63 protein-coding genes (1 of these 63 running past the window's edge) are annotated in these 55,250 nt (G+C 66.3%); 49 read left to right on the top strand and 14 right to left on the bottom strand.

The window, feature by feature from the left end:
- From RhoFasB10_RS12110 to RhoFasB10_RS12095, 4 genes are all read left to right on the top strand, one after another.
- Positions 1–127, top strand: partial view of a phosphoglyceromutase gene (locus RhoFasB10_RS12110; protein WP_167676537.1) — the final stretch only. 629 nt of this gene lie to the left of the window's left edge; 127 of the gene's 756 nt are visible here — the last part of the coding sequence; its start codon lies beyond the left edge, outside the window; it ends in the stop codon at positions 125–127.
- A 136-nt stretch (positions 128–263) separates the two neighbouring features.
- Positions 264–1,433 carry an ATP-binding protein gene (locus RhoFasB10_RS12105; RefSeq protein WP_068427401.1) on the top strand — a complete coding sequence of 390 codons (1,170 nt, stop codon included), beginning with the start codon at positions 264–266 and terminating at the stop codon, positions 1,431–1,433.
- Positions 1,430–2,119: a response regulator transcription factor gene (locus RhoFasB10_RS12100; protein ID WP_068427402.1), complete on the top strand. Its 690-nt coding sequence runs from the start codon at positions 1,430–1,432 to the stop codon at positions 2,117–2,119. Before RhoFasB10_RS12105 ends, RhoFasB10_RS12100 begins: the two co-directional genes overlap by 4 nt.
- A 133-nt stretch (positions 2,120–2,252) precedes the next feature.
- Positions 2,253–3,278, top strand: a complete 1,026-nt coding sequence (locus RhoFasB10_RS12095; protein WP_068427403.1) for an NAD(P)-dependent alcohol dehydrogenase — start codon at positions 2,253–2,255, stop codon at positions 3,276–3,278.
- Between the two features lie 64 nt (positions 3,279–3,342).
- Here RhoFasB10_RS12095 and RhoFasB10_RS12090 read toward each other — a convergent pair whose 3' ends face one another.
- The gene (locus tag RhoFasB10_RS12090) at positions 3,343–4,143 is read right to left on the bottom strand and encodes a hypothetical protein (RefSeq protein ID WP_068427404.1); all 801 of its coding nucleotides are present in this window, start codon (positions 4,141–4,143) and stop codon (positions 3,343–3,345) included.
- Between the two features lie 33 nt (positions 4,144–4,176).
- On the opposite strand from RhoFasB10_RS12090, the gene RhoFasB10_RS12085 reads away from it, so the two are divergent.
- The 11 genes from RhoFasB10_RS12085 (at position 4,177) to RhoFasB10_RS12035 (ending at position 13,194) form a co-directional block, all read left to right on the top strand.
- A complete protein-coding gene (locus RhoFasB10_RS12085; RefSeq protein WP_068427406.1) occupies positions 4,177–5,130 on the top strand; it encodes a Ppx/GppA phosphatase family protein in 954 nt (317 codons plus the stop codon).
- Positions 5,127–6,269 (top strand): hypothetical protein, encoded by a 1,143-nt coding sequence (locus RhoFasB10_RS12080; RefSeq protein ID WP_167676536.1) that lies wholly within the window; start codon positions 5,127–5,129, stop codon positions 6,267–6,269. The genes RhoFasB10_RS12085 and RhoFasB10_RS12080 overlap by 4 nt, the downstream gene beginning before the upstream one ends.
- Positions 6,270–6,278: 9 nt before the next feature.
- Positions 6,279–7,121 carry a sugar phosphate isomerase/epimerase gene (locus tag RhoFasB10_RS12075; RefSeq protein ID WP_167676535.1) on the top strand — a complete coding sequence of 281 codons (843 nt, stop codon included), beginning with the start codon at positions 6,279–6,281 and terminating at the stop codon, positions 7,119–7,121.
- Between the two features lie 67 nt (positions 7,122–7,188).
- Positions 7,189–7,794, top strand: coding sequence for a MerR family transcriptional regulator (locus RhoFasB10_RS12070; protein WP_167676593.1), 606 nt, complete (start codon positions 7,189–7,191; stop codon positions 7,792–7,794).
- Positions 7,791–8,621 carry a thioesterase family protein gene (locus RhoFasB10_RS12065; protein ID WP_068427413.1) on the top strand — a complete coding sequence of 277 codons (831 nt, stop codon included), beginning with the start codon at positions 7,791–7,793 and terminating at the stop codon, positions 8,619–8,621. The genes RhoFasB10_RS12070 and RhoFasB10_RS12065 overlap by 4 nt, the downstream gene beginning before the upstream one ends.
- 160 nt (positions 8,622–8,781) lie before the next feature.
- Positions 8,782–9,597 carry a pyrroline-5-carboxylate reductase gene (gene proC / locus RhoFasB10_RS12060; RefSeq protein WP_068427415.1) on the top strand — a complete coding sequence of 272 codons (816 nt, stop codon included), beginning with the start codon at positions 8,782–8,784 and terminating at the stop codon, positions 9,595–9,597.
- Between the two features lie 127 nt (positions 9,598–9,724).
- A complete protein-coding gene (locus RhoFasB10_RS12055) occupies positions 9,725–9,961 on the top strand; it encodes a helix-turn-helix domain-containing protein (protein ID WP_068427418.1) in 237 nt (78 codons plus the stop codon).
- A gap of 262 nt (positions 9,962–10,223) precedes the next feature.
- Positions 10,224–10,325 (top strand): AURKAIP1/COX24 domain-containing protein, encoded by a 102-nt coding sequence (locus RhoFasB10_RS12050; RefSeq protein ID WP_003402602.1) that lies wholly within the window; start codon positions 10,224–10,226, stop codon positions 10,323–10,325.
- 210 nt (positions 10,326–10,535) lie between these two features.
- Positions 10,536–11,645: an NAD-dependent epimerase/dehydratase family protein gene (locus tag RhoFasB10_RS12045; RefSeq protein WP_068427485.1), complete on the top strand. Its 1,110-nt coding sequence runs from the start codon at positions 10,536–10,538 to the stop codon at positions 11,643–11,645.
- Positions 11,642–12,688: a lysophospholipid acyltransferase family protein gene (locus RhoFasB10_RS12040; RefSeq protein WP_068427420.1), complete on the top strand. Its 1,047-nt coding sequence runs from the start codon at positions 11,642–11,644 to the stop codon at positions 12,686–12,688. The genes RhoFasB10_RS12045 and RhoFasB10_RS12040 overlap by 4 nt, the downstream gene beginning before the upstream one ends.
- Positions 12,689–12,705: 17 nt before the next feature.
- Positions 12,706–13,194, top strand: coding sequence for a GNAT family N-acetyltransferase (locus RhoFasB10_RS12035; protein WP_068427422.1), 489 nt, complete (start codon positions 12,706–12,708; stop codon positions 13,192–13,194).
- Here RhoFasB10_RS12035 and RhoFasB10_RS12030 read toward each other — a convergent pair.
- A complete protein-coding gene (locus RhoFasB10_RS12030; protein WP_068427487.1) occupies positions 13,191–14,120 on the bottom strand; it encodes an HAD-IB family hydrolase in 930 nt (309 codons plus the stop codon). The two genes, RhoFasB10_RS12035 and RhoFasB10_RS12030, sit on opposite strands and share 4 nt — an antisense overlap.
- A gap of 288 nt (positions 14,121–14,408) precedes the next feature.
- Here RhoFasB10_RS12030 and RhoFasB10_RS12025 point away from each other — a divergent pair, with 288 nt between their 5' ends.
- From RhoFasB10_RS12025 to RhoFasB10_RS11960, 15 genes are all read left to right on the top strand, one after another.
- Positions 14,409–14,690, top strand: a complete 282-nt coding sequence (locus RhoFasB10_RS12025; protein WP_068427423.1) for a glutaredoxin family protein — start codon at positions 14,409–14,411, stop codon at positions 14,688–14,690.
- A 225-nt stretch (positions 14,691–14,915) separates the two neighbouring features.
- Positions 14,916–15,737: a redox-sensing transcriptional repressor Rex gene (locus RhoFasB10_RS12020; RefSeq protein ID WP_243636616.1), complete on the top strand. Its 822-nt coding sequence runs from the start codon at positions 14,916–14,918 to the stop codon at positions 15,735–15,737.
- Positions 15,734–17,116 (top strand): glutamyl-tRNA reductase, encoded by a 1,383-nt coding sequence (locus tag RhoFasB10_RS12015; protein WP_068427427.1) that lies wholly within the window; start codon positions 15,734–15,736, stop codon positions 17,114–17,116. The genes RhoFasB10_RS12020 and RhoFasB10_RS12015 overlap by 4 nt, the downstream gene beginning before the upstream one ends.
- Positions 17,113–18,123 (top strand): hydroxymethylbilane synthase, encoded by a 1,011-nt coding sequence (gene hemC / locus RhoFasB10_RS12010; protein WP_254303544.1) that lies wholly within the window; start codon positions 17,113–17,115, stop codon positions 18,121–18,123. Before RhoFasB10_RS12015 ends, hemC begins: the two co-directional genes overlap by 4 nt.
- 159 nt (positions 18,124–18,282) lie before the next feature.
- Positions 18,283–19,845, top strand: a complete 1,563-nt coding sequence (locus tag RhoFasB10_RS12005) for a bifunctional uroporphyrinogen-III C-methyltransferase/uroporphyrinogen-III synthase (RefSeq protein ID WP_068427431.1) — start codon at positions 18,283–18,285, stop codon at positions 19,843–19,845.
- A gap of 74 nt (positions 19,846–19,919) precedes the next feature.
- A complete protein-coding gene (hemB, locus tag RhoFasB10_RS12000; protein WP_068427433.1) occupies positions 19,920–20,894 on the top strand; it encodes a porphobilinogen synthase in 975 nt (324 codons plus the stop codon).
- Positions 20,891–21,496 carry a hypothetical protein gene (locus RhoFasB10_RS11995; protein ID WP_068427435.1) on the top strand — a complete coding sequence of 202 codons (606 nt, stop codon included), beginning with the start codon at positions 20,891–20,893 and terminating at the stop codon, positions 21,494–21,496. The genes hemB and RhoFasB10_RS11995 overlap by 4 nt, the downstream gene beginning before the upstream one ends.
- 96 nt (positions 21,497–21,592) lie before the next feature.
- Positions 21,593–21,718, top strand: coding sequence for a hypothetical protein (locus RhoFasB10_RS26645; RefSeq protein ID WP_261768920.1), 126 nt, complete (start codon positions 21,593–21,595; stop codon positions 21,716–21,718).
- Positions 21,719–21,804: 86 nt separating this feature from the next.
- The gene (locus tag RhoFasB10_RS11990; protein WP_068427436.1) at positions 21,805–21,984 is read left to right on the top strand and encodes a hypothetical protein; all 180 of its coding nucleotides are present in this window, start codon (positions 21,805–21,807) and stop codon (positions 21,982–21,984) included.
- A 17-nt stretch (positions 21,985–22,001) separates the two neighbouring features.
- Positions 22,002–22,442 (top strand): hypothetical protein, encoded by a 441-nt coding sequence (locus RhoFasB10_RS11985; protein ID WP_084423820.1) that lies wholly within the window; start codon positions 22,002–22,004, stop codon positions 22,440–22,442.
- Positions 22,435–22,911 (top strand): hypothetical protein, encoded by a 477-nt coding sequence (locus tag RhoFasB10_RS11980; RefSeq protein ID WP_114328158.1) that lies wholly within the window; start codon positions 22,435–22,437, stop codon positions 22,909–22,911. The genes RhoFasB10_RS11985 and RhoFasB10_RS11980 overlap by 8 nt, the downstream gene beginning before the upstream one ends.
- A complete protein-coding gene (locus RhoFasB10_RS11975) occupies positions 22,908–23,156 on the top strand; it encodes a hypothetical protein (RefSeq protein ID WP_068427441.1) in 249 nt (82 codons plus the stop codon). Before RhoFasB10_RS11980 ends, RhoFasB10_RS11975 begins: the two co-directional genes overlap by 4 nt.
- A gap of 16 nt (positions 23,157–23,172) precedes the next feature.
- A complete protein-coding gene (locus RhoFasB10_RS11970; protein ID WP_068427494.1) occupies positions 23,173–23,454 on the top strand; it encodes a metal-sensitive transcriptional regulator in 282 nt (93 codons plus the stop codon).
- 36 nt (positions 23,455–23,490) lie between these two features.
- Positions 23,491–23,694, top strand: a complete 204-nt coding sequence (locus RhoFasB10_RS11965; protein ID WP_308115232.1) for a heavy-metal-associated domain-containing protein — start codon at positions 23,491–23,493, stop codon at positions 23,692–23,694.
- A gap of 92 nt (positions 23,695–23,786) precedes the next feature.
- On the top strand, positions 23,787–24,956 hold the full coding sequence (locus RhoFasB10_RS11960; RefSeq protein ID WP_167676534.1) for a PQQ-dependent sugar dehydrogenase: 1,170 nt from the start codon (positions 23,787–23,789) through the stop codon (positions 24,954–24,956).
- A gap of 204 nt (positions 24,957–25,160) precedes the next feature.
- Here RhoFasB10_RS11960 and RhoFasB10_RS11955 read toward each other — a convergent pair whose 3' ends face one another.
- Positions 25,161–27,125: an acyl-CoA dehydrogenase gene (locus tag RhoFasB10_RS11955; protein ID WP_167676533.1), complete on the bottom strand. Its 1,965-nt coding sequence runs from the start codon at positions 27,123–27,125 to the stop codon at positions 25,161–25,163.
- A gap of 45 nt (positions 27,126–27,170) precedes the next feature.
- A complete protein-coding gene (locus tag RhoFasB10_RS11950) occupies positions 27,171–27,377 on the bottom strand; it encodes an inositol 2-dehydrogenase (protein ID WP_068427444.1) in 207 nt (68 codons plus the stop codon).
- Positions 27,378–27,449: 72 nt separating this feature from the next.
- On the opposite strand from RhoFasB10_RS11950, the gene RhoFasB10_RS11945 reads away from it, so the two are divergent.
- From RhoFasB10_RS11945 to RhoFasB10_RS11930, 4 genes are all read left to right on the top strand, one after another.
- Entirely contained in the window at positions 27,450–28,718 is a 1,269-nt protein-coding gene (locus tag RhoFasB10_RS11945; protein WP_068427445.1) for an adenosylmethionine--8-amino-7-oxononanoate transaminase, read from the top strand.
- A 19-nt stretch (positions 28,719–28,737) separates the two neighbouring features.
- On the top strand, positions 28,738–29,880 hold the full coding sequence (locus RhoFasB10_RS11940) for an 8-amino-7-oxononanoate synthase (protein ID WP_068427446.1): 1,143 nt from the start codon (positions 28,738–28,740) through the stop codon (positions 29,878–29,880).
- Positions 29,877–30,545: a dethiobiotin synthase gene (gene bioD, locus RhoFasB10_RS11935; RefSeq protein WP_167676532.1), complete on the top strand. Its 669-nt coding sequence runs from the start codon at positions 29,877–29,879 to the stop codon at positions 30,543–30,545. The genes RhoFasB10_RS11940 and bioD overlap by 4 nt, the downstream gene beginning before the upstream one ends.
- A 158-nt stretch (positions 30,546–30,703) precedes the next feature.
- A complete protein-coding gene (locus RhoFasB10_RS11930) occupies positions 30,704–31,243 on the top strand; it encodes a hypothetical protein (protein WP_068427449.1) in 540 nt (179 codons plus the stop codon).
- Between the two features lie 19 nt (positions 31,244–31,262).
- On the opposite strand, the gene RhoFasB10_RS11925 is transcribed toward RhoFasB10_RS11930, so the two are convergent.
- Positions 31,263–31,442: a hypothetical protein gene (locus tag RhoFasB10_RS11925; protein WP_167676530.1), complete on the bottom strand. Its 180-nt coding sequence runs from the start codon at positions 31,440–31,442 to the stop codon at positions 31,263–31,265.
- Between the two features lie 145 nt (positions 31,443–31,587).
- Between RhoFasB10_RS11925 and RhoFasB10_RS11920 the strand changes: the two genes are divergently transcribed.
- From RhoFasB10_RS11920 to RhoFasB10_RS11885, 8 genes are all read left to right on the top strand, one after another.
- Positions 31,588–32,034 (top strand): DUF1707 domain-containing protein, encoded by a 447-nt coding sequence (locus tag RhoFasB10_RS11920; RefSeq protein WP_068427450.1) that lies wholly within the window; start codon positions 31,588–31,590, stop codon positions 32,032–32,034.
- Positions 32,035–32,086: 52 nt separating this feature from the next.
- On the top strand, positions 32,087–33,409 hold the full coding sequence (gene hemL, locus RhoFasB10_RS11915; RefSeq protein ID WP_167676528.1) for a glutamate-1-semialdehyde 2,1-aminomutase: 1,323 nt from the start codon (positions 32,087–32,089) through the stop codon (positions 33,407–33,409).
- 8 nt (positions 33,410–33,417) lie between these two features.
- Positions 33,418–34,089: a histidine phosphatase family protein gene (locus RhoFasB10_RS11910; protein WP_068427452.1), complete on the top strand. Its 672-nt coding sequence runs from the start codon at positions 33,418–33,420 to the stop codon at positions 34,087–34,089.
- Entirely contained in the window at positions 34,082–34,675 is a 594-nt protein-coding gene (locus RhoFasB10_RS11905; RefSeq protein WP_167676526.1) for a TlpA disulfide reductase family protein, read from the top strand. The genes RhoFasB10_RS11910 and RhoFasB10_RS11905 overlap by 8 nt, the downstream gene beginning before the upstream one ends.
- Positions 34,672–35,490, top strand: a complete 819-nt coding sequence (locus tag RhoFasB10_RS11900; protein WP_068427456.1) for a cytochrome c biogenesis CcdA family protein — start codon at positions 34,672–34,674, stop codon at positions 35,488–35,490. The genes RhoFasB10_RS11905 and RhoFasB10_RS11900 overlap by 4 nt, the downstream gene beginning before the upstream one ends.
- Complete coding sequence (locus tag RhoFasB10_RS11895; protein WP_068427457.1) at positions 35,487–37,148, top strand: cytochrome c biogenesis protein ResB; 1,662 nt, start codon at positions 35,487–35,489, stop codon at positions 37,146–37,148. Before RhoFasB10_RS11900 ends, RhoFasB10_RS11895 begins: the two co-directional genes overlap by 4 nt.
- Before the next feature lie 3 nt (positions 37,149–37,151).
- Positions 37,152–38,120 (top strand): c-type cytochrome biogenesis protein CcsB, encoded by a 969-nt coding sequence (ccsB, locus tag RhoFasB10_RS11890; RefSeq protein ID WP_068427458.1) that lies wholly within the window; start codon positions 37,152–37,154, stop codon positions 38,118–38,120.
- Between the two features lie 135 nt (positions 38,121–38,255).
- Positions 38,256–39,254 carry a MinD/ParA family protein gene (locus RhoFasB10_RS11885; protein ID WP_308115233.1) on the top strand — a complete coding sequence of 333 codons (999 nt, stop codon included), beginning with the start codon at positions 38,256–38,258 and terminating at the stop codon, positions 39,252–39,254.
- A 39-nt stretch (positions 39,255–39,293) separates the two neighbouring features.
- Here the strand turns inward: RhoFasB10_RS11885 and RhoFasB10_RS11880 are convergent, their stop codons facing one another.
- Both RhoFasB10_RS11880 and RhoFasB10_RS11875 read right to left on the bottom strand, forming a co-directional pair.
- Positions 39,294–39,494, bottom strand: coding sequence for a hypothetical protein (locus tag RhoFasB10_RS11880; protein ID WP_068427459.1), 201 nt, complete (start codon positions 39,492–39,494; stop codon positions 39,294–39,296).
- Between the two features lie 100 nt (positions 39,495–39,594).
- The gene (locus RhoFasB10_RS11875) at positions 39,595–39,807 is read right to left on the bottom strand and encodes a BldC family transcriptional regulator (protein ID WP_068427505.1); all 213 of its coding nucleotides are present in this window, start codon (positions 39,805–39,807) and stop codon (positions 39,595–39,597) included.
- 236 nt (positions 39,808–40,043) lie between these two features.
- Here RhoFasB10_RS11875 and RhoFasB10_RS11870 point away from each other — a divergent pair, with 236 nt between their 5' ends.
- Positions 40,044–40,364 (top strand): DUF4229 domain-containing protein, encoded by a 321-nt coding sequence (locus RhoFasB10_RS11870; protein WP_068427461.1) that lies wholly within the window; start codon positions 40,044–40,046, stop codon positions 40,362–40,364.
- A complete protein-coding gene (locus tag RhoFasB10_RS11865; protein ID WP_068427462.1) occupies positions 40,364–41,452 on the top strand; it encodes a PLP-dependent cysteine synthase family protein in 1,089 nt (362 codons plus the stop codon). Before RhoFasB10_RS11870 ends, RhoFasB10_RS11865 begins: the two co-directional genes overlap by 1 nt.
- Positions 41,453–41,543: 91 nt before the next feature.
- On the opposite strand, the gene pepN is transcribed toward RhoFasB10_RS11865, so the two are convergent.
- On the bottom strand, positions 41,544–43,994 hold the full coding sequence (pepN, locus tag RhoFasB10_RS11860; RefSeq protein WP_167676522.1) for an aminopeptidase N: 2,451 nt from the start codon (positions 43,992–43,994) through the stop codon (positions 41,544–41,546).
- 107 nt (positions 43,995–44,101) lie between these two features.
- On the opposite strand from pepN, the gene RhoFasB10_RS11855 reads away from it, so the two are divergent.
- The 3 genes from RhoFasB10_RS11855 to RhoFasB10_RS11845 are packed head-to-tail and all read left to right on the top strand — an operon-like array spanning position 44,102 to position 45,298.
- Positions 44,102–44,311, top strand: coding sequence for a hypothetical protein (locus RhoFasB10_RS11855; protein ID WP_068427468.1), 210 nt, complete (start codon positions 44,102–44,104; stop codon positions 44,309–44,311).
- 3 nt (positions 44,312–44,314) lie between these two features.
- Positions 44,315–44,863, top strand: coding sequence for a Clp protease N-terminal domain-containing protein (locus RhoFasB10_RS11850; protein WP_167676520.1), 549 nt, complete (start codon positions 44,315–44,317; stop codon positions 44,861–44,863).
- Between the two features lie 54 nt (positions 44,864–44,917).
- Entirely contained in the window at positions 44,918–45,298 is a 381-nt protein-coding gene (locus RhoFasB10_RS11845; protein WP_068429223.1) for a phage holin family protein, read from the top strand.
- On the opposite strand, the gene RhoFasB10_RS11840 is transcribed toward RhoFasB10_RS11845, so the two are convergent.
- Both RhoFasB10_RS11840 and RhoFasB10_RS11835 read right to left on the bottom strand, forming a co-directional pair.
- On the bottom strand, positions 45,295–46,164 hold the full coding sequence (locus RhoFasB10_RS11840; RefSeq protein WP_167676518.1) for a 1,4-dihydroxy-2-naphthoate polyprenyltransferase: 870 nt from the start codon (positions 46,162–46,164) through the stop codon (positions 45,295–45,297). The two genes, RhoFasB10_RS11845 and RhoFasB10_RS11840, sit on opposite strands and share 4 nt — an antisense overlap.
- A 60-nt stretch (positions 46,165–46,224) precedes the next feature.
- Positions 46,225–47,481 (bottom strand): Hsp70 family protein, encoded by a 1,257-nt coding sequence (locus RhoFasB10_RS11835; RefSeq protein WP_167676516.1) that lies wholly within the window; start codon positions 47,479–47,481, stop codon positions 46,225–46,227.
- A 162-nt stretch (positions 47,482–47,643) separates the two neighbouring features.
- On the opposite strand from RhoFasB10_RS11835, the gene RhoFasB10_RS11830 reads away from it, so the two are divergent.
- A complete protein-coding gene (locus tag RhoFasB10_RS11830; protein ID WP_308115294.1) occupies positions 47,644–50,868 on the top strand; it encodes a BTAD domain-containing putative transcriptional regulator in 3,225 nt (1,074 codons plus the stop codon).
- A 10-nt stretch (positions 50,869–50,878) separates the two neighbouring features.
- Here the strand turns inward: RhoFasB10_RS11830 and RhoFasB10_RS11825 are convergent, their stop codons facing one another.
- From RhoFasB10_RS11825 to RhoFasB10_RS11810, 4 genes are all read right to left on the bottom strand, one after another.
- Positions 50,879–51,703 carry an ABC transporter permease gene (locus RhoFasB10_RS11825; RefSeq protein ID WP_068429233.1) on the bottom strand — a complete coding sequence of 275 codons (825 nt, stop codon included), beginning with the start codon at positions 51,701–51,703 and terminating at the stop codon, positions 50,879–50,881.
- Complete coding sequence (locus tag RhoFasB10_RS11820; RefSeq protein ID WP_068429236.1) at positions 51,700–52,647, bottom strand: ATP-binding cassette domain-containing protein; 948 nt, start codon at positions 52,645–52,647, stop codon at positions 51,700–51,702. The genes RhoFasB10_RS11825 and RhoFasB10_RS11820 overlap by 4 nt, the downstream gene beginning before the upstream one ends.
- Before the next feature lie 118 nt (positions 52,648–52,765).
- On the bottom strand, positions 52,766–53,539 hold the full coding sequence (locus tag RhoFasB10_RS11815) for a PIG-L family deacetylase (protein ID WP_068429239.1): 774 nt from the start codon (positions 53,537–53,539) through the stop codon (positions 52,766–52,768).
- 28 nt (positions 53,540–53,567) lie between these two features.
- The gene (locus RhoFasB10_RS11810; protein WP_068429241.1) at positions 53,568–53,987 is read right to left on the bottom strand and encodes a VOC family protein; all 420 of its coding nucleotides are present in this window, start codon (positions 53,985–53,987) and stop codon (positions 53,568–53,570) included.
- A 77-nt stretch (positions 53,988–54,064) separates the two neighbouring features.
- Here RhoFasB10_RS11810 and RhoFasB10_RS11805 point away from each other — a divergent pair, with 77 nt between their 5' ends.
- A complete protein-coding gene (locus RhoFasB10_RS11805) occupies positions 54,065–54,643 on the top strand; it encodes a TetR/AcrR family transcriptional regulator (protein ID WP_068429244.1) in 579 nt (192 codons plus the stop codon).
- Positions 54,644–55,250 lie beyond the last annotated feature (607 nt).

The raw sequence follows: 55,250 nt of genomic DNA, 5'->3' as shown, positions 1-55,250 counted from the left end.
CCCGCTGCAGTACGACTTCGAGGGCGGCGACGGCAAGCTCGTGCCGTCGAACCCGGGTGGCACCTACCTCGACCCCGAGGCCGCAGCCGCCGGCGCTGCCGCCGTCGCGAACCAGGGCGCCAAGTAGCAGGATCCGCTCCGGGAGTCCGTTTCTCCGGAACAGTAGGTGAACGAACGAAGAACATCGTCGACGAGGGCTGTGACGACCAGGAAATGCCTGCACCCTGCGTATGTGAGCTGTCCATCGAACGTACGATTCCGGTGTGAGTGTTGCATCGGCCGTCCTGCTGGCATTGTCTGCAGCGTTCGGTGGATACCTCGTCGGCGGTGTTCTCATCCCGTACATCAACACACGACATTCGGAGCGGCGACGAGCGTCGTCGGGCTTGACGATGTCCCAGGTTCTGGACCTGATCGTGTTGGCGTCGGAGAGCGGGATCGCGGTCGTCGACAAGTTCCACGACGTAGTCCTGTTCAATCCGCGGGCCGAGGAGTTGGGCCTCGTGCGTAATCGCCTCATCGACGATCGGGCATGGGAGGCGGCGCAGAAAGTTCTCGAAGACGGACAGTCCGTCGAGATCGATCTGACCGCCAAAAATCCACGCACCGGACGCGACAGGATCGCCGTCAAAGCCGTCGCACGTCTCCTCAGCAAAGAAGACAGTCGCTTCGTCGTCCTGTTCGCCGACGACGATTCCGAGCAGGTCCGGATGGAGGCGACGCGTCGGGACTTCGTCGCGAACGTCAGCCACGAACTGAAGACGCCCGTCGGCGCGATGAGTCTGCTCGCCGAGGCGCTTCTCGAATCCGCCGACGACCCGGACTCGGTACGCCACTTCGGTGGAAAGGTCGTCGCCGAATCGAAGCGGCTCGGCAACATGGTGACCGAGTTGATCGCGCTGTCCCGGCTGCAAGGGGCGGAGAAGCTGCCGGACCTCGAGGTCGTCGACGTCGACAGCGTCGTGGCCGCCGCGCTCGACCGGTCCAAGCTTGCCGCCGAGAACGCCGGCATCACCGTCACGACCGACCACCCCAGCGGCCTCGAGGTGCTGGGCGATCAGGCGCTGCTGGTGACGGCCCTCGCCAATCTCATCCAGAACGCCATCGCCTACTCGCCCGACGGCTCGCCGGTGTCGGTCAGCCGCGCGCTACGCGGCCAGTCCGTCGCCTTCGCTGTCACCGACCGCGGCATCGGCATCGCTAAGGAAGACCAGGAACGGGTCTTCGAACGATTCTTCCGCGTCGACAAAGCGCGTTCGCGGGCAACCGGCGGGACGGGCCTCGGCCTGGCCATCGCCAAACACGTCGCAGCCAACCACAACGGGAGCATCTCGCTGTGGAGCAAGCTCGGCACCGGATCGACTTTCACCCTTCAGATCCCCGCCTATTTCGAGGAAGACGACCCCGGGTCGACGGAAAGAGAGAAACAGTGACCAACGTGCTGATCGTCGAGGACGAGGAATCGTTGGCCGATCCTTTGGCCTTTCTGCTCCGTAAGGAGGGTTTCGAGGCGACGGTCGCCGGTGACGGACCCTCGGCTCTCGCGGAATTCGATCGTGCGGGCGCCGACATCGTTCTGCTCGACCTCATGCTTCCCGGTATGAGCGGTACCGACGTGTGCAAGCAGCTGCGTGCACGGTCGGGTGTTCCGGTGATCATGGTGACGGCGCGGGACAGCGAAATCGACAAGGTCGTCGGTCTCGAACTCGGCGCCGACGACTACGTCACCAAGCCGTATTCGGCTCGCGAGCTGATCGCGCGGATTCGTGCCGTACTGCGACGCGGCAGTGACGCCGACATCGACGGCGCGGCCGACACCGGCGTGCTCGAAGCAGGTCCGGTGCGCATGGACGTCGAACGGCATGTGGTGATGGTCGACAACGAGCAGATCACGTTGCCGCTGAAGGAATTCGACCTGCTGGAGTACCTGTTGCGTAACTCCGGCCGCGTACTGACGCGTGGCCAGTTGATCGATCGGGTGTGGGGCGCGGACTACGTCGGCGACACCAAGACCCTCGACGTGCACGTCAAGCGTCTGCGATCGAAGATCGAATCGGATCCGGCCAAGCCCGAGCATCTCGTCACGGTCCGCGGTCTGGGCTACAAGCTCGAGGGGTAGGCGCCTTCGGCGCACGTGCACGAAAATGCATAGAGGGCTATGTATTTTCGTGCACCTGGGGACCGAGTCGCCCTTCCGTAAGGTTTAAGATTCAAGTATTGCAATCGACGAATACTACGGAAGAAGCGTTGCCATGAAAGCCCTGCAGTACCGCACCATCGGATCCCGCCCCGAACTCGTCGAGATCGACACGCCCACCCCGTCGGCGTCGGAGATTCTGCTCCGCGTCACGGCCGCGGGCGCTTGCCACTCGGACGAGTTCATCATGGGTGTCTCCGAGGAGGAGTACTACTTCAAGCCCCTGCCGCTGACGCTCGGCCACGAGGTTGCAGGCGTCGTCGAGGCAGTGGGTGACGGCGTCACCGGCGTCGAGGTCGGCGAGTCGGTGCTGGTCTACGGGCCGTGGGGATGTGGCCGCTGCTACCAGTGCGCACAGGGCAACGAGATGAACTGCGAGAAGGGGATGCGCGCGCCCGGCATCTTCAGCGACGGTGGCATGGCCGAGTACATGATCGTCGACGACGCCCGCCACCTCGTCCCGCTGGGTGACCTCGACCCTGTCACCAGCGTGTCCCTGACCGACGCGGGCCTGACGCCCTACCGCGCAGTCAAGTCGGTGCTGCCGAAGCTGACGCCGGGAACGACGGCCGTCGTCATCGGTGCGGGTGGTCTCGGGCACGTCGCGATCCAGATTCTGAAGGCCCTGACGCAGGCGACCGTCGTCGCGCTGGATCTCGGTGACGAGCAGCTCGAATTCGCGAAGAAGGTCGGAGCCGACCACACGTTCAAGTCCGAGCCCGCAGCGGCCGACTCGGTCAAGGACATCACTCGCGGACTCGGCGCGGACGTCGTGTTCGACTTCGTCGGCATTCAGCCGACGGCCGACCTCGCGGCAGGAATGGTCGCGATGGCCGGACACGTCGTCGTGATCGGTGTCGCGAGTGGTGCGGTGAAGATCGGACAGCGCACGGTTCCGCTCGACGTCACCGGCCGAGCCATCAACTGGGGTTCGCGGGCAGAGCTCATCGAGGTGGTCGAGCTCGCCAAGCGCGGTGCGATCCAGATCCACGTCGAGAAGTACTCGCTCGACGAGGCACCGCAGGCGTACGAGAACCTGCACGCGGGCAGGATCCGTGGCCGCGCGGTGATCGTGCCCTGACAGCCCTACGTGCGTGGGAATGTATAGCCCGCTATGTATTTTCGCGCACGTGGGCCGAAGGCCCCTACTTCGTCCGCTGCGCCTCACGCGTCGCCGGGTGCACGGCGATGAGCCCGAGTCCGCGACGACGCCTGCACAGCGACGCCAACTCGTCGTACGCCGCCTTACCGAGCAGTTCGGTCAGCTCGGGCTCGTACGACTCGAACACCTGCTTGCTGCCGACGTGCGCGTCGGGGGAGCCGGAGCAGTACCACGCCAGGTCGTGTCCACCCTCGCCCCAGCCGCGACGGTCGTACTCGCCGATCGTCGTCTTCAGGATCTCGGTGCCGTCGGGACGCGTTTCCCAGTCCTGGGTGCGACGGATGGGGAGCTGCCAGCAGACGTCGGGCTTCACCGTCAGCGGCTCGATGCCCTTCCTCAACGCCATCGAGTGCAGCGCGCAGCCGATTCCACCGGCGAATCCCGGCCGGTTCTGGAAGATGCACGCGCCCTTGTAGCGCCGGGTGCGCAGCGATTCCTCGTCGTTCAGGTCGTCGTACTCGACGTAGCCCTTCTTGCCCAGGCCCTTCTCCATGAACTGCCAGTCCTCGGCGGTGAGCAACTTCACCGACTCGTCCAGCTTCTTCTTGTCGTCGTCGTCGGACAGGAACGCGCCGTGCGAACAGCATCCGTCGTCGGGGCGGCCCGCGACGGTTCCCTGGCAGGCGGGTGTGCCGAACACGCAAGTCCAGTTCGACAGCAGCCACGTCAGGTCCGCCGCGATGATGTGTTCGGAGTTGTCCGGGTCGGGGAATTCCACCCACTCGCGGGGAAAATCCAGATCGACTTCTGCAGCAAAGGTCGGCTGCTTGCTACCTGCTGTCACAAGTGACGACGCTAGACCCAGTACCGTGGTTGTGTGCGATTAGGGGTGCTCGACGTCGGAAGCAACACCGTGCATCTACTGGTGGTGGATGCACATCGTGGTGGGCACCCCACTCCGATGAGTTCGTCGAAGGCGACGCTCCGACTCTCGGAGAACACCGACGCCGACGGCAACATCACCGCGGCCGGTGCAGAACGCCTGGTGAACGAGGTAGGCGACTTCGCAGCGATCGCCGAGAAGTCCGGGTGCGAAGAGTTGATGGCGTTCGCCACCTCCGCGGTCCGCGACGCACACAACTGCGACGTCGTCCTCGCCCGCGTGAAGAACGAGACGGGCGTCGATCTGCAGACGCTGTCCGGCGTCGACGAGGCTCGTCTCACGTTCCTCGCGGTTCGACGCTGGTTCGGGTGGAGCGCAGGACGCATTCTGAACATCGACATCGGTGGCGGCTCGCTCGAACTGACGTCGGGGAGCGACGAGGATCCGGACGTCGCGTTCTCGCTGCCGCTCGGTGCAGGCCGTCTGACAAGAGATTGGCTCGTCGCCGACCCGCCCGGCAAGCGGCGCGTCGCCGTTCTGCGTGACTGGCTCGACGCGGAACTCGCGACACCGGCCAAGGAGCTGCTCGGCGCAGGCGAGCCCGACCGCGTGGTCGCGACGTCGAAGACCTTCCGTTCGCTCGCGCGGTTGACGGGTGCGGCACCGTCGGCGGCAGGCCCGCGGGTGCCGCGGACGTTGACGGCGAACGGTCTCAGGCAACTCATAGCGTTCATATCGCGGATGACCGCGGCGGACCGTGCAGAATTGGAAGGAGTCAGCGCCGACCGCTCACCGCAATTGGTGGCCGGGGCGCTCGTAGCAGAGGCGGGCATGCGGGCTTTGTCGATCGATACGATCGAGATCTGTCCGTGGGCGCTCAGGGAAGGTTTGATTTTGCGGAAGCTGGACACCGAAACGGACGGCGATCTGGTGGTGAGCACGACGTGACCGAGAACAACACGAACCCGGAGGACACCGGGCAGATTTCCGTCGCCGAACTCCTCGCGCGTAACGGGCAGAAGGGCAACTTCAGCACGGGCGGCCGACGTCGGCGCGGTGTGAAGGGCGGCATCTCGGTCGCCGAACTCACCGGCGAGATCCCCGTCGTCCGCGACGAACCGACCGCGGGTGAGGCCCCCGTCATCACGCCGGAGCCCGAGGCGGCCCCGAAGCCGACGCCGGCAGTCTCCAAGGCGGCTCAGTTCAAGCCTGCCGAGTCCAAGCCGTCCGAACCCAAGCGCGCGCAGCCCGAGCCGGAACTGCTGTCCGGTTCGACCACCGCCGCAGGCGACCTGATGAACAAGGCGCACGACGAGAACGAGCGACGGCCGTACGGGTCCGTCCCGTCTCAGCGACCGGTTCCGATCACGTCGCGCTCGCGGTCCACTGGGTTCGTCCAGCGCAACCGATCCGATCGATCCGAGCGTGACGCCGAGCCCAAGACCGACGTCACGGCCAGGACCGACGGGACGTCGGAAACCCAGGCCCGGCCGAAACCGGCCGTCGCGCAGAAGCCCGTCGTCGCGCCGAAGCCCGCTGTCGCGCCGAAGCCCGCTGTCGCGCCGAAGCCCGAGGTCGCTTCGACGCCCGAGGCGAAGGCCGACACCACGTCGACGACGGCGAAGCCGGTCACTCGCGCGATGCCTGCGGTCGAGCGTCCCGCGGACGACGTCGACAAGGACGACGTCGACAAGGACGAGAAGCCGCAGCTCGAGAAGAAGCCCTCGCGCACCTCCGATTCCGACGACGCGGCCACCGAGATCACCGATGCGGTCACGGACGATTCCGGCGACTCCGACGTCCCCACGACCCCGGCCAAGAAGGACGCCGCCAAGCAGTGGCTCGTTCTCGCGGGTCAGGGTGTCGTCGCGATCGTCGTCGGCGCGCTGCTGTTCAAGGGCTTCGAGAAGCTGTGGGACATGCTTCCGTGGGTCGCACTGATCCTGGCGGTGCTGGTGATCGTCGGACTGGTCGCCGTCGTGCGCATTCTGCGACGGACGGACGACATGATCAGCATGGTCATCGCAATCGCGGTCGGGGTGTTCGTGACGCTCGGGCCGCTCGCGTTCCAACTGAGTACCGGCTGACAAGGCGTCATGAGCGCGCCTGAGGTTGCCGTCGGACTGTCCACCGCTTCGGTGTATCCGCAGAACACCGAGGCTGCGTTCCGGTTCGCCGCCGAACTCGGCTACGACGGCATCGAGCTGATGGTGTGGGCCGAGTCGATCAGCCAGGACGTCGAAGGCGTCGCCGCGTTGTCGCGGAAGTACGGGGTGCCCGTGCAGGCGATTCATGCGCCCTGCCTGCTGATCTCGCAGCGCGTGTGGGGCTCGGATCCGGTGGCGAAGCTCGAGCGATCGGTGCAGGCGGCAGAGAAGTTGGGCGCTGCCACCGTCGTCGTGCACCCGCCGTTCCGATGGCAGAAGCGCTACGCCGACGGCTTCTCCGACCAGGTCGCGGATCTCGAGATGGGTTCCGACGTCATCGTGGCGGTCGAGAACATGTTCCCGATGCGTGCCGACCGCTTCTTCGGCCGCAAGGAAGGATCGGCGGCTCGGCTGCGGAAACGTGGCGGGCCCGGCGCGGCGTTGTCGGCGTTCGCCCCGTCGTACGATCCGACCGATTCCGGTCACGCCCACTACACGCTCGATCTGTCGCACACCGCGACCGCGGGCGCCGACGCGGTCGACCTCATGAACCGCATGGGCGTCGGCCTCGCGCATCTGCATCTGGCCGACGGGCGTGGTGCGTCGATCGACGAACATCTGATTCCGGGGCACGGTGAGCAGCCGTGCGTCGAGGTGTGTACCGAGCTGATGCGACGCGGCTTCCGCGGTCAGGCCGTCGTCGAGATCAACACCCAGAACGCGAGGACGCTGCAGGAACGGTCGTCGATGCTCGGCCAGGCCCTGGCCTTCGCGCGCCGTCACCTGCGCTGATCGATCCGGAGGCCATGCGTTAGGGTCGTTGGATAGTTCAAGTATCCAACTGGTGGGAAGGGTTCTCGTGCGCGTGTCGGAGCTGGTGGCCACCTCGGGTGTCCCGCTGGCCACGGTGAAGTACTACCTTCGCGAAGGCCTGCTGATGCCGGGGAAGTCGACGAGTGCCACGCAGTCGACGTACGGCGACGAGCACGTGGAGCGGCTCGCGTTGATCAAGGCGCTGGCCGGCGCCGGACTCTCGATCGATCGAATCGGGACAGTGCTGCGCCTGATCGAGCACCCGAAGGCGTCTCTGTTCGAGACGTTGGGACGCGCAATCGCCGAACTGCCGCCCTACGACGTCGACGTCCCCGACTACCCACGAGCGAAGGCGGCGTTGGAGAAGCTGGGACAGGTCTACGACCCCAGATTCGTCGCGGTCGCCCAGCTCGAACGGGCGCTCCGGGCGGCCGAGGAAGTCGGCATTGCGATGACCGACGAGCGTCTCGAGGTGTACGGACGCCATATCCGCGGTATCGCCGACTACGACCTCTCGCTCATGCCGGACTCCGTGGAAGCCGCCGTCGAATACGCGGTGATCGGAACGGCCGTCTACGAACCCGTCATCACGGCGCTGCGGCGCCTCGCCCATCACGACATCGCCTCGGCACTCGAAAGGCCAGAACAATGACCAGCCCGTTCCGAACCGCAACGACGGTCACGACGATCGACCTCGGCGACACCGAGGGCACGTTCGCCGCGGTGATCGACTCCACCTGGACGATCGGTCCCAAAGTGCACGGCGGTACGTTGCTCGCCACCTGCGCCGCCGCAGCCAAGGCCCAACTCGCCGACGACGACCTACAGCCGCTCGCGGTCAGCGCCAGCTATCTGAACGCGCCCGATCCGGGTGGCGTCGACCTGGCGACGATCGTCCGCAAGCGCGGCAAGCAGGTCAGCCACGTCGACGTCGAGCTGAGCCAGGGCGGACGCGTCGCCGTCCGGGCCGTCGTCACGCTGGGACGTCCGGACACCGACGCGCCGCGCCACGAGGTGGCGTCGTCGCTCGCGTCGATGCCCGCGGAGCCGCCTGCCGAGACCCAGGCGATCGGTGGTGACCATCCGATGGCGTCGATCGTGCACCTCGCGCAGGGCTGCGAGATGCGGATCGATCCGTCGTCCGCCCATTTCTTGACAGGCCAGCAAGGCGAGCCGGAGGTCCGGATGTGGGTACGTCCGCGTCCCGACGACGAGGCAGACGTCGACACAGCGGTGCTGTTCGCGCTCATGACGGGCGACATCTGCGCACCGGTCACGATGAACCGCGGCATGTTCGGATGGGCGCCGACGGTTCAGCTGACGGCCTATCTGCGGCGATCTCCCGCGCCCGGGTGGCTGCGAGTGGCCGCGAGCAGCACGGTCATCGGCGGGACGTGGTTCGAGGAAGATCACCTCGTCCTGGATTCGACGGGCGCCGTCGTCGTGCAGAGCAGGCAGCTGGCGATGGTCCCGCGATAGGGCGCCTTCGGCGCCGAAATCGGGTCGTTCCTGCAGGCTCCACTCCCGCCGAAATCGGGTCGTTCCTGCAGGCTCCACTCCCGCCGTGCGCGGATAGTCGGAACAGAGACCAACTACCCACGCACGGGTGGCGCAGCCACATCGTGGCAGGCTTACGGCCATGACGAGAATTGCAGTAATCGGAGGTGGCCGGATCGGCGAGGCGCTGATCGCGGGTCTCCTCGAATCGGGTCACGCGGTTCGTGACCTGGTGGTGGCCGAGAAGTTCGAGGCGCGGGCCGCAGAGCTGGCGTCGACGTACGGAATCCTGACGACCACCATCTCCGAGGCGTCGGAGAACGCCGACGTGATCGTGCTGGCCGTCAAGCCGGGCGACGCCGAGGCCGTCGTCACCGAGATCGCGAAGACCGACCTGGACGGCGAACGTGAGCAGCTGATCGTGTCGCTGATCGCCGGTGTTCCGACCGTCAAGTTCGAGCCGAAGCTCCCTGCCGGTTTCCCCGTCATCCGTGTCATGCCGAACACGCCGATGCTCGTCGGCGAGGGCGTCAGCGTCCTGGCACCCGGGCGCTACGCGAAGGCCGAGCATCTGGAACTCGTCCGCGGCATTCTGTCGTCCGTGGGCAAGGTCGTCACCGTCAAGGAGAACCAGCTCGACGCCGTCACCGCGGTGTCCGGCTCGGGGCCGGCCTATTTCTTCCTGGTCGCCGAAGCCATGATCGACGCCGGTGTCGGTCTCGGGCTGACGCGCGACGTCGCGTCGGCGCTGGTGGTTCAGACGATGGTCGGATCGGCGGCAATGCTCGATCGTTCGGACGAAACGCCGACAGAACTTCGATATGCCGTCACTTCGCCCGGTGGCACGACGGCTGCTGCAGTCCGAAAATTGGAGCAAGGTGGCCTCCGAGCTGCGTTTTTCGATGCTCTGGGCGCTGCGAACGACCGGGCCACTGAGATGGGCATCACACCCGAATAGAAATTCTCTTACCGACACCCGTCGCAGTAACCCCACGAGTCACGTTAAGCTCACGGGTAGCACGTGCGTGTCTGTTCGGCAGGAGGGGAAGCCTGCCGCGCGAGACGTGCCGGAGGTATGTGGATTGATGGCGCCTGCAAACAAGCCGTCCAAGGTTTCGTCCTCGGATGGTCAGCCAGCCGTAGCTGGAACGCAATTCCTCACGGTCGCCGAGGTGGCGACGCTGATGAGGGTGTCCAAGATGACTGTGTACCGGCTGGTGCACAGCGGAGAACTGCCTGCAGTTCGAGTAGGTCGGTCGTTCCGTGTTCACGCGAAGGCGGTACACGACTACCTCGAGACGTCGTACTTCGACGCGGGCTGACGGAGAACAGCGGCTTACGGGCGGAAGTCGGGCCGGTTTCGTGGATCGATGGATCCACCGGTAAGATCGACATCCGTCGTGCCAGTCGCTGCCGTTGCAACGGGCCGCGAACAACGAGGCCCGAGCGCCAGCTCGGTGAATCGACGGCTTCGCCGGCAACTTGTCGTGTCAGACAGGGTGCCGGGGGAGTTCGAGGCGCCAGGTAGGCGTACGCAACTTCGCGTGCGCGAAACGCAAGAGAAGAACGTGAGGGATACCCGCCATGGGTTCAGTGATCAAGAAGCGTCGCAAGCGCATGTCGAAGAAGAAGCACCGCAAGCTGCTTCGTCGTACCCGAGTGCAGCGCAGGAAACTCGGTAAGTAAAGCTTCGCCGAAGAGCCCGTCACCGTCCGGTGACGGGCTCTTTTGTTTTCGCAGAAGCTCTGCGGTCAGGTTGTCCGCACATACATTCTTCCTGCACAGGGTGCCTTTTCGTGAGCGCTCGCATCTTCTCGGTATTCCAGTAGGCTGCTGAGAGTGGAGCCTGCGGGAGGACCCGCGTAGGGCAGACTGCGGCCAGGGACGGGGGTGTCGGTGAACTCGATCGACCGCGGCGTGGCAGCGCCGAAAGTGGCTCTCGTCACGGGGGCGAGCCGGTTCCTGGGTGGATATCTCGTCACGCGTCTCGCGCAGAATCCGTCGATCGAACGAGTCATCGCCGTCGACGCCCGGTCACCGAGCAAGGATCTGCTGCGACGCATGGGTCGGGCGGAATTCGTTCGTGCGGACATCCGTAACCCGCTCATCGGAAAGGTCATCCGCAACGCGTCCGTCGACACCGTCGTGCACGCGGCGACCATCACCAAGCCGCCCAAGTCCGGCGGCCGCGCCACGATGAAGGATCTCAACGTCATCGGCGCGATGCAGTTGTTCGCGGTATGTCAGAAGTCGCCGACGGTGCAGAAGGTCGTGCTTCGGTCGTCGTCGTCCGTGTACGGATGCAGCGCCAAGGACCCGGCCAAGTTCACCGAGGAAATGAGTGCCAGGCGCCCACCGAAGGGTGCGTTCGCCCGCGACACGATCGACATCGAGGGCTATCTCCGCGGTCTGGGTCGTCGTCGCCCCGACATCGCCGTGTCGATCCTGCGGATGGCGCCGCTGATCGGGCCGAGGCTCAACGGAACCATCTCGCGATACATGACGTCACCCGTCATTCCGAGCATCATCGGGCGCGACGCGCGCATGCAGCTGTTGCACGAGGAAGACGCGCTCGCGGCGCTCGAGCGGGCCACGGTCAGCGGTCCCGCAGGCACCTTCAACGTCGGCGCGGACGGCACGATCATGCTGTCGCAGGCAATCCGTCGCGCAGGACGCATCGAAGTGCCCGTGCCGTTCGCGTTGTTCAAGAGCGTGGGTCGCGCACTGATGGGCGGGATGATGCGCGAGTTCACGACCGAGCAACTCGACTATTTCCACTTCGGCTGTGGGCTCGACACGACGCGTATGCGGTCGGACCTCGGTTTCGAGCCGCGGTGGACCACGGTTCAAGCGTTCGACGACTTCGTCCGGGGCGCCGCACTACGGCCCGTACTGGGAGTCGACTGGGTCGACACGGTGGAGAAACGGTTGCTCGCGGCTGTCGAGACGGGGGCAGACGTATCACGGAGAGCTTTGGCCACAACGGATTCAGGACGGGAAGGGTGACGGACGTGGCCAAAGTGATTCCACTGCACGGCGGTGGGTCGGGGCGTTCCGTGCGTCCCGCCGGCCACGCCGATCAGGGCCGCAGCAGGCATCCGTCGTCGTACACCGAGCCGTCGCCGCCCACCCCGCTGATCACGCCGACGACGGCACTGCCGATGCCCACCGAGGCGCCGGAGCCGTCGCCGGTCGACGCCGTCAAGGACAAACTGGTCGAGCAGATCGCGGGCACCGCCGAGTTCGTCCGCCGACGGCTGGCCGGTGAGTACTCGGTCGACGAGTTCGGATACGACCCGCACTTCGCCGACGCGGTCTGGCTTCCCTTGCTGCGGCCGCTGTTCGACAAGTGGTTCCGCGTCGAGATCAAGGGCATCGAGAACATCCCCGACGACGGCGGTGCGCTCGTCGTCGCCAACCATGCCGGTGTCATTCCCATCGACGCGCTCATGGCGTCCGTCGCCGTCCGAGACCATCACCCGCAGCGTCGCCCGTTGCGAATGTTGGCCGCGGACATGGCATTCGAGATGCCGGGCGTCGGGACCATCGCGCGCAAGGCGGGCCACACGCTCGCGTGCAATCCCGATGCGGAACGACTGCTGCGGATGGGTGAGGTCGCCGCGGTGTTCCCGGAGGGCTTCAAGGGAATCGGCAAGCCGTTCAGCGAGCGATACAAGCTGCAACGCTTCGGGCGCGGTGGATTCGTCTCGGCCGCACTACGTGCAGGTGCTCCGATCGTGCCGTGCTCGATCGTCGGCTCCGAGGAGATCTATCCCAAGATCGGTGACATCGCCCCGCTCGCGCGGTTGATGGGTATGCCGTATTTCCCGGTCACGCCGTTCTTCCCGCACCTCGGTCCGCTCGGGCTGATTCCGCTGCCGTCGAAGTGGTACATCGAGTTCGGCAAGCCGATCCCGACCGACGCGTACGACGCCCAGGCGTCGGAAGATCCGATGGTGTTGTTCGAGCTCACCGACCACGTGCGCGAGACCATCCAGCACACCCTGTACCGGCTGCTCGCCAAGCGCAGAAACGTGTTCTTGGGCTGAGCAGTAGTGTTCTCCGAATGCTCATTCGCGACACCGTGACCGAAGACCTTCCGTCGATCCTCGAGATCCACAACGACGCCATCAGAAACACGACGGCGATCTGGGACGAGACGGAAGTCGGTCTCGACGACCGGATGGAGTGGCTCGACGGTCGACTTCGCGCCGGCTACCCCGTCCTGACGGCGGTGATCGACGGCCGGGTCGCCGGATACGCGTCGTACGCGCAGTGGCGGCCCAAGAGCGGCTACCGGCTCACGATGGAGCATTCGGTCTACGTGCAGGGCGACTTTCACCGGCGAGGCGTCGCGAGTGCGTTGATGACGGAGCTGATCGCACGTGCTCGTGGCGGGGGAGTGCATGTGCTCGTCGGCGTCATCGAATCGCTCAACTCGACGTCCATCGCACTGCACGAGAAGTTCGGCTTCGTGACCGTCGGGCAGATGCCGCAGGTCGGCGTCAAATTCGACCGGTGGCTGGATCTGACGCTGATGCAGTTGACGCTCTAGGCGGCTTTCCGCCGACCCAGGACTGCCGCGAGCCCGCCGCCGACCGCGCCGAGAGCCAGCGCCGTCGGGACGCCGATCTTCGCTGCCTTGCGACCGGTGCGGAAGTCGCGAATCTCCCAGCCGCGGTTCTTCGCCAGCTCGCGCAGGTCGGCGTCGGGATTGACGGCGACGGCAGTTCCGACGAGGGACAACATCGGCACGTCGTTGTGGCTGTCCGAGTACGCCGTGCACCGTTTGAGATTGAGGCCCTCGCGGATGGCCAGCGTGCGGACCGCATGCGCTTTGCCGAGCCCGTGCAGGATGTCGCCGACGAGCCGACCCGTGAAGATGCCGTCCTTGCTCTCGGCGACGGTACCCAACGCACCCGTCAGGCCGAGACGCTCGGCGATGATCTGTGCGAGTTCGAGCGGGGTCGCCGTCACGAGCCAGACCTGCTGGCCTGCGTCGAGGTGCATCTGGGCGAGCGCTGCGGTGCCAGGCCAGATCTTGTCGGCGATGAGCTCGTCGTAGATTTCCTCGCCGAGTCGCGCGAGTTCGGCGGTCGACCGGCCCGTGATGAACGACAGAGCCTTCTCGCGGCCGCTCGCGACGTCGTCGCTGTTCTCCTTGCCGCTCACTCTGAATTTGATTTGCTGCCAAGCGAATTGGGCCAGGTCGCCACTGGTGAAGTACTTGCGCGCTGCAAGGCCACGGGCGAAATGGATGATCGACGCACCCTGGACCATCGTGTTGTCGACGTCGAAGAACGCCGCGGCGGTCAGGTCGAGGGGAACGGTGTTGCCGCCCTCGATCTGCAACGCGATGGCGGCGTCGGCGCTGGCCTCACCTGCGACGCTGGCGCGAACCTGCGCGTCGGTCGGACCGAGCGGATTACGAAAGCGACGTTTGCGCCGTTTGTCGGTCTCCGGGTCGGACGTCTCGAGCATGTCGGCGTCCGGCACGTCGGACACAGGCAGGTCGAGTTCGGCAGCCGTCTCGGGTGACGCGGCGTCGGACTCGGTTGCCTTGGACGTGTCGGCATCGGACGAATCGGTGCCAGGCGTCTCGGAACCCCCGTCGATCATCTTCGGCGTACCTCCCTGCTCGAGCGCTACCCACAACCCTAGACCGTGGGACCGTCACCGACCGAGCGTCCTGCAGGCGGATGACGTGCCACGGAGGGCAGGATGCGGTGTGACGTTCGTCTCGAGCGGCGCCGGTGAAACAGTAGGGGCATGGAATCCGAACGCACGTCCGTGGTCCTTCTCACCCGCGCGGGCTGCTACACCTGCGCCGACGCTCTCGGTGTTCTGACCGCGTTGTGCGCCGAGCACGGGCTGACCGTCGACATGATCGACGTCGACGAGGCTGCGGCGACCAGGCCTGACCTGCGCGCCGAGTACGGAGACCGCGTTCCCGTCGTCCTTCTCGACGGCCGTGAGCACAGTTACTGGGAGGTTGACGAGCCCCGATTGCGCGCCGATCTGGTTGCGCGAGGACACCCTAAGAAGGTGTGATTGCTCTCGCTTTGCAGGTGAGGGCACCTCTAGCACGGATCCAGCGACTTTGTTCATTCGTTCACAAGCAGTTACCGTGGTTGAGGCGCAGGAGGGATTCCTGCGAGTTCAGCGGGGAACGAACCCTGCCGAACGCCACCATGAGCATCAGCAGGATCAGCGTGAAGAACGGCGTCGCGGCCGTTCGGACGAGGAGCCAGGAACGTGACCCGAGAGCGCCCGGTTGTGCCGGCCCCGGTCGAGCGATCCGTCGGTTCCGAACGCGTCATCCCCCAGGCTACGGTGACCCGATTGGCGACCTACTTGCGGGTCCTCGGAATCCTCGCCGACGACGGCGTTCTCATCGTTTCCAGCGAGGAACTCGCCAACGCCGCGGGCGTGGGATCGGCGAAACTGCGCAAGGACCTGTCCTTCCTCGGACCCAACGGCGTGCGCGGAGTCGGATACGACGTCATGCGCCTACGCGCCAAGATCGAGAGCGCCCTCGGACTCGACCGCGGCCACAAGGTCGTCCTCGTCGGAGTCGGCAATCTCGGACAGGCCCTCGCGCGGTACGGCGGATTCGGCCGTCGCGGCTTCTCGATGGTCGGACTGTTCGACGTCGATCCGGCCCGCGTCGGCTTGGACATCGATGGCCTGCAGGTCAGGCACGTCGACACTCTCGAGGTCGGATGCCGTGAGCTCGAGGCCACCATCGGAGTCATCGCGACGCCGGACGACGCAGCCCAGGCCGTCGCGTCGGCGTTCGTCGCCGGCGGAGTCGAGTGCATCCTCAGCTTCTCTCCGGTGGAACTCGACGTCCCGGACCGTGTGGAAGTACGACGCGTCGACCTGGCCGTCGAGATGCAGGTCCTGTCGTTCAACAGCTCCCGCAGGGAAGCTGCCCACGGCGCACCGGATCTACCCACGACGCCTCGGTTGGGACGTAGCCGGGGCCCGAGAGTGTCGCCGGGCGGTCTGCCCGGAGCCGGAGTTGCGGCCGGCGTCATCAGTTCCCCAGGTTCTACCAGCAGTAACACAAGAAATGGATCGGTGATTGCACCGTGAGTGTCCTTCTCGTCGGGATTTCGCACCGTAGCGCTCCCGTCGCAGTCCTCGAGCGTGTCGCGATCACGGACACGGACCGTCCCAAGCTGACCGACAAGCTCATGGCCGGCGGAAACATCTCCGAGGTCATGGTGGTCTCAACGTGCAACCGCGTCGAGATCTACGCAGTGGTCGACGCGTTCCACGGGGCACTCGCCTCGGTCGGCGAGATTCTCGCCGAACACTCCGGACTGCAGGTCCCCGAGCTCACCAAGCACGCGTACGTGCGCTACAGCGAAGCCGCCGTCGAGCACCTGTTCGCGGTGGCCAGCGGCCTGGACTCCATGGTCATCGGCGAACAGCAGATTCTCGGCCAGATCCGGACGGCGTATGCCGCGTCGGACAGCCAGCAGGCGTCGGGACGCGTGTTGCACGAGCTCGCGCAGCAGGCGTTGCGGGTCGGCAAGCGGGTCCATTCGGAGACGGGCATCGACTCGGCGGGTGCGTCGGTCGTCTCGGTGGCGCTCGATCGCGCTGCCGCCCTGTTCGACGGGTCCCTCGCCGGCCGCACGGCCGTCGTCCTCGGTGCGGGTGCGATGGGCGGACTGGCCGTCGCGCACTTGGGACGCGCCGGAATCGGTCGTCTGATCGTCGTCAATCGCACCCGCGTGCGTGCCGACCACCTCGCCGAGACCGCGACGTCCGCGGGAGTGTCGGCCGTGGCCATGGACCTCGACGAGCTGCCTGCCGCGCTGGCCGACGCGGACGTTCTCGTCACCTGTACCGGCGCGGTCGGCGCCGTCGTCTCGCTGGCGGACGCGCACCTCGCGCTCGCACAGCGTGAACCGGGCCGAACGCTCGCCATCTGCGATCTCGGGCTGCCTCGCGACGTCGACCATTCCGTCGCCGGACTGCCCGGCGTCGACATCTTCGACATGGAGTCGCTGCAGCGCGACCCTGCGGCAGGAGCTGCGTCCACCGACGCGGCCGCGGCCCGCGAGATCGTCTCCTCCGAGCTGTCCGGATACCTTGCGGGCCAGCGTCTGGCCGAGGTCACTCCGACCGTCACCGCTCTGCGCCAGCGCGCCGCCGAGGTCGTCGAAGGCGAACTCCTGCGCCTCGAGTCGCGCCTGCCCGGCCTCGACTCGCCGCAGCGCGACGAGGTCGCCAGGACGGTGCGACGCGTCGTCGACAAGCTTCTGCACTCGCCCACCGTGCGGGTCAAGCAGCTCGCGACCACCCCCGGCGGCGACTCGTACGCCGCGGCACTGCGTGAGCTGTTCGAGCTCAGCCCAGGAACGGTCGAGGCTGTCGCCAGCCCGATCGAGATCAACGGAATGGAACTCGTGGACGACTTCACCGCCAGCCGTACCGATGCCCGGAAGGGACAGTCGGAGTGACCGGGACGGGGCAGGAGTGGAGCCTGCGGAATGACCAGGAAAGCAAGCGAGTAGTACGGGTCGGAACGCGAGGAAGCCTGCTCGCGACGACGCAGGCCGAGACGGTGCGGCAGGGCTTGATCGCCGCAGGCCTCGACGCGGAGCTGGTCATCGTCAAGACGGCAGGGGATCTGTCGGCGGCACCGGTTCAGGAGATCGGCGTCGGTGTGTTCACCGCGGCGCTGCGTGAGGCGTTGACGGACGGCAAGGTCGACGTCGCCGTGCACTCCTACAAGGACCTGCCGACGGCACCCGACGAGCGCTTCGTCATCGCCGCGATTCCGCCGCGCGAAGATCCCCGCGACGCACTCGTCGCACGCGACGGGCTCGTACTGGGAGAACTGCCGACCGGCGCGAAGGTCGGAACGTCGGCACCGCGTCGAGCAGCGCAGTTGCGCGCACTCGGCCAGGGACTCGACATCCTCCCGCTGCGCGGCAACCTCGACACCCGCATCGGCAAGGTCGCGTCCGGCGAGCTCGACGCCGTCGTCGTCGCCCGTGCCGGGCTGTCCCGCATCGGCAGGCTGGACGTCGTCACCGAATCGCTCGATCCGGTGCAGCTGCTTCCGGCGCCCGCACAGGGTGCGCTCGCCGTCGAATGCCGTGCGGGAGACACCGAACTCGCCGAAGCCATCGGCACGCTCGACGATCCGAACACCCGCGCGGCCGTGCTGGCCGAGCGGGGACTACTCGCCGAACTCGAAGCAGGCTGTACCGCCCCCGTCGGTGCGATCGCCGAGGTCGTCGAATCCATCGACGAGGACGGACGCGTGTTCGACGAACTGTCGGTTCGCGGTTGCGTCGCGGCGATCGACGGCAGCGACACCATCAGGGCCTCGATCGTCGGATCGACTCACAATGCCGAGGAACTCGGCCGTGACCTGGCCCGCGAGCTGCTCGATCTCGGCGCACGCGACCTCGTCGACGTCACCGAGCCCGCCGCATCCGGAGGAACACCGCATGTCTAGGTCGATCACTGCACCCACACGCGGACGTGCCAAACGCAGGGCCTCACGGCCCCCGGTACGCGGCGAATCCATCGCGACCGCGCGCTTGATACCGAAACGGGGCTCGGCAACCCCGATCGAACTGCACTACCCGCACAAGACAGCACTGGAGAACAACCGATGAGCCCAGTCCGCAAGAACGCCAACGGACGGATCCTGTTCGTGGGGTCGGGGCCGGGCGACCCGGCTCTGCTCACCGTTCGAGCACGCGAGGTGCTCGGAGCCGCTGAACTCGCCTTCACCGATCCCGACGTCGACCAGGGCGTCATCGCACTCGTCGGCAACGACCTGCCGCGCGATCCGGAAACGGGTGAGAACGGCGTCGACGTCCGTCCCGCACTCGGCGAGCCCGCCGAGGTCGCCAAGACCTTGCTGACCGAGGCCAAGAACGGCCACGACGTCATCCGCCTCGTGTCCGGCGACCCGCTGACCGCGGATTCCGTCATCGCCGAGGTCACCGCGGTCGCCCGCACTCACGTGCAGTTCGAGGTGCTCCCCGGTCTGCCGTCCGGATCCGCCGTGCCGAGCTACGCCGGCATGGCCCTCGGATCGGGACACACCGAAGCCGACGTGCGCGGTGAGGTCGACTGGGCTGCGCTCGCCGCTGCTCCCGGCCCGCTCGTGCTGCACGCGACGTCCGGTCACCTGGCCGAGACGGCGAGCGCGCTCGTCGAGCACGGACTCGCACCGCAGACCCCCGCCGCGATCACCGTCCGCGGCACGACGCGTCAGCAGCGCACCGTCGAGGCAACGCTCGCGACGCTCAACGACGCCGGCAGCGAACTCGTCGGCTCACTCGTCGTGACCGTCGGCAAGGTCGTCTCCGGCCGAAACAAGATGTCCTGGTGGGAATCTCGCGCACTGTACGGCTGGACCGTGCTGGTGCCGCGGACCAAGGACCAGGCAGGCGAGATGAGCGATCGGCTCGTCACGCACGGAGCCATCCCGATCGAGGTTCCGACCATCGCCGTCGAGCCGCCTCGTAGCCCGGCGCAGATGGAGCGTTCGGTCAAGGGACTGGTCGACGGCCGTTACCAGTGGGTTGTCTTCACCTCCACGAACGCCGTGCGCGCCGTGTGGGAGAAGTTCGAGGAGTTCGGCCTGGACGCGCGTGCGTTCTCGGGCGTCAAGATCGCGTGCGTCGGCGAAGCAACCGCCGCCAAGGTCCGCTCGTTCGGCATCAACCCCGAACTGCTGCCGTCCGGTGATCAGTCGTCCCTCGGACTGCTCGAGGACTTCCCGCCGTACGACGAGGTCTTCGACCCGGTCAATCGAGTTCTGTTGCCGCGCGCCGACATTGCGACCGAGACGCTTGCCGAGGGTCTGCGTGAACGCGGCTGGGAGATCGACGACGTCACCGCGTACCGCACCGTGCGCGCCGCGCCGCCGCCGGCCGAGACCCGCGAGATGATCAAGACCGGTGGATTCGACGCCGTCTGCTTCACGTCGAGTTCGACGGTGCGCAACCTCGTCGGTATCGCCGGTAAGCCGCATGCACGCACGCTCGTCGCGTGCATCGGGCCCAAGACTGCCGAGACCGCAGTCGAATTCGGACTGCGCGTCGACGTGCAGCCCGAGACCGCGCAGGTGGGACCGCTCATCGAGGCGCTGGCCGAGCACGCAGCTCGCCTCCGCGCCGAGGGCGCGTTGCCTCCTCCGCGGAAGAAGAGTCGCAGGCGCTAACGCGCATGTGCGTGGGAATGTGTAGCGGGCTATACATTCCCACGCACGTGCCGAACGAAGTGAGGCATTCCACCGTGTTCCCAGTAGACCGCCCCCGCCGACTGCGTCGCACGCCGGCGATCCGCCGACTCGTCGCCGAAACCTCGCTGCAGCCACGGCATCTCGTGCTACCGATGTTCGTCGCCGACGGCATCGATGCTCCCCGTGAGATCACGTCGATGCCGGGCGTCTACCAACACACGCTCGATTCGCTGAGCAAGGCCGCCGAGGAAGCGGTGGCTGCGGGCGTCGGCGGCGTGATGCTGTTCGGCGTTCCCCGGCCCGAGGACAAGGACGCCGACGGTTCCGGCGCCACCGATCCGCAGGGAATCCTCAATCGCGGTCTGCGACGGCTGAAGTCGGATCTCGGTGACGCCACCGTCATCATGGCCGACACGTGCCTCGACGAATTCACCGACCACGGCCACTGTGGAGTGCTGACCGAGGGCGGTGCCGTCGACAACGACGCGACGCTCACCCGATACGTCGACATGGCTGTGGCGCAAGCGGATTCGGGTGCACACCTGCTCGGCCCGAGCGGAATGATGGACGGTCAGGTCGCGGCGATTCGTGCCGGGCTCGACGCGGCCGGGCATCACGACGTCGGCCAGTTGGCGTACTCGGCGAAGTACGCGTCGGCGTTCTACGGACCGTTCCGCGAGGCCGTCGGGTCGTCGTTGCAGGGCGATCGCCGTACCTATCAACAGGATTCGGCGAACCGTCGCGAAGCGACGTACGAGGTCGAACTCGATCTCGCCGAAGGCGCCGACATGGTGATGGTCAAACCCGCCATGTCCTACCTCGACATTCTGCGCGACGTCGCGAACATGTCTCCGGTTCCCGTTGCCGCATACCAGATCTCGGGTGAGTATTCGATGATCACCGCGGCTGCGCAGAACGGGTGGATCGACCGTGACGCCGCGATTCTGGAATCACTGACGAGTATCCGCCGCGCGGGTGCGGACATCGTGTTGACGTACTGGGCAACGGAAGCGGCGGGCTGGCTGTGAGTACTCCCTGGAACCCGGAGAACGGCCATCAGCCACCCGAGCCCGATTGGGCACGTTGGGAAGCCGAGCACGGCCCACCTCCGTTGGAACCGAAGCCGAGGCCCGCGCCGGTCGACGTCGAGACTGCCCGTCACCTCTGGTGGGGCGTGGCGCTGCTCGGCACGATCAACCTGTTGGCGACGCTAGTCGTCGTGTACGGGGAGCGCTCGGTGTTCGCGCAGCAACTCGTCGACGACATCAAGGCGCAGGACGCGTCCATCCCGCTGACGCTCGACACCGCCGAGAACTACCTGATCGCGGCACTCGTCGTGATGGTCTTGATCGCGGCCGGATTCGCCGCGTTGTTCCTGTACTGGGTGAACAAGATGCGCACGGGTCGGATGTGGGCCCGCATGGTGTTGACGATGATCGGAACGGCCACCGTTGTTCTGACCGTCCCGCAGCTGTTCGGATTCGGTGCGAACGACGGCGCCATGGCGATCGTCCTGGGTGTCGCAGGCATTCTGCAGGGTGTGCTGGCCGCGGGTGCGATCTACCTGATGCACCGCAGGGAGTCGAACGAATACTTCCTGGCGTCGCGTACGCCGAAACCATTTCGCTGACGTAGTTCGGTCAGTCCCGCGTGTCTCATGCGTCACATGCGCACCATGTGACTAGCATCACTCGTAAGTGAACTTCGAGTGATCGGATCCAGTGCGATGACACAACCGGAAATTCGACGCGAGGACGAGGAACGCGGCAGGCCCGTCTGGGCGCTGCTGGGGCTTCTCGCTGCGGTGTCGGTCGCTGTCTTCATCATGGCCCTGGGCTTCACCGCCGGCTGACGCACGCCCTCGCCTCGGCGCTTCCGCGGAGCACTCGTGCAGGTGTACCGTGATTGCCGTCACAGCGATGTGCGAGGGGGAGTCCCATGCAGTTCGACGCCGAAGGACGGTCCAGCTGGGTCGTTCCTGCCGACTCCACCAGGCACACCACCACAGTGAAATGTCCCCACAGCACCAGTCGTGAACTGCTGCTCATCGGACTGGTGGTGGCGCTCGGCATTCTCGTCGCGCTGATCATCGTGGTGCCTGCGCTCGTCACGGGCTGAACAGGCAGTATGTACGTGTGAGTACCAGTGTTCCCGCCGGTGCACGGCCCGGAGTCGTCACTGCCGCATACGTGTTGTGGCTGGTGGCCGCTATCCTGCTCGTTCTCGTCGCCCTGCTGACGCTGACGGCTCCCGTCGACCAACTGCGGTCCGCTCTCGAATCGCAGGGCAACAGCGCCGCGGACATCGATTCGTATCTGTCGTTCGTTCGGGTCATCGGTGTGGTCTGTGCGGTACTCGGTCTGACCCTGGGTTTCCTCGCCGGACCGGTGCGTGCCGGCCACGCGATGGTGCGGCGAATTCTCGTCGCACTGTCGGGGTTCGCCGCGCTGGTGCTGGTGTTCGGCGTGCTCGCGGTCGGGGCGTTCCAGGAACTTCTGGCCATCGCACTCGTGTTGCTCGCGGCATGCATGCTCGTCTACCGCCCGTCGGCGCGTCGGTGGTTCCACGGTGACTGAACCCGGTCCTGTGCTGTTCACCGAGCCGGGGGCGCGGTGGCGGGCGTTGCTGTGGGGTCCGCTGTTCTGCATCGCCGTACTGATCGTCGAACTCCTGACCGGCCCGGTCGTGCACTGGGTCCCGCTCGGGATCTTCGCCCTCGTGCTCGTCGGCTTCACGTACGTGCAGGTCACGGCCGCGCGTCGGCACGTCAGTGTCGAACTCACGCCCACGGCGCTTCGACAGGGAACCGAGGTGCTGGACATCTCGGACATCGACGCGATCCTGCCGCCCGCCGACTATGCGGACGGCGACTACGAGCCGAAGAAGTGGGAAACCGCGCGCGTGCTCGGCGAGTTGCACGGCGTGCCGCGTCGACGCCATCCGATCGGGCTGCGTCTGGTCGGGGGTGCCTTGGTGCAGGCGTGGGCCAAGGACGACGACGGGTTGCGAGCGGGCCTCGAGCACGCCAAGAAGGAGATCGTGTGAGCAGAGCAGTGGCCGCATTCGAGGCAGTGGGAGCGGTCGTCGCCGTGATCGTCGCCGTCGTGTGCTGGAACGTGGGTGTCGATGTGTATCGGTACGCGGCGGTTCCCGACGGCGCTCCGGCCTACACCTCCACGCAGTACTCCGGGTCGTGGATCACCATCGCCACGGTGTGCGTCGTCGTGGCAGGTCTGCTGGTCGTCGACGCGGTTCGCCGGTGGTCGTGGGTGCGTTCCCATACCCGGTAGGGGTATGGTGGTCGGCATGAGCAGCTACTCGACCGAGCAGGACGACCTCTTGAAGAGGCTCCGTCGTATCGAGGGTCAGATCGCCGGAATCTCGCGCATGGTCGCCGAGGACAGGTATTGCATCGACGTCCTCACCCAGGTGTCCGCCGCCACCAAGGCGTTGCAGTCCGTCTCGATCAAGCTGCTCGACGCGCACCTGGCGGGTTGCGTCGTCGAGGCCGCCAAGAAGGGTGGCCCTGAGGCGGATGCGAAGGTGAAAGAGGCGTCCGACGCCATCGCTCGCCTCGTCCGTTCCTGATTCGTGCGAAAAGCAAGCGGAGAGAAGGTTGTTGGAGTGCAAGGCAGTTACGTCGTCGAGGGAATGACCTGCCAGCATTGTGCCGCTTCGGTTTTCGAGGAGATTTCCGAACTGGCGGGTGTCACCGACGTGCAGGTCGACGTCGCGACGGGCAACGTCGTGGTGTTCAGCGACAACGCAATCGAGAGTTCGGCAGTGGCCGCGGCCGTCACGGAAGCCGGTTACACGCTCGTATCGTGAGCAGCGGTGTTCGTTTCGACGAAGTCCGGTTTACCTATTGATTACTGTGGTATTTGTCATGAGCCTGATTCGACCCCTGTCGAGGAGTGTTCGTGAACAAAGCGCTGACCGGTACCGGAGTTCTCGCGGCGAGCGTCTGTCTGACGCTCGCCTGTTCGTCGGGCGCGGGCGCGCAGCCCAGCCCTGACCTGCCCGAACTGCAGGTGACCACCGAGCTCGACGGGTTGAACAAGCCCTGGGACGTGGTCGTGGCGCCCGACGGCGCAATTCTCACCGGGGAGCGCAGCGGGCGTTTCGTCGTCAAACGACCCGACGGAACCGTCGCCGATCTGGCCGCGGACCTCGACGACCTGTATGCGCAGGGTGAGACCGGTCTGATGGGAATCGAACTGGCACAGGACTTCTCGGAGTCCCGAGCGCTGTACACGTGTCAGGGTGTCGAAGGCGAAGGGCTGGGAACCGGCAGCGCGATGCCCGGCAGTGCGGGCGATGGTGGGAACAGCATCGCAGTCTTTCGCTGGACCGTCGATCCGGAGTGGACCACCCTGACCCGCACGCAGACCGTCGTCGACGACATCCCCGTCGCTGCAACCGGTCGGCACGGAGGCTGTCGAATTCTGGCTGCGCCCGACGGCACTCTTTACATCGGGACCGGTGACACGGCGTCGCCCAGCGTTCCTCAGGATCGAAACTCATTGGGCGGCAAGGTTCTTCACGTGAATGCCGACGGTTCGGCGGCGGCCGATGCGCCAGGGCGCGTGTACACGCTCGGTCACCGGAACGTGCAGGGTCTGGCGTTCCAACCGGGAACCGATCGCCTGTACGAAGTGGAGCAGGGAACGACCCGCGACGACGAGCTGAACCTGTTGGTCGCCGGCGGGAACTACGGCTACAAGCCCGACCGAAACCCGTTGATCTACGACGAGTCGGTGCCGATGACCGACCCCGAACGCGTCCCCGGGGCGATCGGAGCCGTCTGGAGTTCGGGCGAGCCGACCATCGCGACCCCCGACCTCGCCTTCGTCGACGGTTCGGCCTGGGGTGAGTGGGCCGGTGCGGCAGTCATCTCCAGCCAGCAGGGACAGAAGCTGGTGTTCCTGAAGCTGACCGACGACGGCACCCAGGTCGCGCAGGAAGCCGTCGCACTCGAAGGGGAGTACGGACGACTCCGGTCGATGGAGCCGCTGGCCGACGGATCGCTCCTGTTGACAACGGACAACGGAAACGGAGACCGGGTCCTGCGCGTCACGCCGAGCCCCTAGTATTTCGGACCGCCCGGGTTTTCCGGACCGAAGGTGACGTTCGCTCACTCTGAGTGACCGTTGGACGCCCTCGCTCCGGAATCCCGCGGGACGCCAGGTGAGCGAATGACGCCCTCGGTCACTCAAAGTGACCGAGGGCGTCATTCGGTCCCGGGCGGGGGTCAGGGGCCGAACGTGGGCACGGGCCGGAATGCCTGCGCAGCGTCAGGCCTTGCTGGGGTTCGCGGCTTCCTCTTCGTCGGTACCCGCTTGCGGGTGCCCGAGCATCGCTGCACCGAGGAGCTGTTCCGGCACCCCAAGTCCGTCGACGAGTTCGACGGCGTGCGGGCGCAGGGTTCGGCAGCGCTCGTTGATTCCGCGGGTGACGGCCTTCGAGCGTTCGGTGGACAGGTAGCGGTGCTCGATGAACCACGCCTTGTCCTCGTCGATGACCGACAGCGCGTACAGGTCGCACACCTGCTCGAGGATTTCCTTCGCCTTCTCGTCCTCGCACGACGAGATTCCGGCGACGAACGCCTCGAGGATGATGCGGTCGATGTGCGCGCTGGCCGCGTGCAGCACGTGATCCTGGACCGAGTTGAACGCGTCGAACGCGCTCATTTCCTTCGCCTTGCCCTGCAGACGGCGTGCGACGGTGGACAGCAGGTAGTCTTCGCGGTCTTCGAACATCTTGACCTGGGTGCCGCGGTTGAACAGCGAACCCTCTTCCTCGTTGTCCTGCCGGCTGTCGAGGATGGTCTGCATGATCGTCTGTGCCGCAGTGCGTTTGACGACGCGATCGCCCGCGAACTCCGCCGCGAAACGCACCCACTCGACGGGGCTCATGCTCTTGATGTCGTCGGCGTACGCGGTGAGAAGTTCTTTGGCGACGAGCTGCGTCAGAACGTGATTGTCACCTTCGAACGTCGTGAACACGTCGGTGTCCGCCTTGAGGGAGATCAACCGGTTCTCGGCGAGATAGCCGGCGCCACCGCATGCTTCGCGTGCTTCCTGGATCGCCTTGGTGGCGTGCCAGGTGTTGGCGGCCTTCAATCCTGCTGCGCGGGATTCGAGTTCGCGCTGCTCTTCGGCGTCGGGGTTGTCGGCCGTCTGCAGCTCGTGCAGTTTGGCGACCAGCTCGTTCTGCGCGAACTGCAATGCGTACGACTTCGCGATCAGTGGGAACAGTCGGCGCTGATGGACGAGGTAGTCCATGATCAGCACTTCCTCGTCGGACTTCGGCGCCGAGAACTGCCTGCGCTGCAGGGCGTATCGCGTCGCGATGTCCAGTGCGACGCGTGCCGCCGCTGCCGCGCTGCCGCCGACGGTGACGCGTCCGCGGATGAGCGTGCCGAGCATCGTGAAGAAGCGTCGGCTGGGATTCTCGATCGGCGACGAGTAGGTGCCGTCCTCGGCGACGTCGGCGTACTTGTTCAGCAGGTTGTCGCGGGGGATACGGACGTGGTCGAACATGATGCGGCCGTTGTCGACACCGGGCAGACCGCCCTTGTACTGACAGTCCGACGTCGTGACGCCCGGCAGGTCGTCGCCGTTCTCGTCGCGCAGCGGCACGAAGAAACAGTGGACGCCATGGCTTTCCGGTTCCTCGCCCGGACCGGCGGTGATCAGTTGCGCGAACACTGCTGCGACGGTGGCGGTTTCGGCGGCGCCGCCGATGTAGTCCTTGCGCGAGGACGGAGTCGGAGAGTGGACGACGAATTCGCCCGTCTCGCGATCGTAGGTGGCCGTCGTCTCGAGCGATTGCACGTCGCTGCCGTGGCCGGTCTCGGTCATCGCGAAGCAGCCGAGCAGGTCGAGGTCGATGAGGCGTCGGACATACGCTTCGTGGTGGCGTTCGGTGCCCAGGTTCTCGATCGCGCCGCCGAACAGGCCCCACTGGACGCCTGCCTTGACCATGAGCGACAGGTCGGACATGGCGAGCATCTCGATCATCGTGACGGCTGCGCCGACGTCGCCGGTGCCGCCGTGTTCCTTCTTGAAACCGTCGTCGGCTGCGCCGTGCTGCGCGAGCAGCTTCAGTTGCTCGAGCGCCTTCGTCCGCGCGATGACGGTGTTGGGTGTGTAGTGCGGGCGGAACTCGTCCCGGACGAGTTGTGCGCGGGCCTCGTTCTTCACGTCGCGCCAGCGACCGTCCAATGTGTTACGCAGATGCTCCGAGGTGGTTGCCATACTCGACGGTAACCTGTCGCGCGGTCCGATAAACCTACTTCGAGATCAGGACGGCCACAGGTATTCGCGGCCGAACGCGCGCACACGCGACCAGAAGCTGCTACGCCCGTACGGACCGTCGTGAAACAGCGACGCGCCGCCGTCCTCGATGGCTCGGGTCACGATGGGGCTGAAACCGTCGAGTTCGCGGATGAGGTGTTCCCGGAAACCATCCGGCCAGGAGTACCGCGCGGGTTCGTGTTGTGCCTCCATGCGCACCGAGTGTAATGCAGTGGTAACACGGGCGTTACACGATTCGCGGGCCGTTACGTAGGGTGTCGGACCATCGATACTTCACGGATACTTCGGATCGATGCCGACCACGTGTGGCATCCATATGGCGGATTCCCCAGCTCGACGACTCCGCTCGTCGTCGAGAGTGCGGACGGGGTTCGGCTGCGGCTCGCCGACGGCACCGAATTGATCGACGGCATGAGCTCGTGGTGGGCCGCCGTCCACGGCTACCGCCACCCCGTTCTCGACGCGGCCGCCCGGGACCAGTTGGGCCGGATGGCTCACGTCATGTTCGGCGGCCTGACCCACCACCCGGCGGCGCGTCTGGCCGAGCTGTTGGTCGCCATCACCCCGCACGGTCTGGAGAAAGTGTTCTTCGCGGATTCGGGTTCGGTGTCGGTCGAGGTCGCGGTCAAGATGTGTATCCAGTACTGGCGTGCGTGCGGTCGGCCCGGCAAGAACCGGCTGCTCACGTGGCGCGGGGGTTATCACGGCGACACGTTCGCGCCGATGAGCATCTGCGATCCCGACGGCGGTATGCACGCGCTGTGGACGAACGTGCTGACGCAGCAGATCTTCGCGCCGTCGCCGCCGCGCGAGTTCGACGCCGACTACGTCGTCGAGTTCGAGACCATCCTCGCGGCGCGGGCCGACGAGATCGCCGCGATCGTCGTCGAACCCGTCGTGCAGGGGGCGGGCGGGATGCGCTTCCACGATCCGCGGTATCTCACCGAACTCCGACGCATGGCAGACGAGCACGGCGTGCTGCTTGTTTTCGACGAGATCGCCACCGGTTTCGGCCGCACCGGCGCGTTGTTCGCTGCGGACCACGTGTCCGTGACGCCGGACGTGATGTGCGTCGGCAAGGCTCTGACCGGCGGATACATGACGTTGGCGGCGACGCTGTGCACCGCGGACGTGGCTGCTGCGATCAGCGCGGGCGAGGCAGGCGGACTGATGCACGGCCCGACGTTCATGGGCAATCCGCTCGCGTGTGCGGTGGCGGTCGCGGCCGTCGAGTTACTGCTGGAACGCGACTGGCAGGGCGAGGTCGCGGCCCTCGAGTCCGGATTGCGCGTGGGCCTCGCGGAGGCCGGTGACCTCCCCGGTGTGGCCGACGTCCGCGTCCTCGGCGGCATCGGCGTCGTCGAGATGCACGAACCCGTCGACATGCAACGCGCGACCGACGCGGCGATCCGAGAGGGCGTGTGGCTGCGTCCGTTCGGCAAGCTCGTCTACGCCATGCCACCGTACGTGTGCAGCGGAAACGACGTCGACGCCATCACGAGGGCGATGGTGGCGGTTGCGTCGACGGTTTGAACTTGAACACCGTTCAAGTATGGTCGCTCGCGTGGCGACACTCGACTGGCTGACCGACGCGGCCCAGCACCGACGGAACTCGGGGCTGCACCGCGTGCTGCGTGCGCGTACAACCGCCGATCGAATGATCGACCTCGCGTCGAACGACTACCTCGGCCTCGTGCGGCATCCCGACGTCGTCGATGCGGCCTGCGCGGCAACGCGAGCGTTCGGAACCGGTGCGACGGGATCGCGCCTGGTCACCGGCACCACGACGTTGCACGACCAACTCGAGCACGCCCTGTCGACGTTCATGGGCGCGGAGTCCGCGCTCGTCTTCTCGTCCGGCTACACCGCGAATCTGGCGGCGGTCACCGCACTGTCCGGCCGCGGGTCGCTCGTGTTGTCCGACGCGCACTCCCATGCATCGCTCGTCGATGCCTGTCGGTTGTCGAGGGCGCGCGTCGAGATCTACGACCGCACGGACCTGGCGCGCGTCGAACACGTGCTTCGGGAGCGTTCCGAGGAGCGCGCCCTCGTCGTCACCGACTCGGTGTTCAGCGCCGACGGCGAGCTCGCCCCGCTCCACGAATTGCACCGGCTGAGCAGAGCGCACGAGGCGCTGCTCGTCGTGGACGAAGCCCACGGGCTCGGCGTGCGAGGAACGGGCGGTCGTGGGTATGTCCAGGAGCAAGGCCTCGACGGGGCGCCGGACATCGTCGTCACGGCCACGTTGTCGAAATCGCTTGCGTCGCAGGGAGGCGTCGTGCTCGGCCCGGCTGCCGTCCGGGACCATCTGATCGACACCGCGCGGCCGTTCGTCTTCGACACCGGGCTCGCGCCTGCAGCCGTCGGGGCGGCGTCGGCTGCGTTGACCGTGCTGAGGAACGAGCCCGAACGAGCCGCCGCCGTGCGCGAGCGCGCCGACCGTCTCGCCGATATCGCGGGCGTCCCGCACTCGCAGTCGGCCGTGGTGTCCGTCGTCCTCGGCGACCCCGACACAGCGGTCCGCGCTGCCGACGACGCGCGCGAACAGGGCGTGCACGTCGGCTGCTTCCGGCCACCGTCGGTCCCGGTGGGGACGTCGAGGCTGCGGCTGACCGCACGTGCGACGTTGACCGAGGACGAGCTGAATCGCGTCGCTCAGGTCCTCGGCTCGATTCTCGATCGAGCAGCGGCATGACGGCTCTGATCGTGACCGGGACGTCGACGGATGTCGGAAAGACCGTGGTCACTGCGGCCCTGGCGGCGACGGCTCAGGCGCCGGGCAAGTCGGTTGCGGTGTGCAAACCTGCGCAGACCGGTGTGCTTCCAGGTGAGCCGGGGGACTTGGCCGAGATCGAACGGCTCACCGGCGTCGACCGGCTCCACGAATTCGCCCGCTATCCGGATCCGCTCGCTCCGAACGTCGCTGCGCGTCGCGCCGGACTGCCCGAGCTGGCTCTCGACGACGTGGCGGCGGGCATCGACGCGATCGACAGCGACCTCGTGCTCGTCGAAGGTGCAGGCGGCCTCCTCGTCCGGTTCGGCGACTTCACGCTGCTGGACGTCGCTCGGCGCCTGAACGTGCCGGTCGTCGTCGTGTGCAGCGCCGGGCTCGGCACGCTGAACCATTCGCAGCTCACGACGGATGCCCTCGCCGCAGCCGGCGTCCACTGCGCGGGGCTGATCATCGGCTCCTGGCCGGCGGACCCCGATCTCGCTGCTGTCACCAACCTCGCCGAACTTCCCGACGTCACCGGCGTGCCTCTGATCGGCCGCGTGCCCGCGGGCGCAGGATCGCGCACCCGCGAGAGCTTCGTCGCCGACGCGCCCGGATGGCTACGCCCCGTGCATGCGAATGTATAGCGCCTTCTGGTCGCTCCGCAGGCTTCGCTCCTACCCGCTGCACATTCGCGCGCACGTGCGGCGCAGCCGCCTCTCGCGCACGTGCGGCGCAGCCGCTTCCGTTTGCCCAGCGCTGCGCCGGGTATCCGCACCCACGACTACTAGGTTGGGGAGCGGACATGAACACAGCAGTCTGGATCATCATTGCGGTCGTCGTCGTTCTGATCGTCGTCGCACTCGCACTGGCGCTGTCTCGTAAACAGCAAACGGCCAAACGGGCCGAAGCGAATCGCATCCGTGAGAAGGCCGCCGAGCGGGCCACCGACGTGGAACGTCAGCAGGCCATCGCCGACGAAAGTGCGGCAAAGGCTCGTCGCGCCGAGGCCGACGCGGAAGCCAAGGCCGCCGAGGCGCGCAGGCTCTCGCTGCAGGCCCAGGAACACCAGGGGGATGCTGCAACGTCACGCGACGAGCTCGACGCCGAATTCGCCCGCGCGAACAAGGTCGACCCGGATGTGAAGACCGGAGGCCGGACCCAGGAACACGGGACCCAGGAACACCGGGTTCAGGAACACCACGGCCGCGATCACGCAGCACAGAACCCCGCCGCGCAGCAGAACCCCGCCGGCCCCGACGGCAGGCATGTCGACACCGGTCGGACTGATCGGAATCACGTCGTCGACCCGAATCACGTCGGCGAGCATCGCCGACCCCAGTGATGCACGGACCGGGTCCGACCTAGAGGCCGCGTCGCCGCAACTGATTGCCCACCCGCCGCAGCTCGTTCTCCGCCTGGAGAACGAGCTCGGCGGGTGCATTCGTTTGAATGGCTTCTCGTACTTCGCTTTTCAGCTTGTCGTACAAGTCGCAGAGATCGTCCGAACTCATTTCGGCGATCGACTTCTGTGATGTAGTCACGTCGATGACCTCCCGACACGGTCCGCCTGTGCGACACGAAATCCGTATCGCCGACTTATCCCAAACTACTCTCGGCAGCCGGACGTAACCAGGTCTCGGTAACCTGACATTTCGGACAGTGCGTTTCTCGATCGAAGGGCGCGTCATGAGCGATATGGAGAGGTTCGACGGCAGGGCCGACCGGATTCGCGTCGGAACTGCAGAACGTGAGGACACGGCCAGGTTTCTCGGTACGGCCATGGCCGAGGGACGACTGACGATGGCCGAGTACGAGCAGCGGCTCGACGCCGTCTGGACATCGTCGACGCGCGGCGAACTCGCCCGACTCACCGACGATCTTCCCGTCGAGAAGCCTGCCGATCCGCCCGCCGAGTCGACGAGCTCCAAGGAATGGCGGGAGTACTTAGACGAGTGGCGCTGGTGGTTCGGCGGCGCCGTCATCATGACCGGGATCTGGGGGTTCCAGTCGATCTCCGACGGCGAATCGAACGGGTACTGGCCCGGGTGGCCGCTGGGCATCTGGGCGTTGATCCTCGTCGCGATGATCTTCGTGCCGGACGACAAGGACGACGACGAGGACGAGAAGCGCTGAATTATTACGCCCTGTAGTTGGCGAGATCGGCAAACCTGGGACACTGGGTTTCGTGACTGTTTCCCCCGGCTACGAGCCCGAAGTTTCGGCCCAGCTCTTCGAGCGCGCAAGCGCTGTCATCCCGGGTGGTGTGAACTCCCCGGTGCGCGCATTCCACTCGGTGGGTGGAACTCCTCGGTTCATCACCGAGGCCAGCGGATACACGATGACGGACGCCGACGGAAACAAGTACGTCGACCTCATCTGCTCGTGGGGTCCGATGATCCACGGGCATGCACATCCGGCCGTCGTCGACGCCGTTCAGAAGGCCGCGTCGACCGGCCTGTCCTTCGGCGCACCGACCGAGCGGGAGATCGCGCTCGCGGAGGAAATCGTGCGCCGCGTGGGTCCCGTCGACCAGGTTCGGCTTGTGAATTCCGGCACAGAGGCCACGATGAGCGCCGTCCGGTTGGCACGTGGATTCACCGGCCGCACCAAGATCGTCAAGTTCTCCGGCTGCTATCACGGACACGTCGACGCGTTGCTCGCCGACGCCGGATCCGGCCTCGCCACGTTCGGGCTGCCGACGTCGCCCGGCGTCACCGGCGCACAGGCGTCGGACACCATCGTCGTTCCCTACAACGACCTCGCGGCCGTCGAAGCGGTCTTCGCCGAGAACCCGGACCAGATCGCGTGCATCATCACCGAGGCCGCGGCAGGCAACATGGGCGCGGTCCCGCCTGTCCCCGGCTTCAACGCCGGTCTTCGACGCCTGGCCACGGACAACGGCGCGCTGTTGATCATGGACGAGGTGATGACGGGCTTCCGCGTCAGCGCCGCCGGCTGGTACGGCATCGACGGCATCGCCGGTGACCTCTACACCTTCGGCAAGGTCATGAGCGGTGGCCTGCCTGCCGCGGCCTTCGGAGGACGCGCCGACGTCATGGCTTACCTGGCACCCGCCGGACCGGTCTACCAGGCGGGCACGTTGTCCGGTAATCCCGTCGCCGTTGCGGCGGGCCTGGCGAGCCTGCAGCTGGCCGACGCGGCCGTCTACGAGAAGCTGCAGAAGAATTCCGAGCGTCTCGGCGGCCTGCTCGGCGACGCGTTGACCGAGGCAGGCGTTCGTCATCACGTGCAGTTCGCAGGCACTATGGTGAGCGTGTTCTTCTCGGACGGTCCCGTCACCGACTACGCGGGTGCCAAGGCTGCGGAGACGTGGCGCTATCCGGCCTTCTTCCATGAGCTGCTCGCCCGCGGGGTCTACCCGCCGCCGAGCGCGTTCGAAGCGTGGTTCGTGTCTGCGGCACTCGACGACGCCGCGTTCGAGATCATCGCCGACGCCCTTCCCCATGCAGCCCGCGCAGCGGCCCGAGCAGAAGCAGGAACCAAGTGAGCAGCCCTGTGCCCAGCACATCCGACTCCAGCGAGACCCATCCGCATCAGGCGACGCGGACCATCGTGCATGTTCTGCGACACGGGGAAGTGCACAACCCGAAGGGCATCCTGTACGGACGCCTGCCCGGTTTCCGGCTGTCCGTCACGGGCCAGTCGCAGGCTGCTGCGGTGGCCCGCGCTCTCGCCGGCCACGACATCACCCACGTCGTTGCATCGCCGCTGCAGCGCGCACAGGAGACCGCGGCGCCGATCGCGCAGGCCCACGGCCTGACGATCGCCGAGGACGCGAACCTGATCGAGGCCGGAAACGACTTCGAGGGTCTGCGCGTCTCCGTCGGCGACGGCGCGCTGCGTCGGCCCCGCCACTGGTGGAAGCTGCGCGACCCGTTCACCCCGTCGTGGGGCGAGCCGTACCTGCAGATCGCGCATCGCATGCTCGCTGCCGTCAACGCGGCACGGGTCGCGGCCGTCGGACACGAGGCGGTCTGCGTCAGCCATCAGCTCCCGGTCTGGACGTTGCGACGCTTTCTCCAGGGCGATCGTCTGTGGCACGACCCGCGGCATCGGCAGTGCGGGCTCGCGTCGCTGACGTCGCTCGTCTACGAAGGCGACACGCTCGTCGACATCGTCTACTCCGAGCCTGCGGGTGCCAGCGATCCAAGGGTCTCCGGTGCGTAAGGTTCTGGCCTCTGCTCTCGCTGTCGTCGCCGTCACCGCGGGCTGCGCGACGGGCACCGACGCGGTCGCGACGGGCGGCACGTTCGACTTCGTCTCGCCCGGTGGGCAGACCGAGATCTACTACGATCCGCCGTCGGATCGAGGCACCATCGGTGAGCTGTCCGGTCCCGACCTGATGGAAGAGGGCAAGACCACCTCGCTCGACGACTACGAGGGCAAAGCCGTCGTGCTCAACGTGTGGGGCCAGTGGTGTGGCCCGTGCCGCGGCGAGGCCGACGACCTCGAGAAGGTCTTCGAGAGCACCAAGGATCTCGGCGTTCAGTTTCTCGGCATCAACGTTCGCGACAACGCCCAGGACAAGGCTCAGGACTTCGTCATCGACAACAAGGTGACGTACCCGTCGATCTACGACCCGCCGATGCGCACGTTGTCCGCGCTCGGTGGTATCCCGACGTCGGTCGTTCCGACCACGATCGTGCTCGACAAGCAGCACCGCGTCGCCGCGGTGTTCCTGCGTGAGCTCCTCGCCGAGGATCTGCAGCCCGTCGTCGAACGAGTCGCGGGCGAGGAGTCAGGTCAGCAGTGAGCACGGTCCATCTGGCAGGGATAGGCGAGACGTTCCAGACGACGGCGTCGACGGGCCCGCTCGTCCTCGCGCTCGGCGTCTGCCTGCTCGCCGGTCTGGTGTCGTTCGCGTCGCCGTGCGTCGTGCCGCTCGTACCGGGCTACCTGTCGTACCTCGCGGGTGTCGTCGGCGCCGACGCGCCCGCGGTGACCGCGTCGGAAGCCGCGACGACGAAGGTTCGGACGTCGACGAAGCTACGGGTCGCCGGTGCCGCCGGACTGTTCGTGCTCGGCTTCACCGTCGTGTTCGTGCTGGCCACGGCGACGGTGTTCGGTGCGATTTCGGTGCTGTCGGTCAACCGTGACCTGCTGATGCGCATCGGCGGTGTCGTCACCATCGCGATGGGCCTGGTGTTCATCGGTCTCGTGCCTGCGCTGCAGCGCGACGTCCGGTTCGAGCCGCGTCGAATCGGCAGCCTCGTCGGTGCGCCCCTCCTCGGCGGTGTGTTCGCGCTCGGCTGGACGCCGTGCCTCGGGCCGACGCTCGCAGGTGTCATCTCGCTCGCAGCGGGAACCGAGGGTGCGACGGCGGCACGAGGCGTCGTGCTGATCGTCGCGTACTGCCTCGGACTCGGCCTGCCGTTCGTGATTCTCGCGTTCGGTTCGGCCAGCGCTCTTCGCGGAGTCGGATGGCTTCGCACCCATGCACGACAGATACAGGTGTTCGGCGGAATCATGTTGATAGCAGTAGGAATTGCACTCGTCACGGGTGCGTGGGACGTGTTCGTGGGCTGGGTCCGCGACGCTTTCGTGTCCGATGTGGTGCTTCCCATATGAGTTATACGACCAGCAATACGACGGACCTCGACGCCGAGCCGTCGCAGAACCCGCCGCGTCAGTCCGCGGGTGGACGCGCACTTGCGTTGGTGCGCAACACGTGGCGCAGTCTCACCAGCATGCGCACCGCGCTGGTTCTGCTGTTCCTCCTCGCGTTCGCGGCCATTCCCGGCGCGCTGGTTCCGCAGCGAAGCCTGAACTCGGGCAAGGTCGACGAATACATCGCAGCCCGGCCGACTCTCGGCCCGCTCATGGACAAGCTCGAACTGTTCGACGTCTTCTCCAGCTTCTGGTTCACCGCGATCTACGCGTTGCTGTTCATCTCGCTCGTCGGCTGTATCGTGCCGCGGTGCGTCGAACACGGACGCGCATTGCGCACCAAGCCCGTTCCGACGCCTCGCAATCTCGCGCGTCTGCCTCACCACCGCACCTACACGACCGACGAGTCGGCGGAGAACACCGCCGACAAGGTCGCGGCGCAGCTACGTGGGTGGCGGGTCGCTCGCAGGGGTTCCGGCGACACCGTGACTCTCTCGGCCGAGAGGGGCTACCTCCGCGAGTTCGGCAACCTCGTCTTTCACCTGTCGCTCGTCGGATTGCTCGCGGCGATCGCTCTCGGCAAACTCCTCGGCTACGAAGGCAACGTCGTCGTCATCGCCAACGACGGCCCCGGATTCTGCAGCACGTCGCCCGCGATCTACGACGGGTTCCGTGCCGGCCAGCTCGTCGACGGCACCGGCCTCGAGCCGCTGTGCATCCGCGTCAAGGACTTCAAGGCCGACTACCTCGACAACGGCCAGGCCGAGATGTTCACGTCGAACATCGAATATCAGGCGGGCGACGACCTGACGAACAACGTCTGGCGTGACGACACGCTGCAGGTCAACCACCCGTTGCGCGTCGCTGGCGACCGTGTCTACCTGCAGGGGCACGGGTACGCGCCGACGTTCACGGTGACGTTCCCGAACGGCGAGACCCGCACCGAGACCATCCAGTGGCAGCCGACGGATGCGACGACGTTCCTCTCCAGCGGCGTGCTGCGGATCGACCCGCCCGGCGGCCTCTATCCCGACGCGACCGAGCGTCGCAAGAATCAGATCGCGATCGAGGGACTGTTCGCGCCGACGGCGTTCTTCCACGGCAACCTGTTGTCGTCGAGCTATCCGGCCATGACGGATCCGGCCGTCGCCGTCGACATCTACAAGGGTGACACCGGTCTGGACACCGGCTACCCGCAGTCGTTGTTCTCGCTGAACAAGGAAATGATCAATCAGGGCAGGCTCGTCAAGCAGGATCGAGTGAACCTGAAGCCGGGGGAGACGTCGACGCTCTCCGACGGCACGACCGTCCGCTTCGACGGCGCCGAGGAATTCGTGAACCTGCAGGTCTCGCACGACCCCGCGCAGACGTGGGTGCTCGTGTTCGCGCTGACGATGATGGGTGGCCTGCTGGTCTCGCTGATCGTCAAACGACGTCGCGTCTGGGTCCGGCTCACCACGGAACCCGATACACGACGTACTGTAGTAGAGCTTGGCGGGCTCGCCCGTACCGATCAGGCGGGCTGGGGAGACGAGTTCGACAGGCTCTGCGAGAAGCTGATCGGTGACGTGTCCACTGCAGACCGGCCCACCGCTGACCGGACCAACCAGGAGAACTGACCGATGCCGATCAACGAGACACTCGCGCACTACAGCGATCTGTGCTTCGAATCCGCGTTCACGATCTACGTGCTTGCGTTCATCCTGCTCACCGCGCAGTACGCATCGATGAAGGCGTCGAAGGCGCAGGCGCGTGATCTGGTCGGCAGTGGTGCACCTGTCACGGCTAAAGATGTGCCCGGCCGTGTAGTCGAGACTCCGAAGCGCCCGATGTCCGACCGCCTCGCGGGCATGGGCTACGCACTGCTGTTCCCGGCGCTGGCGCTGCACGCGGCGTCGGTCGTGCTGCGTGGTTTCGCCACCGATCGCTTCCCGCTCGGCAACATGTACGAGTTCGTCGCGATGGCTACCGCGGCCGCGACCCTGACATCGATCTTGCTGCTGCGTAGGCGGTCCATGCGTCCGATGCTGGTGTTCGTGCTCGCTCCGGTCATCGTTCTGATGTTCCTGGCGGCGACCAAGCTCTACGCCGACGCGGCACCCGTCGTTCCCGCGCTTCGGTCGTACTGGCTGCCGATCCACGTCACCATCGTCAGCGTCGGCAGCGGCATCTTCCTTGTGTCGGGTGTGGCCAGCGTGCTCTTCCTGCTCCGCATCCGGAACGAGCCCGGACAGGAGGGCACCGGCTTCTGGGGTCGTTTCGCGTCCAAGCTTCCGGACGCCCAGGCGCTCGACCGGCTTGCGTACAAGACCACCATCGTCGCGTTCCCACTGTTCGGTGCGGGCGTCATCCTCGGCGCCATCTGGGCCGAGGCGGCGTGGGGCCGCTTCTGGGGCTGGGATCCCAAGGAGACGATGTCGTTCATCACCTGGATCGTGTACGCGGCGTACCTGCATGCCCGTGCGACGTCGGGATGGCGTAACACCCGTGCGGCCTGGATCAACGTCGCCGGATTCATCGCCATGCTGTTCAACCTCTTCATCATCAACATGGTCGTCTCGGGTCTCCATTCGTATGCCGGTCTGAACTAGCTGGTAGCCTCCGGCGTCGGGGGAGCAGTCGACAGCGATGGGGGATCGCTCGTGGCCGAACAGAAGACGACGTCGTGGCAATCGGTGGGCACTGGGGAGCCTGCCGCACCCGAGCCGGAACGCCTGCCGCCCGTCGTGCAGGCGTCGGCGCTCGATCTGACCAACGCCCTGCTGATCAAGACGGCCTCACCGCCGCCGCATTCGGGGTGGCGTCGGTGGCTGTACGAGGTCACCGGCCGACGCGTTCACGTCGGCAACAGCGCCCGCGACGAACGATGGCTTCGCCTGACCACGCAGGTCGACCGCCACCTCGTCGGCTGCTACCGCGTCTCGGTCCTCAGCCTCAAGGGTGGCGTTGGGAAGACCACGACGACGGCGACGCTCGGCTCGACGTTCGCAAGCATCCGCGGCGACCGCGTGATCGCCGTCGATGCCAATCCGGACCGCGGCACACTGAGTCAGAAGGTGCCGACGGAGACCCCCGCGACGGTACGAAATTTGTTGCGGGACATCGACGATCTGCGTCGTTACAGCGACGTCCGCGCGTACACGTCACAGAATCGGTATCGGCTCGAGGTGCTCGCGTCGGATTCCGACCCGGCAGTGTCGGACGCGTTCAGCGGCAGCGACTACGACCGCACCGTCACGTTGCTCGAGAAGTTCTACAACATCGTGCTCACCGATTGCGGAACCGGGTTGATGCACTCGGCGATGGACAGAATTCTCGCCGGGTCCGACGCGCTCGTCGTCGTCAGCTCCAGTTCGGTGGACGGAGCTCGCAGCGCGTCGGCCACGTTGGACTGGCTCGACGCGCACGGGCATCGGGAACTCGTGCGTTCGTCGGTCGCGGTCGTCAACGCTGTCCGCCCACGGGCGGGGAAGGTGGATGTACCGAAGGTCGTCGAACATTTCGAGCAGCGATGCAGGCAGGTCGTGATCGTTCCCTTCGACCCGCATCTCGAGGAAGGCGCCGAGATCGACTTGAAGCGACTGCGTCGCGGTACGAGGCACGCTCTGCTGGAACTCGCTGCCGCCGTCGCCGCCGGATTCCCGAGCAATCGACCGGGGGACGTCGAGCGAGCGCGCGAGGCCGACGAGTCGAGCGGCGGTAAGACGAGACCAGCCCGCGCGTGAGCAGCGGGCTGGTCTGTGTTCTTCGGTTGTCCCGCAGGTCTATTCGGTCGGTTCCGGTGAGCTGGTATCCGGGCCGTCCTTGCCGGAACGCTTCGCGTCACGGTTCATGCGCCACAGGAATTCAGGGTCGTCGTCAGGGCCGATCACCTTGCCTGCGGGCGCCTGACGCGTGGGTCCGAACGCCTTCCAGAACAACACGATCACTGCAATCAAACCGATCAACGCCAAAAGATAGATCACGACGCACCTCCTCATACGAGGGTAGCCGCGCAGGGGAGCCGTTGGCACCCTACGCGGCTCGCAGTTTCCTGAGAATTCGGCGCCTGCGTCGAACGGCGACCTACCGGTGACCGGCCTCGGTGGTGAGGGAGGTCAGCAGCTGCATCACCTCGGCCTCGCGAAAGCGACGGTGGCCTCCGGGAGTGCGAAGCGATCCGAGTCGTCCTGCATGTGCCCAGCGGGTCACGGTCTTCGGATCGACGTGGAAGAGCGCGGCTACCTGTCCCGGGGTGAGCAATGCGTCCTGAGCCTTGTGCAGTGTTGGTGCGCTCATCTTGTCGTGTCCTCCTGCATGCTGTGTCACGGCAGCGCGGAAACCGGTCGTTCTCGCTGCTCGTCGTCGGCCGTTGCCGTGACGTGAATGAAACAACTTTCGATGTCGGGCTCCATGGTGGCACTCGAACCCCTAGGTACTCGACTGATCTAAAGTTGGTAAAGGGGAGGTAATAGACAAATCGGATAAGTCAGGCGGTCCGAATCGGGCGCGGTCGGGGCGGTAACCTGGGGTTCGTGAACGAACGCAATGCCAAGCCCGTGCCCACCGCGACCAAGGGACAACTGTTCCGTGACGTCGCGCTTTACTCGGGAGCCCGGCTGTTGCTCGTCGTTGTCATCGCGGCCGCGATCATCGGCATCGGTCTCCTCGTCGGTGTCGAAGTGCCCGTTCTCGTCGCTGCGGTGTTCGCCGTCCTCATTTCGTTACCGTTGTCGTTGGTGCTGTTCAAATCGCTCCGCATCCGCGTCAACGAATCCATCGCAGGGGTCGACGAGGGCCGTCGCCGAGCCCGCGCCGAACTGCAAGCGAAGCTGCGCGGCGAGGACGGACAGTAGTGTCGCGCGTCGTCGACCACTCGGTGTCGCGTGAGTGGGTCGACAACGCGGTCCGGCTGATCGACGCCGACGCGCAACGAAGCGCGGACACGCACCTGCTGCGGTACCCGCTGCCGGGCGCGTGGGGGGTGCAGCTCTACCTGAAGGACGAGTCGACCCACATCACCGGCAGCCTCAAGCACCGGCTGGCGCGGTCGTTGTTCCTGTACGCGATCTGCAACGGCTGGGTCACCGAGAACACGACGGTCATCGAAGCGTCGTCCGGGTCGACGGCCGTCAGCGAGGCGTACTTCGCGCGGCTGCTCGGCCTGAAATTCGTCGCCATCATGCCGCGCAGCACGAGCCCCGCGAAAATCGCACTGATCGAATCCCACGGCGGGCGTTGCCATTTCGTCGACGACCCCGCGTCGATGTACACCGAGGCGCACCGGCTGGCGGCGGAGCCGCACTCGCACTACATGGACCAGTTCACGCACGCCGAGCGCGCAACGGACTGGCGCGGCAACAACAACATCGCCGAATCGATCTTCGACCAGCTCGGCAAGGAAGAGTCGCCGATCCCCACGTGGATCGTCGTCGGAGCGGGCACCGGCGGGACGAGCGCCACGATCGGCCGCTACATCCGCTACCGGCGTCATGCGACGCGTCTGGCCGTCGTCGATCCCGAGAACTCGGCGTTCATCGGTGGCTACGAGACCGGTGATGCGGGTTTCTCGACCGGCAAACCGTCGCGCATCGAGGGAATCGGACGGCCCATCGTCGAACCGTCGTTCGTCGGTCAGGTCATCGACCGAATGATCGCCGTTCCCGACGCTGCATCCGTCGCCGCCGCCCGGCACGCCTCGACGGTGCTCGGCCGACGCGTCGGCGGCTCCACCGGGACCAACCTCTGGGGAGCCTTCGGCCTGATCTCCGACATGATCGCCGCCGGAAAGAAGGGCAGCGTCGTCACACTGCTGTGCGACGGCGGAGAGCGCTACGCCGGAACGTATTTCGACGACGACTGGGTAGCAGGGCAGGGGATGGACCTGACCGGCCCGACGGCGACGTTGGAGGGGTTCGCTCGGACCGGGGAGTTCAGGGTCTAGGTCGCAGTCAGCTCAGCCGCCCGCCGCGCAGGTTCCAGCAGGTGCGCAGGTTGCAACGTGCGCGTGCGCTGCAACCTGCGCGGTCACGGGCTCAGAACGCCCGCTGCACCGTCAACGCGCGCGCGAGGTGATCACGCTGCTCGACGACCAGGCGCCTCAGCGCGGCGGGCGCCCATTCGTGCGCCGCGAGCCAGGCGTCGGCGGCGTCGGTCGAATCCTGCTGCGGGAACAGACCCACGACGAGGCGTCGGGCGATCTCGATACTGCGCGTCGACCACAGGTCGGCGATCGAGGCGAAGTAGCGTTCGTCGTACGGTTCGAGCAGATCGCGACGGCCGCCGGCTCGGAATCCCCACACGGCCGCGTCGACCGCGTCGTTGGACAGCTCGTCGGAGTCGAACAGATCCGACCATGCCGTGGCCTTGGCGTCGGCGTTCGGCATCGCTGCCATCGCGGCGCGATGCGAGTTACGGCTCGACGCCGTTCCGTCCGTCTGCAATTCGGCGTCGAGACGCGTCGACGATGCGTTTCCGCGGGCGCTGACGCCCTTCAGCAGCATCCATCGCTGTTCGGGATCGAGGTCGATTCCTTCGATCGGCAGAGTGCCGTCGAGAACGCGGTCGAGCTGCCCGGATCGCACGTCGGAGCGTGACGCGGCGGCGGCGACGGCGCGCAGCCAGACGATCTGAGCGTCGCTGCCCGGGTCCGCGGTTTCGAGCTGTGACCAGCATGTGGCGAGCCAATCATCTGCTGCCGAAACAGAATCGGCGAGGTAGTGATCGATCGCGTACTGAGCGTTGGCGACGACCGCCGCCAGAACGCCGACCTTGCTCTCCGATGCAGCGAAGCGCGACGCGATGTCGAGGTAGGTGCGCGGGTCGAGCTGCGCATCACGCGTCGCGTTCCACAGTGCCGACCAGATCAACCCGCGCGCGAGGGGATCGACGACGCTTCCCAGCGACGTACGAATGGTGTCGAGCGAACGGTCGTCGAATCGGATCTTCGCGTAGGTGAGATCGTCGTCGTTCAGGAGAACCAGTGCGGCGCTGGGAAGTTCGAGCGGTGTGAACGCGTCGACCAGGTCGATCTCGCGACGCGACGTGCGCACGATGGTGCCGTCGACGTCCGCGTCGTACAGGCCGACGGCGATGCGATGCGGTCGCGGGTCGGTCTGCTCGACGCCCGTGCCGGTGTAGGTCAGCGTCGAGACGCCCGTCGTCTGCAACCACGCTGCGGACCAGTCCTCCAGGTTCCGCCCGGATGCTGAGGACGCGTGCGTCAGCAAGTCTGCGAGAGTGGTGTTCCCGTAGGCGAATTCGGCGAAGTAGCGGCGTGACGCCTCGAAGAACGCATCCTCGCCGACGTATGCCGCGAGTTGCTTGAGGACGCTGGCGCCCTTGGCGTAGGTGATGCCGTCGAAGTTCAGTTTCGCGGCTTCGAGGTCCGGGATGTCGGCGACGATGGGATGCGTCGTCGGAAGCTGGTCCTGCAGATATGCCCATGCCTTGCGGCGGTTCGCGAAGCTGACCCACGCGTCGGTGAAGCGCGTGGCGTGTGCGGATGCGAACGCGCCCATGAAGTCGGCGAACGACTCCTTGAGCCACAGGTCGTCCCACCACTCCATCGTCACGAGGTCGCCGAACCACATGTGTGCCATCTCGTGCAGGATCGTATTGGCGCGCTGCTCGTACTGCGCTTCGGTTGCGGCGGAACGGAATACGTACGACTCGGTGAAGGTCACGAGTCCCGGGTTCTCCATGGCGCCGAGGTTGTACTCGGGAACGAAGATCTGGTCGTACTTGCCGAACGGGTAGGGGAAGTCGAACTTCTCGTGGAAGAAGTCGAGGCCCTGCTTCGTGATCTCGAAGATGTCGTCGGGATCGAAGTGCTCGGCGAGGGACTTCCTGCACAGTGACCCGAGTTCGACGGTGAGATCGCCGCGCTGCCACACCGATTCGGCGCGGTGGTACGGGCCGGCGGCGATCGCGGTGATGTACGTGGAGATCGGAAGCGTCGGCTCGAACGTCGTCGTCGATCCGTTCGTGGTGCCGGTTCGGTTGGACAGGACCTCCCAGTTCTCCGGGGCCTGTACCTGGAACGTGAACGGCGCCTTGATGTCCGGCTGTTCGAAGTTCGCGAAGACCCGTCGTGCGTCGGCGGGTTCGTACTGCGTGTACAGGTAGACCTCGTCGTCGACGGGATCGACGAAGCGATGCAGGCCCTCACCCGTCCGGCTGTAGCGTCCCACCGCGTCGACGACGACGGTGTTGGATTCGCCGAGTCCGACCAGTTGGATGCGCGCACCGTCGTACTCGACCGGGATTTCGGCACCGTCGAGGGTGACCGACCTGACCTCGGCGCCGATGAAGTCGAGCCAGGTGGCGGGTGTCGAGGCGTCGAACGTGATGGTCGTGCGCGTACCGAACGTGGTCGACGAGTCGTCGACGGCGCCGCGCAGATCGAGTTCGACACGATAGGTGACGTTGTCGATGTGGCGAGAGCGGCGGCGGGTTTCGGTCCGGGTCAGGTTCGCGGTGCTCATGACTAGACCCTACGTGCGCGCGAATGTATAGCCGGCTGTACATTCGCACGCACGTAGGGTGTCAACGTGGGTTGACGAACGCGTCCCGTCAACCTAGATTGACAACCATGACCGAAGCAACGACTCTCGCCGCCGCAGCAGGCAGTCCCGATCCGAGTGAGGGTCTGCGCGCCGTCCTCGCGCTGCGCAGGCTGCTCGAGCGGCTCGAAGCGATTCAGGTGACGAATGCGCGCAGGCAGGGATGGTCCTGGCAGGCCATCGCCGACGCCCTCGACGTCAGCAAGCAAGCCGTGCACAAGAAGCACAACGGGAGGTAGGAGATGTTCGAACGATTCACCGGCAGCGCGCGCATGGCAGTCGTCGCCGCTCAGGAATTCGCGCGAGAGCAGAAGGCGTCGAAAATCGAACCGGCACACGTCTTTCTGGGCATCATCGACACGGCGGATTCGTCGCTCCGGTCGGTGCTCGATGCGGAGGGATTCACCGTCGACTCGGTGCGGGCGACGCTGGCGGACGGTCGTGCGCTCGGCGACGTCGACGCGAAAGCCTTGGAGTCGATAGGCATCGATTTGGACGCCGTGCGTGCGAGTCTCGAAGCGTCGTTCGGTGAGGGCGCGTTGGACCGTCCGGTCGAGGAGAAGCGGGGATGGCTGAACCGTCGGACCGGGCACCTTGCGTTCACGCCCGCGGCGAAGAAGGGAATCGAACTGTCTCTGCGCGAAGCCATTGCGCGCAAGGACTCCGAGATCCGATCCGAACATCTACTGCTCGGATTGATCAGGGGAGCGGACGACAGCTTCACCGCCGTCGTGCCTGATCCGGGTCGGTTGCGTCGGCGGATCGCGGAATGGCTGAACAGAGCTGCCTAGGTGAGTGGCAATGTATAGCGGGCTGTACATTCGCGCGCACGTAGGGTGGCTCGCATGACATTTCTCGTACGGCTCGTGATCAATGCAGTCGCGATCTGGCTGGCCGCCCAGTGGGTGTCCGGGATCGCCGTATCGAGTTCGGGGCGGGGGACCGCCTGGGACCTGCTCGTCCTGGCCGGGATCGCTGCGGTGTTCACGATCGTCAACGCGTTCGTCAAGCCGTTGGTGAAGCTGTTGTCGCTCCCACTGCTCATCGTGACGCTCGGCCTGTTCACCCTCGTCATCAACGCGCTCATGCTGATGCTGACGGCGTGGATCTCGTCGGCCACCGAGTACGGCTTGACGATCGCCACGTTCGGCGCGGCCTTCTGGGGCGCGCTGATCATCTCGATCGTCAACTGGCTGCTGGGAGCGTTCGTCCCGGAACGCCGCTAGGCGAACGCCAGTGCGGCTCCGGTCGTCAGGCCCCAGACGAGCATGGCCAGGCCGGAGTCGCGAAGCGCGGGGATCAACGCGAATCCTGTCTGCCCGGACCGCACCGGCTTGTTGGCCCGTGCCGCCAGCGGCAGAGCGATCAGCGCGACGAGCGCCCACGGCGTCCGGGCCGCGAGAGCCACGGTGACGGCGAACGGCACCACCATCAGCGCAAGGTGGAGCAGTCGTGTCCGCGTGTCGCCCAATTTGACTGCGAGCGTGAGCTTTCCCGAATCCGGATCGGTGTCGATGTCCCGGAGATTGTTGGCGACGAGCACTGCACTCGAGAACGACCCGACGGCGATCGCCGCGACCAGACCGACCCAGTCGACCCGGTCCGCCTGCACGAACTGCGTGCCCAACACCGCGACCAGTCCGAAGAACACGAACACGGCGATTTCGCCGAGTCCCGCGTAGCCGTACGGCTTCGTGCCGCCCGTGTAGTACCAGGCGCCCGCGATGCAGACCGCGCCGACGACGACGAGCCACCAGGCCGTCGTCGCCGCGAGAACCAGTCCCGCGACACCGCCGACGACGAAACATCCGATCGCCGCGGCTTTCACCGAGCCGGGCGACGCCAACTTCGATCCCACGAGCCGGAGCGGTCCGACGCGTTCGTCGTCGGTGCCGCGAATGCCGTCGGAGTAGTCGTTGGCGTAGTTGACGCCGATGATCAGCGCCAGGCTCACGACGAGCGCGAGCAGCGCCTTCCACCACACCGCCGCATCGAGCGATGCGGCCGCGCCCGTTCCGACGAGTACGGGGGCGATTGCATTCGGCAACGTCCGCGGACGGGCGCCTTCGATCCATTGCGCTGTGGTGGCCATTCATCGATCTTTGCGCATACCGTCCAGGTCTGTCTCGGGAGGTGTCGAGACACGGAGAACCTAGGGAAAACGCAACGGCGGCAGAACGGGTAGTTGAATCTGCGGTAACTCGATGCGCGGCAACTGGAATGGCGGCGGAGGTGGCGGCGGGGCAGCGGGTTCGACGTACCCGCCGGTGTCGTAGCTCGGCACACTCGGCGCAGACGCCTGCGTTTCGGCGGGGGGCGCCTCGATCGTGGGGGTGTTCTCGACGACGGGAGCAGGTGGCGGGAGGGTGGTCAGCAGCTGTGTCGCGGTGACGGGCGTCGACGACGTGTCGACAGCAGGAGCAGGAACGCGGGTCATCGTCGATTCCGCCTCCGGCGACGGCCACATGACCCACGACAACAACCCGAATGCGACGACGGACGGCAGACCGAAGCGCAGCAGCGGCGTCAGCAGCGATTTCGCGCTGCGCCTGGCAGGGGGCGCAGCGGCGTTGCGCACGCCGTCGACACGTGTCGCGTACAGCGCTGCGCCTCGCGACGCGATCAAGTCCGGTGCGTCGGGCCTGACGACGGGAAGCTGAAGGTAGCGCCCAAGAATGTCCTCGATCAGCGGGATCCGGGCCCCGCCTCCGATCGCGACGACGGCTTCCGGCGGAATCTCCGACATCTCCGCGAGGTCGCGTAGCGCGATCGCGGACCGCTCGACCGCCCTCATGATGCAGATCTCGAACATCCGCCGGTCCATCAGTCGGAAGGCGCCGTCGGACGTCTGGGTTGCCTCGTGCGTCGACAACGCTTCCTTGATCTCGCGGCTGAACGCCAGCAGTCCCGCTTCCTCGTCCGGAGTACGCGGAGTGGCCAGGATGTCGAGCGTCATGAGATAGTCGCGCACCGCGAGATCGAGGACGTCGCCGCTGAAATCCTGCGACCTCGTCGCGGCATAGACCGTGCCGCTGTCGGTATCGGCGACGGTCATGTCCAGGCCGGTGGCGCCCAGGTCGTAGATCGCCACCGTGCGGTAGCGGAAATCGGGGTCGGCCCGAAGCTGTTCGAGGGTGCCCGCGATCTCGGAGATGATATGGACCTCCGAGACGTACTCCTCGACGAGGGCCGCCTTCAGCGCTGCGGAGTAACTGGGGTCGGGAAACGCGACGCCGAGCGAGTGCGGTGCGTCGGAGCGGTCGACGATGGTCCGGATGGCGTGCGCGACGTCGTCGGCGTCGGGAACGTCGGCCGCAGACGGGAACCATTCGGCCGAGAAGGACACGCCGTCGGCCGTGCGCACGGCACGAATGCCGCTCGCGCCCATCGACATTCCTATCGACACCATTGCTTCTCGCGCCCTCCCACTCCCCGATTCGGCAGTTCCTCCACCTGCGCGTCCTGGTGACCCCCGTCGCACTATACCGTCTTTCGGTTTGTTTTTTGATCGATAACCGACCAGGGGCTGAATGTGGGACCGTGTCGGCACACTCACTTACGATGTCGATCGGTGCCTCTGGATACTCGCGCAGTCGACGTCGACGCCCCCGCCGTCAGGATCGACGTGGGCGTGCTGGGTGCTGTCAGCACCCGGATCGACGGGCAACTCGTGTCCATTCCCGGCGCCAGGGCGCGGGCTCTGCTCGTCGCGTTGGCGTGCGCGCCGGGGCACAGCCGGAGCGTCGGCGCGCTCCTGGACGACGTGTGGCCCGACGCGCCCCCGCGGGCCCCGAAGAACGCGCTGCAGACCCAGGTCTCCCGGCTTCGGGCCGTCCTGCCACCGGACACTCTCTCGAGCAGCCCTGCCGGGTACCGCTTGGTACTGACGCCGGAACAGCTGGACCTGACGTGCGCGGAAACCCGCGTCGGGCAGGCTCGCGGTCACCTCGCGTCCGGGAATGTCGACGCGGCTCTCGACCTGGTCGGGCAGGCTCGCGCCCTCTGGCGAGGCGAGCCTGCATCCGATCTGCCGAACGGAACCGTCGGCGACGACCTGAAAGCACGTGCGGACGCCGCGTCGGATGCACTCGACGCGATCGAGATCGAGGCTCTGCTCGGGCTGCGCGACTTCGAGCGGGCCTTGGCGCCGGCTCGCCGCGTCGCGGCACGGGATGCGCTGGACGAGCGGGCTGCTGCCGATCTCATGCGATGCCTGCACGGCCTCGGCCGATCGAACGAGGCTCTCGCGGTGTTCGCCGAGCTGCGGGAGAACCTCGCCGACCGTCTGGGAACCGACCCGTCGCCCATGCTCGTCGACCTCAACGCCGAAATTCTGTCGGCGACCGTGCCGCGCACCCCCGTCGCAGTGGGGTTGCGTGCCGCGCCGAACGAGTTGATCGGCCGCGAGCGCGACATCGCCGCGATCGAATCGCTGATGACTCGGGCTCGGGTGACCACCATCGTCGGACCGGGCGGAAGCGGCAAGACGCGTCTTGCCCACGAAATCGGCTCGCGCGCGTCGTCATCGGTGCCGGTCGTGCTCGTCGAGCTCGCGTCGTTGCGTCGCGGCCAGGACGTCGTGGCCGCCATCAGTGGAACGCTCGGGCTGAGCGAGACGGATCTGAAGATCGGCGGCATCGGTGGTGGTCGTGTACGGACCGCGGGGGAGCGTCTGCGGGAGGCGTTGTCCGGTCGGGCGGTAGTGCTGATTCTCGACAACTGCGAACATCTGATCGACGACGTGGCGGAGATCGTCGACGAATTGGTCGGTGCCAGTGCTTCTTTGACGGTGCTGGCCACCTCCCGGTCCCCGATGTCGATCACGTCCGAATCCGCGTACCCGCTTCCTCCTCTGGTCGCCGGTGGAATCGACTCTCCCGCAGCACAATTGTTCGTGTCCAGAGCGCGGGCGGTGCGGCCGGCGGCGTCGTTCGACCCGATCGAGGTAGATCGTCTGTGTCGCACGCTCGACGGGTTGCCTCTCGCCATCGAACTGGCTGCGGCCCGCGTGCGCACCCTCACCGTCGCAGACATCAATGCGAGGCTCGAGCATCGATTCGCGTTGCTGCGCAGCACCGATCGCACCCGTCCCGTGCGGCACCGGACGTTGCACGCGGTCATCGAGTGGAGCTGGAATCTGCTGGAGCCGCCGCAACAACGTGCGTTGGCCCGATTGTGTCGTTTCCCAGCGGGATTCACCGTCGACGCGGCCGAGCGAGTCGCCGGGTTCGCGGGCGTCGACGACGTCGCCGATGCGTTGGACGGGCTCGTGAACCAGTCGTTGCTGACCGTCGTCGACGAGAACGAGCACGTGCGCTACCACATGCTCGAGACGGTCCGGGAATTCGGTGAGGAACAACTGCGCGAGGACGAGGCCGCGGAGGTCGGGGCGCGACTGCTCGCGTGGGGAACCGCCGCCGCGCGCACTGCGGTCGCGGGCTTTCGTACGTCAGACCAAATCTCGGTGATCCGCATGCTCGAAGCCGATCACGACAACCTGGTCGACGTACTGCGCCATGCAGTCGACGACGAGCGGTGGCCGCAGGCGTACACGGTGTTCGCGGCGCTCGCTTTCTTCTGGTCGCTGCGCGGCGCGCACACCGAGGTGCTGAACTGGGCGCCGCGGATGACGGACGCGCCTGCGGTCGTGAATGTCGACGACGATTCTCTCGTGCTCGCCCACGTCGTGCTCCTGGCGCACGTCGGGCGCGGCGGTCAGATCCGGGATGCGGCACGCATTCGAACTCGGTTGCGCCGCAGCCTACGTGCGCGTTCCGGTGTCGAGCCGGGCCTGCGGTTCGTCGCGGAGGTCCTGGTCGGACGTACCGACGGTCGAGGTCTCCCACGACGACTGGCCTATGCTGTCCGGGCCGACGAGCCCGCGCGTCGCTGTGCAGCACGAATGGTTCGAGCGGGGCTCGCCGAGAACTTCGGCTACCTGCACCTTGCCGCGCGCGACGCGGACGTCGCCTACGCACTCGCCGTCGACCGCGGTGACACGTGGGCCGCCGCGTCGGCGTCGCAGAGTCTCGGAAGTATTCACGGACAGTCGGGCCGAGCAGATCTCGCCGTGTCGCACTATGCGCGCGCAGCCGATCTGCTGTGGCGTCTGCATTCGTTCGACGAGAGCGCACAGATGCGCGGGTTCGCCGGTGCTGCGCTCATCGCCGACGGCCGAATTGCCGAGGGCCGCACACTGATCGACGACGTCGCTGCGATGAGCGTGGACGGTGAGTCGTCGATCAGCTCGGATGCCGATCAGCAGGATCAGCGTCTGGCGTCGATCACCGCCACGCGTGCAGAGGCCGACCTGGCGGAGGGAAACATCGAATCCGGCCTCGCGCTGTACCGTCGCTCCACCGAGATCGCCGGCTTCTCGGCCGACGTACCCACCGACCCGTATCTGACGCTGCTCGCCGCCGCATCCGTCGCGGCTCACGTGCTGCACGGTGCTGCGGGCCGCATCGCCGACACCGTCGTCGTTCTGACCGAGGTCGCACTGCGACGGCTCGGAACCAACGAGTTCCGGGACCTGCCGCAGTTGGGATCGGTCGCCTGTGCCGTCGGATCGTTCGACGTCCACTCCGGGCGTGACCCCGGACGAGGCGTCGAGCTCCTCGCGCTGTCGGTGAAAGTGCATGCACGACACGACTACTCGACCATGCGTCCCCAGTTGCATCTCGACGCGGCACGACGCGTTCTCGGCGACGCCGTCGTCGACGACCAGGTTGCCCGTGTCGCGAAGACGACGAGAACCGAAGCGCTCGAAGGGATACTCGAGCTGCTTCGGTCCTGACCCGGGAACGTCACGCCTTGCGCATGTACGCCCTGACGGTGAGTGGTGCGACGACCGCGACGACGATCGCCGCGCCGAGAATCGACCACAGGACGTGGATTCCGACGTGCCCGTCGTTGGACAGTTCGCGAACAGCCGTCACGAGGTGTGAAACCGGGTTGACGCCGACGAACGTCTGCAGCCAGCCAGGCATCGTGTCGACGGGCACGAATGCGTTGGACAGGAACGTCAACGGGAACAGGATCATCATCGACACCCCCTGTACCGACGAGGCTTTGCTCATCAGGACGCCCATCAGGGCGAAGATCCAGCTGATGGCCCATGCGCAGAAGATCACCAGTGCGCCTGCAGCGAGGATGCCGAGTGCTCCGCCGCCGGGTCGGTAGCCCATCGCGTAGCCGGTGCCGAACGTGATGACGGTGGCGATGAAGTAGCGCACGACGTCGGCGGTCAGTGCCCCGGCCAACGGCGAGATACGGGCGATGGGAAGCGATTTGAAGCGATCGAACACGCCCTTGTCCATGTCTTCACGCAGCTGTGTGCCGGTGACGACGGAGGTCGTGATGACCGTCTGCGCGAGAATGCCCGGAATGATGAGCGGCAGGTACGCGTCGACGTTTCCGCTGATCGCGCCGCCGAAGATGTAGGCGAACATCAAGGTGAAGATGACCGGCTGGAAGACGACGTCGAACAGTTGTTCCGGGTTGTGCTTGAACTTGAGCAGTCCGCGATACGCCATGGTCAGCGAATGGGCGACGGACTGTCGAAGCGAGATGGTGCGCTGCGGGTTCAGTTGTCGTTGTGCGGGTTCGGGTTTGGTGAGTGTCGTGGTCATGCGGCCTCGATCGTGTCGTGTCCGGTGATGGTCATGAAGACCTCGTCCAGGCTGGGCTTGGAGACGGTGATTTCGTCGACGGCTATGCCGTGCTCGCGTAGCCGAATCAAGATCTCGGGAGTGTGCGACGGGTCGGTCATCGGTGCGGTGAGACGGCCGGATTCGGCGGACGCCGACACCTCGACGCCGAGCTGCGCGGCGACGATGGACCGGGCCGCGTCGAACTGTGTGCCGTCGGCGAGTGTCAGCTGCAGCGACGAGATGCCGACCGACGCCTTGAGCTCGTCCGCCGTGCCGTCGGCGATGACCTTGCCGCGGTCGATGACGGCGATCCGGTCACACAACTGATCGGCCTCGTCGAGGTACTGCGTCGTCAGCAGAACGGTGGAGCCCTGGGCGACGAGTCGGCGAATCGTCTCCCACATCTGCGCGCGGGTGCGTGGGTCGAGACCGGTGGTCGGTTCGTCGAGGAACAGCAGGGGAGGGGAGGAGATGAGGCTGGCCGCGAGATCGAGTCGACGACGCATACCGCCGGAGAAATTCTTCAGCGGACGGCTCGCGGCCTCGGTGAGTCCGAACTCCTCGAGCAGCTCGGAGGCCTTGCGGCGGCTCTCTTTTCGGCCGAGGCCGAGGAGCCGGGAGAAGACGACGAGGTTCTCGGTCGCCGACAGATCCTCGTCGACGGAGGCGTACTGGCCGGTGACGCCGACGAGCGAGCGCACGGCGGTCGCGTCGGACATGACGTCGTGGCCGAAGATGCGCGCCGCGCCGCCGTCGGGACGCAGGAGGGTGGCGAGCATGCGAACGGTCGTGGTCTTGCCTGCACCGTTCGGCCCGAGGACGCCGTACACGGCGCCTGCGGGAACCGTCAGGGATACGCCGTCCACGGCGCGGTGCGAGCCGAACATCTTGACGAGGTCCACTGCCTCGATAGCTGGTGTCATGCCACGAACAGTGCACCCGTCCGCTTGCACGACGCTTGCACGGGACATGCGCGTCGCACCCGTGCGCGGAAAGTTGGCCTCCGCTCCAACTATTCACGCACGAGCGCCGCCAGGCGCACTACAGCGGAAGTTCCGTTTCCGTCAGACTGGGGCCGCCGCCGACGCGTCTGAACCACTCACGCCCGAACGCGGCCTGCAGCATGTCGACGGGCATCTGCAGGAACGGCCCGAAGTCACCGACCTGCGTCTCGTGCGCCAGCATGGCGTTGCGCTTGGCATCCATGACCGTGCTGACGTCGACGACGGTGGTGATCTCCGACTCGGGCAGCCCGAACGTGTCGAGGTCGAGCGAGTTGTCCTCGTCGGCCCAGTTCGGGTTGAGCTCGACGAGTTTCTTCATGTGGTCGCGGTTGGCTGTCGTCTCGTAGACGTTCTTCGTCCCGGCCAGTTCCGCGGCCCTCGCGCCGACGTAGTGCACCTGGATGTGATCGGGGTGCCCGTAGCCGCCGTTGGGATCGTAGATGGTCAGGACGTCGGCGTTCTCCTCGTCGAGTACGGCGGCGAGCTTGCCTGCTGCCTCGTCGACGTCGACGTTGCAGAATGCGTCGGGCGCGTCGTTCTCGGGTGTTCCGGCCATACCGGAGTCGGCGTAGTGCAGCATGACGACTCGATCCGCACCGAGGATGCCCGCAGATGTCGCAAGCTCGGTCTTGCGACGTTCGGCCAGGGTCTCGCCCTCGGCGAGAATGCCGTCGGGAAACTCGCCGAGGGCACCGTCGGTCGCGGTGACCAGCACGACCCGATGCCCCGCGTCGGCCGCGAGGCGCATGACGCCGCCGGTGTTGAAGACCTCGTCGTCGGGATGGGCGTGAAAGCAGACAAGTGTGCTCATGAAGGGACATGCTTGCACGCCCCGTCGATTATTTCGTGGCTGCGGGTGCGTAACTGTCGGCGAACTCCGCGGTCGGAGCGATGTTGGTGATGATGTCCAGTCCGACGCCGTCCGGTGCGGCGATGATGAAGTGTCGTTGACCGAAGTCCTCGCTGCGGATGTCGAGCAGAAGCGTGGCACCGCCGCGCACCACGAGGCGGTCGTATTCTGCGTCCACGTCGTCGACTTCCAGATTGAGAAGCGTTCCGCGGGACGGGTGGCGAAGTGCGGGCGGAATCGTCTCGTGCGACGCGTCCAGGATGGCGAGTTCGAAATTCGGGTCGCGTCTGAGACTGACGTACCAGTCGCTGTCGAACGTCGTCTCGAACTGCAACGTTTCGACGTAGAACGACGCCGTGGCGCGTACGTCGTGGGTCATCAGAACGGGGTAGAAGCTGCTGAGCATCATGGACCTCCTATAGATACGTACAGTCTGTATGTGTTTGAGACTACACATACACTGTGTACGTATCAAGGGAGGAAACGATGAGTCCGACGAAGAAGGAGCAGAGCGCCGTCACGACTGCGCACTTGCTCGACGTTGCGCGTGAGATGTTCGCGGAGTCGGGATTTTCCGGCGTCGGTCTCGAAGACGTCGCGGCTCGATCGGGTGTGACGCGCGGCGCGGTGTATCACCATTTCAAAAGCAAGAACGGCCTTTTCGCGGCGGTGCTCGATCTGGTCGCCGAGCGTGTCGCCGACGCGGTGTCGGACGCCGCGTCACGCGCGGACACGGACTGGGGTCAGTTGGTCGACGGCTGTCACGCATTCGTCGACGCCGCGTGTTCCGACGCGCATCGACAGATTCTGCTGGTCGACGGGCCTGCGGTTCTCGGGTGGGCGACGTGGCGGGAGTCCGACGCCCGGCATTCGGGCAGGCTTCTGCGGGAGGGCTTGGCGGAGTTGCTCGGTTTGTCCGGCGCGTCGGCCGACCCTGCTGCGGTCATGTTGTCGGGGGCAATGAACGAGGCTGCACTGTGGTTGGCCAGGGCCGACGCAGCCCCGCAGGATCGTCGGAATGCGCACGCGATGCTCGACCGGTTGCTGGGGGCGTTGCGGTCGTGACGTCGTTCAGGCTCGGCCGGTGAGGCGTAGGTCGCGAAGGCTCAGCGACAGAGAAGTAGTCGACGGCGTCTGCGCCTTGCGGTAACGCCGAACGTCACACCAGTGCTGCGCCGACACCCACGCAGGCGCCGGTAGCGGTCAGGGCTGCGACCGACGCCTTCTGCGGATTCTTCACCCGTCGAACAGTGATCGGTCGCGTTCGATTCGATTGTCGAGGATGACCGCACTTTGGGGCGGGCCGAAACTTCATGCGGCGCAGCGCTGTAGAGGGCGTTCGAAGCAGGGTCCGCCGCTACGTCGTCGTGGAGGGAAGCCCGCGACCCCGGTTCGTGGCGCGTTCTTGTCGGTGGCATGTGATAGTGCCGATTCGATCGTAATGCACTGCGAGACAACCAGTTTCCTTGACATCCCGATCTCCGGTGGTATAGTCGAACATAAGTTCGAATCGAGTCGGGGGCTTGAATCCATGCCGTTCACTAGGCGCAGCGCGTTCGCGAAATACGTCGGACCACAGAAGAAACCGGTCATCGACACGGCGGTGTTGGGTGAACTGTCGCAGGTCGCGGTCCTGGAGAATCAGGCCTGCGCACGGAAAGTCGCTCTCGCA

The sequence above is a fragment of the Rhodococcus sp. B10 genome (genome assembly GCF_011770055.1).
In the GTDB taxonomy this organism is placed as follows: Bacteria; Actinomycetota; Actinomycetes; order Mycobacteriales; family Mycobacteriaceae; genus Rhodococcoides; species Rhodococcoides kyotonensis_B.
The sequence above is the reverse complement of the archived record's forward strand: the minus strand, read 5'-3'. Positions and strand labels throughout refer to the sequence as shown.

Coding starts and splice junctions, on each gene's coding strand:
- RhoFasB10_RS12095 (WP_068427403.1), top strand. CDS start 2,253: ATGAAAGCCCTGCAGTACCGCACCATCGGATCCCGCCCCGAACTCGTC.
- RhoFasB10_RS12075 (WP_167676535.1), top strand. CDS start 6,279: ATGAGCGCGCCTGAGGTTGCCGTCGGACTGTCCACCGCTTCGGTGTAT.
- RhoFasB10_RS12065 (WP_068427413.1), top strand. CDS start 7,791: ATGACCAGCCCGTTCCGAACCGCAACGACGGTCACGACGATCGACCTC.
- proC (WP_068427415.1), top strand. CDS start 8,782: ATGACGAGAATTGCAGTAATCGGAGGTGGCCGGATCGGCGAGGCGCTG.
- RhoFasB10_RS12055 (WP_068427418.1), top strand. CDS start 9,725: ATGGCGCCTGCAAACAAGCCGTCCAAGGTTTCGTCCTCGGATGGTCAG.
- RhoFasB10_RS12050 (WP_003402602.1), top strand. CDS start 10,224: ATGGGTTCAGTGATCAAGAAGCGTCGCAAGCGCATGTCGAAGAAGAAG.
- RhoFasB10_RS12035 (WP_068427422.1), top strand. CDS start 12,706: ATGCTCATTCGCGACACCGTGACCGAAGACCTTCCGTCGATCCTCGAG.
- RhoFasB10_RS12030 (WP_068427487.1), bottom strand. CDS start 14,120: ATGCTCGAGACGTCCGACCCGGAGACCGACAAACGGCGCAAACGTCGC.
- RhoFasB10_RS12025 (WP_068427423.1), top strand. CDS start 14,409: ATGGAATCCGAACGCACGTCCGTGGTCCTTCTCACCCGCGCGGGCTGC.
- RhoFasB10_RS12005 (WP_068427431.1), top strand. CDS start 18,283: ATGAGCCCAGTCCGCAAGAACGCCAACGGACGGATCCTGTTCGTGGGG.
- RhoFasB10_RS26645 (WP_261768920.1), top strand. CDS start 21,593: ATGACACAACCGGAAATTCGACGCGAGGACGAGGAACGCGGCAGGCCC.
- RhoFasB10_RS11990 (WP_068427436.1), top strand. CDS start 21,805: ATGCAGTTCGACGCCGAAGGACGGTCCAGCTGGGTCGTTCCTGCCGAC.
- RhoFasB10_RS11970 (WP_068427494.1), top strand. CDS start 23,173: ATGAGCAGCTACTCGACCGAGCAGGACGACCTCTTGAAGAGGCTCCGT.
- RhoFasB10_RS11955 (WP_167676533.1), bottom strand. CDS start 27,125: ATGGCAACCACCTCGGAGCATCTGCGTAACACATTGGACGGTCGCTGG.
- RhoFasB10_RS11950 (WP_068427444.1), bottom strand. CDS start 27,377: ATGGAGGCACAACACGAACCCGCGCGGTACTCCTGGCCGGATGGTTTC.
- RhoFasB10_RS11940 (WP_068427446.1), top strand. CDS start 28,738: ATGGTCGCTCGCGTGGCGACACTCGACTGGCTGACCGACGCGGCCCAG.
- bioD (WP_167676532.1), top strand. CDS start 29,877: ATGACGGCTCTGATCGTGACCGGGACGTCGACGGATGTCGGAAAGACC.
- RhoFasB10_RS11930 (WP_068427449.1), top strand. CDS start 30,704: ATGAACACAGCAGTCTGGATCATCATTGCGGTCGTCGTCGTTCTGATC.
- RhoFasB10_RS11920 (WP_068427450.1), top strand. CDS start 31,588: ATGAGCGATATGGAGAGGTTCGACGGCAGGGCCGACCGGATTCGCGTC.
- RhoFasB10_RS11895 (WP_068427457.1), top strand. CDS start 35,487: ATGAGTTATACGACCAGCAATACGACGGACCTCGACGCCGAGCCGTCG.
- ccsB (WP_068427458.1), top strand. CDS start 37,152: ATGCCGATCAACGAGACACTCGCGCACTACAGCGATCTGTGCTTCGAA.
- RhoFasB10_RS11875 (WP_068427505.1), bottom strand. CDS start 39,807: ATGAGCGCACCAACACTGCACAAGGCTCAGGACGCATTGCTCACCCCG.
- pepN (WP_167676522.1), bottom strand. CDS start 43,994: ATGAGCACCGCGAACCTGACCCGGACCGAAACCCGCCGCCGCTCTCGC.
- RhoFasB10_RS11855 (WP_068427468.1), top strand. CDS start 44,102: ATGACCGAAGCAACGACTCTCGCCGCCGCAGCAGGCAGTCCCGATCCG.
- RhoFasB10_RS11850 (WP_167676520.1), top strand. CDS start 44,315: ATGTTCGAACGATTCACCGGCAGCGCGCGCATGGCAGTCGTCGCCGCT.
- RhoFasB10_RS11845 (WP_068429223.1), top strand. CDS start 44,918: ATGACATTTCTCGTACGGCTCGTGATCAATGCAGTCGCGATCTGGCTG.
- RhoFasB10_RS11840 (WP_167676518.1), bottom strand. CDS start 46,164: ATGGCCACCACAGCGCAATGGATCGAAGGCGCCCGTCCGCGGACGTTG.
- RhoFasB10_RS11835 (WP_167676516.1), bottom strand. CDS start 47,481: ATGGTGTCGATAGGAATGTCGATGGGCGCGAGCGGCATTCGTGCCGTG.
- RhoFasB10_RS11825 (WP_068429233.1), bottom strand. CDS start 51,703: ATGACCACGACACTCACCAAACCCGAACCCGCACAACGACAACTGAAC.
- RhoFasB10_RS11820 (WP_068429236.1), bottom strand. CDS start 52,647: ATGACACCAGCTATCGAGGCAGTGGACCTCGTCAAGATGTTCGGCTCG.
- RhoFasB10_RS11815 (WP_068429239.1), bottom strand. CDS start 53,539: ATGAGCACACTTGTCTGCTTTCACGCCCATCCCGACGACGAGGTCTTC.
- RhoFasB10_RS11810 (WP_068429241.1), bottom strand. CDS start 53,987: ATGATGCTCAGCAGCTTCTACCCCGTTCTGATGACCCACGACGTACGC.
- RhoFasB10_RS11805 (WP_068429244.1), top strand. CDS start 54,065: ATGAGTCCGACGAAGAAGGAGCAGAGCGCCGTCACGACTGCGCACTTG.